The following is a 55961-nucleotide window of genomic DNA, read 5'->3' on the forward strand; positions in this document are numbered from 1 at the left end:
TCGATAATGGCGGCTTCCGCGGCGCGATCGACCTCGGTAACGAAATCGTTGGCGGCTTTGGTCTCGACACGAATACGGTCGATATCACTGGCGGCGCGGTTGATGGTCGTGCCCGCGCGGCGAGCGGCCTTGACGGCGATGGTGAGGATGGGATGCATTACAGTCCGTTGAACAGGCATGTGCCCGTTCGCAAAAATTGAAAAACCACAAATTCTAGTATGAATGAAGCCAGTCTGCTTGACCGTGTGCGTATTGTGCTCACACGCACCAGCCATCCCGGCAATATCGGCGGGGCGGCACGCGCAATGAAAACCATGGGCTTGTCCCGCCTTGTGCTGGTCAGCCCCCATGTTTTTCCGAGCGAGATTGCCACCGCGCGCGCCTCGGGTGCCAACGATGTGCTGGAGAACGCTCAGATCGTCGGCTCACTCGAAGAAGCCTTGTCGGGCACGGTGTTCAGCGCCGCCATGACGGCGCGGCGTCGAGAACTGTCCTTGCCCATGCAGTGGTCGCGCGAGGCGGTCGGCACGGTCACCCGTTACGCGGCGCAAGGCGATGTGGCCCTGGTGTTTGGCAACGAATCCAGCGGGATGACCAATGAAGAACTGGCTTTGTGCCACCTGCCGGTGATGATCCCGGCCAATGCCGAGTACAGCTCGCTCAATCTGGCCGCTGCGGTGCAGATCCTGTGCTACGAGATGCGGATGGCCTGCCTGGTGCGTCCCGAGGCGCCGGATGGTGCTGGCGTGTCCGCAGAGTTCGGTGAGGTGGAAGGCTTTTACGGCCACCTGGAGCAGGCAATGATCGAGAGCGGATTCCACGATCCGGCCAATCCACGAAAGCTGATGCCGCGACTGCGTCGCTTGTTTGGCCGGGTGCGGCTGGAGAAGGAAGAGGTGGGAATTCTGCGCGGCATCCTCAGTGCGCTTCAGCGTAAAGTCGATTAAAATAGTCGGACTTTTTTGGGCGCTCGCGAAGGTGGGCGCCTTTCGTTTGCCAAATCTTTGGAGGGGCGCATGTTCAGTCGCTTGCGGGAAGATATCAACAGTGTCATGAGCCGTGACCCCGCGTCACGCTCTGCGCTCGAGGTGCTGACCTGTTATCCCGGCGTGCATGCTCTGATGTTCCATCGTCTCGCTCACGCAGCGTGGACCCGAAAGCTCTACTGGCTTGGCCGCTTTGTCAGCCATATCAGCCGTTGGCTCACCGGTATCGAGATTCATCCGGGCGCGGTGATCGGTCGGCGTGTGTTCATTGATCACGGTATGGGTGTGGTGATTGGCGAAACGGCGGAGCTCGGCGACGATTGCACTATTTATCAAGGCGTCACGCTGGGCGGCACCTCGCTGTATCGCGGTGCCAAGCGGCATCCGACGCTCGGCAAAGGCGTGGTGATTGGCGCGGGCGCACAAGTGCTCGGCGGTTTTACCGTGGGCGACGGCGCCAAGGTGGGCTCCAATGCGGTGGTGGTCAAGCCGGTGCCCGAAGGCGCGACCGCGGTCGGCAACCCGGCGCGGATTATCGACCGTGAGCGCGACGACGCGCGTGAGCAGAAGGCCGAAGCCATGGGCTTTTCGGCCTACGGTGTGACTCGCGATATGGACGATCCGATGGCTAAAGCAATTCATGGCCTGCTTGATCATGCGGTCGAAACCGATCGGCGTCTGGCGCTCATGATTCAGCGACTTGAAGCGGCGGGCGTATCTGTGAACGGCGACGGTGAATCGGCTGACAGCTTCGACGCGGAACGCCTCGGAAAAATGGTGGATTAGGCGGAGGGTAATAGTTGATCGAAGTAGTCGGGTACTGTATTGTCGACTAGATAATTCAGGTATTCGAGCTGCGAGGGCATTGCAATGAGACTCACGACCAAAGGCCGGTTCGCCGTGACCGCAATGATCGACTTGGCGCTGCGCCAGGATGGAGGGCCGGTAACGCTGGCAGGCATCGCTGAGCGACAAAGTATTTCGTTGTCTTATCTCGAGCAGCTTTTTGGCAAATTGCGTCGCCACAATCTGGTGTCCAGCGTGCGTGGCCCTGGTGGCGGGTATTGCCTCGCCAAGCCGATGGCGGAATTGACGGTGGCGAACATCATTGTCGCCGTCGATGAGCCCCTGGATGCGACGCAGTGCGGCGGCAAGCAAAATTGCCACGATGAACACCGCTGCATGACCCACGACCTGTGGACCAACCTCAATCGCCGCATGTTCGATTACCTCGATTCGGTCAGCCTGCAGTGTCTGGTGACCGCGCATCAGGCGCGGGAAGCGGCCAATCGCAGTGAAGAGAAAGTGATGGTGCTCAAGCGTCCCCGGGTGAGCGACAGCGAATCGGCATCGATCTGAGTTTGCAGACCATGTTTGCCCCGGTGTACTTCGATCACAACGCGACCACGCCGCTTGATCCGCAGGTGCGCGAAGCCATGTTGCCGTATCTTGGCCAGCGCTTCGGCAACGCGTCGAGTCGTCATGAATACGGTCGCCATGCGCGCGCAGCGATCGACACCGCGCGTGCGCAAGTGGCCGCGGCGCTGTGTGCGCATCCGACAGAGGTGATCTTCACCAGTGGCGGATCAGAGGCGAACAATCTGTTCCTCAAGGGCGCGGCCGCCATGCTCAAGCCGGGCCGCGTGGCCGTGAGCGCGATCGAGCATCCGTGCGTGAGGGAATCGGCGCGTCGGTTGGTGAAGCAGGGCTGGGTGTTTGATGAAATGGGTGTCGATGCGCAAGGCGTGATCGACATGACCGATTTCACCGAAAAGCTGTCGGCGCGTCCGCAGTTGGTGTCGGTCATGCTGGCGAACAACGAAACCGGCGTGCTTCAGGATATTGCGTCCCTGGCCGCGATGGCGAAGGCGCGGGGTGCGCGTTTTCATACCGACGCCGTGCAGGCGCTGGGTAAGGTGGCGGTCGATTTTCGGGCGCTGGGCGTGAATGCGCTGACCGTGTCGGCCCACAAGATTTATGGCCCGATCGGCGTCGGTGCGCTGGTTGTCGACAAGCGCGTTGAGCTCGCGCCGTTGATCGATGGCGGCGGTCAGGAGCGTGGATTACGCTCCGGAACAGAAAACCTTGCTGCAATTGTGGGTTTTGGTCTGGCCTGTGAACTGGCAGAATCACGCCGCGTAGCTGACGCAACGCACGCGGCACAGCTCAAGGCCGCACTTGAACAAGGGCTTGGCAGCCTGGGCGCAACGGTGTTTTCCGCGGATGCGACGCGTTTGTCGGGCACCAGCTTTTTTGCTTTTTCAGGTGTCGATGGCGAGACGCTGGTCGGGAAGCTGGACCGGGCGGGGTTTGCGTGCGCGAGCGGTTCGGCGTGCTCCAGCGCAAATCCGGAGCCGTCGAAAACCTTGCTGGCGATGGGGGTGGCGCCCGAGATGGCGCGTGGCGCGATTCGCGTCAGCGTGGGCCGGGCGACAACACCGGACGAGGTGAGCCGCTTTGTTGGCGCCTTGTCGAATGAATTGAATACCTTGCGTGGCCTGACGGCCATGGCGAGCTGACTGAACAGAAAACGAGTGGGCTGCGATGGCCCGGACGGAGAGAGTGCATGTTGAAGTTCCCGATTTATCTCGATTATTCGGCGACCACGCCGATCGACCCGCGTGTGGTCGAGGCGATGATCCCGTATCTGAGCGAGCATTTTGGCAACCCCGCGAGCCGCTCCCACGCCTACGGCTGGGAAGCCGAAAAGGCGGTCGAACTGGCGCGTGCCGATGTGGCGGCGCTGGTCAATGCCGATCCGAAGGAAATCGTGTGGACCTCCGGCGCAACGGAATCCGACAACCTGGCGATCAAGGGTTCGGCCCAGTTCTACCAGAGCAAGGGCAAGCACATCATCACGCTCAAGACCGAGCACAAAGCTGTGCTGGACACCTGCCGCGAGCTGGAGCGCCAGGGCTTTGAGGTGACCTATCTGGACGTGCAGGAAGACGGTCTGCTGAATCTCGATGCCTTCCGCGCCGCGCTGCGTGACGACACCACCGTGGTGTCGGTGATGATGGTCAATAACGAAGTGGGCGTGGTTCAGCCCATCGAAGAGATTGGCGAGATCTGCCGCGAACGCGGCATCATCTTCCATGTGGACGCGGCTCAGGCCACAGGCAAGGTCGACATCGATCTGCAGAAGCTGAAGGTTGATCTGATGTCGTTTTCGGCGCACAAGACCTACGGCCCGAAAGGCATCGGTGCACTGTATGTGCGTCGCAAGCCCCGGGTGCGCCTGATCGCGCAGATGCACGGTGGCGGTCATGAGCGCGGCATGCGCTCGGGCACGCTGGCAACGCACCAGATCGTCGGCATGGGCGTGGCTTTTCGCCTGGCACGCGAAGAAATGGCGACCGAGAACGAGCGTATCGGTCTGCTGCGCGACAAACTCATGAACGGCCTGACCGACATCGAGGCCACCTACGTAAACGGCGATATCGCCAAGCGTGTGCCACACAACCTGAACATTTCCTTTGCTTATGTGGAAGGCGAGTCGCTGATCATGGCGATCAAGGATGTAGCGGTGTCGAGCGGTTCGGCCTGTACCTCGGCCAGCCTGGAGCCCTCGTACGTGCTGCGCGCGCTGGGTCGGAACGATGAGCTGGCGCACAGTTCGATCCGTTTCTCGATCGGGCGTTTCACAACAGAAGAAGAAGTGGATTTCACCATTGACCTGTTGCATCGGAAGATCAGCAAACTGCGTGAATTGTCGCCCCTGTGGGAGATGGTGCAGGAAGGGGTGGATCTGAATACCGTGCAGTGGGCGGCCCACTGAGCTGACAGGAGAATAGAACATGGCTTATAGCGAAAAAGTGCTGGATCACTACGAAAACCCCCGCAACGTCGGCGCCTTTGCCAAGGACGAAGCTGGCGTGGGCACCGGCATGGTCGGCGCGCCGGCCTGTGGCGACGTGATGAAGCTGCAGATCAAGGTCAATGGCCAAGGCGTGATTGAAGACGCGAAGTTCAAGACCTATGGCTGTGGCTCGGCGATCGCGTCCAGCTCGCTGGTGACTGAATGGGTCAAGGGCAAGTCCCTCGACGAGGCGCTGGATATCAAGAACACGGCAATTGCCGAAGAGCTGGCACTGCCGCCGGTCAAAATTCACTGCTCAATCCTGGCGGAAGATGCGATCAAGGCCGCGGTGGCGGACTATCGCAAGCACCAGGAAGCTAAAGGCGAATAAGGAGTCGGTCGATGGCAATCACTCTGTCTGAGCGCGCAGCGGATCATGTGGCGCGCTTTATCGAAAAACGTGGCAAGGGCGTTGGTATCCGCCTGGGCGTCAAAACCTCGGGTTGTTCCGGCATGGCGTACAAGCTCGAATTCGCCGACGAGGCCGCGCCTGAAGACATCATTTTCGAATGTCGCGGGGTGAAGGTGCTGGTCGACCCGAAGAGCCTGCCGTACATGGACGGCACCGAGCTCGACTTCGTGCGCGAAGGTCTCAATGAGGGGTTCAAGTTCAAGAATCCCAACGTCAAGGACGAGTGTGGGTGCGGCGAGAGCTTTAATGTCTGATTTTTGCTGAGGCGTCTGATTTATGGATCTTCAGCAAGACTATTTCTCGCTGTTTGGTTTGCCGCAAGGCTTCGATATCGACAAGGACCGCCTGGAGCAGGCGTATCGTGACTGCCAGGCACAGGTGCATCCTGATCGCCACGCCCACCGCTCGGACGCTGAAAAGCGCGTTTCGATGCAGTGGGCGACACACGTCAACGAAGCCTATCGAACGCTGCGCAAGCCGCTGCTGCGCGCGCGCTACATGTTGTCGCTGCGCGGCGTAGACGCCGGTATCGAAACCAATACCGCGATGGCGCCCGCCTTCCTGATGGAGCAGATGGAATGGCGCGAGGGCGTTGAAGAAGCCCGCGAGGGCGGCGATGTGAGCGACCTCGAACACATGCGCCAGCGTCTCGACCTGCATGAGCGTGAGCTTCATCAGAATTTATCGGGCCAACTCGCCGAGGATGTGACCGATGGCGAACTCGCGGCCGATACCGTACGCCGTCTGATGTTCATCGAAAAACTCCAGATAGAAATCGACGATGCGCTCGAAGCGCTGGAAGACTGATGGCTTTGCTACAACTGCAAGAACCCGGCGAATCGACCGCACCGCATGAGCATCGTCTCGCGGTCGGCATCGACCTGGGCACGACCAATTCGCTGGTCGCCTCGGTGCGAAACGGGATCTCCGTCTGCTTGAATGACGCCGAAGGTCGCTCGATGCTGCCCTCGGTGGTGCATTACCCGCGCGACGGCACGACGCTGGTGGGGCGCGGCGCACAGGCGTTTCAGGTGGATGACCCGCGCAACACGCTGGTGTCGGTCAAGCGATTTATGGGCCGTGGCGTCAAGGACGTGACCCATATCGAGTCGATGCCTTACGACTTTGTCGACACCGAAGGCATGCTGCGCTTCCGCACGGCCGCTGGCGTCAAAACGCCGGTCGAAGTCTCCGCCGAGATTCTGAAGCACCTGCGCGAGCGCGCCGAAGCCAGCCTGGGTGGTTCGCTGGTGGGGGCCGTGATTACCGTGCCGGCGTATTTCGACGACGCCCAGCGTCAGGCGACCAAAGATGCCGCGCGGCTCGCCGGTCTGAATGTGCTTCGGCTGCTCAACGAGCCCACTGCCGCGGCGGTGGCCTACGGTCTTGAGAACGCCTCGGAAGGCGTTTACGCCATCTACGATCTGGGCGGTGGCACCTTCGATATTTCGATTCTCAAGCTCTCGCGTGGCGTCTTCGAGGTCATGGCGACCAATGGCGACGCCTCGTTGGGCGGCGATGATTTTGACCACCGCGTGTTCTGCTGGATTCTTGATCAATCGGGTGTTGCGCCGGTGTCGGACAGCGATGCGCGTCGTCTCCAGGCGCTGGCTCGCCGTGCCAAGGAGCGCTTGAGCACCGAAGAAGAAGCGCAGGTTCGAGTGACACTGAGTACCGGAGATGAGGTCGATCTGACGCTCACACGCGAGACCTTTGTCGAGATGACCCGCACGCTGGTCAATAAAACCCTGGCCCCGGTGCGCAAGGCCTTGCGCGATGCAGATCTGTCGGTGGATGAGATCAAGGGCGTGGTGATGGTTGGCGGGGCGACCCGCATGTTGCATCTGCAGCAGGCCGTGGGCGAGTTCTTTGGCCAGTCGCCGCTGACCAATCTCGACCCCGACAAAGTGGTCGCGCTTGGTGCGGCCATGCAGGCCAACGTGCTGGCGGGCAATCGTACCGCCGACGATGACTGGCTGCTGCTCGACGTGATTCCGCTGTCGCTCGGGATTGAAACCATGGGCGGCCTGGTCGAGAAGATCGTTCCGCGCAATTCGACCATCCCGATTGCCAAGGCGCAGGAATTCACCACCTTCAAGGACGGCCAGACCGCCATGGCCATTCATGTGGTGCAGGGCGAACGGGAGCTGGTGTCAAACTGCCGGTCACTGGCGCGGTTCGAGTTGCGCGGCATTCCCCCCATGACGGCCGGTGCAGCACGCATTCGAGTGAGCTATCAGGTGGATGCCGATGGCTTGCTGGCCGTGACGGCCCGTGAGATGTCCTCCGGTGTCGAGGCGCAGGTGGTGGTCAAGCCCTCCTACGGTCTGGCTGACGACGAGATTGCGGACATGCTCAAGGCCGGTTTTGACAACGCCGGTGAAGACGCCAAGGCGCGCGCGGTGCGTGAGCTACAGGTGGAAGGTGAGCGCCTGCTCGAAGCCGTGCAACAAGCCTTGCTGGCCGACGGTGTCTTGCTCGACGCCGAGGAGCGCGCAGGCGTCGACGCGGCCATGGTGGCGTTGCGCCAGGCGGTCGCCGAGACCGATGCCAAGGCACTGCGCAAGGCGCTTGATGGTTTGAGCCGACAGACCGACGCATTCGCGGCGCGACGCATGGACAAAAGTATTCGGACGGCGCTGGCCGGCCACAAGATCAATGAACTGAAGGTTTGAAATGACGCAGATAGTCGTGTTGCCGCATGTGGAGTTGTGCCCGGAAGGGGCGGTGCTGGAGGCCAGTCCGGGGACGTCAATCTGTGACAGTCTGCTCGCCAATGGTATCTCTATCGAGCACGCCTGTGAAAAGAGCTGTGCATGCACAACTTGTCACGTCATTGTGCGCGAGGGCTATGCTTCGCTCGAGGGTGCGGAAGAGCTCGAAGACGATCTGCTCGATCGTGCCTGGGGCTTGGAGCCGACCTCGCGGTTGTCCTGTCAGGCACTCGTTCGAGACACGCCGCTGACGGTCGAGATTCCGAAATACACCATTAATATGGTCAGCGAGGGCAAACACGGATGAAGTGGACCGAAGTCGAAGAGATTGCCATTCAGCTGTCGGACGCCCACCCCGAGGTGGACCCGACCAAGGTGAATTTTGTCGATCTGATGAACTGGGTGCTTGCGCTGCCCGAGTTCAATGACGATCCGGCTCGCTGTGGCGAACGGATTCTCGAAGGCATTCAGCAGGCCTGGATCGACGAGCTCGCCTGAGCGCGACCTCGATACCCGATCAGGCGCCGGTGCCGGGTGCAGGCTCTGAGGACTCGTTCAGCGACAGCCAATAGACGCCGAGCTGGCCCACCGCCTGGATGAAGCGTTCGAAGTCGACCGGCTTCCGGATGTAGCTGTTCGCACCCAAGCGATACGCTTCGGTGATGTCCTGTTGTTCTTTTGACGTGGTGAGTACGACCACCGGCAAGAGCGCCGTCGCCTCGTTGGCGCGAATTCGGCGCAGCACTTCCAGGCCGTCGATACGCGGCAATTTCAGGTCGAGCAGAATGACTGCCGGCATCGGGTTGTTCTTGCGCCCTTCGTGGCTACCCGTGCCAAAGAGGTAGTCGAGTGCCTCGACCCCATCGCGCGCGACCACGACCGGGTTGGGGATCTTGTTTTTGCTGAAGGCCCGCAAGGTAAGAGCTTCATCGTCCGGGTTGTCCTCAACGAGAAGAATAGGGCGCTCGGTAGGCATGCATACTCCTGAACTCGGCAGGGGAATCAGCCGAGGGTAAAGAAAAAGGTGGCGCCGCGACCGACCTGGGCGTCGGCCCAGACGCGGCCGCCGTGGCGATGGATGATCCGGCTGACGGTGGCCAGTCCAATGCCGGTGCCCGGATAATCCGATTCGCGATGCAGGCGCTGAAAAGCGCAAAACAGTTTACTGGCATAGCGCATGTCAAAACCTGCGCCGTTATCCTTGGCAAAATACACCGTCTCGCCATCTTGCTGCAAGCAACCGATTTCCAGTCTTGCGGACGGGTTCTGGCTCGTGAATTTCCATGCGTTACGAATAAGATTGCTCATGGCGATACGAAGCAGGCTGCGGTCACCATGCACCGGAAGCTCATCTGGCACGCTGAGTGAGACGCTACGCTCTGGCTGCTCCTGTCGAAGCTCCGCTTCGATGTCGTGGACAAGTGTTGCCAGGTTGAAATCTGACCGGCGCATCTCGTCGCGTGTCACACGCGAGAGTTTGAGCAGATCGTCGATGAGCTGCTGCATGCGATGAGTGGCGCTGCGAATGCGCTGCAGGTAGCCCAGCGCGTTCGGGTCGAGCTGCGGTCGATAGTCCTCTTCGAGCATGCGCGAGAAACCGTCGATGCCCCGTAGCGGCGCGCTCAGATCGTGGGATACCGAATAGCTGAAGGATTCGAGTTCCTGGTTGGCGACGGTCAGCTCGGCAGTGCGCTCGCGTACGCGTGTTTCAAGTGCCGTATTGAGCGCCTGAACTTCACGTTCGGCAGCCAGCCGTTTGCTGATGTCGACGCCAACACCGACCAGATGGCTCACCCCTTGCAGCTCAACCCGAATGATCGTGAATACGTAGGGAATGCCCGCGTCGTCCGTTGCACTCAAGCGCGCGTCAATGGTGGCGTGCTCGGTGCGCAGGGCTTGCATCAAGGCGCTCTGAAAGTTGAGGCGATCATCCGGGTGGAACAGGCTTCGGATGATGAGGTGTTCCATCTGCTCGGCGGGGGTGCCGGTCACGTTTTCCAGGTTGTGGTTCCAGCGAAGGATGCGGCCGCTGGCCTCAAGCAGGAAGAACACGCCGGGCAGGCTCTTGACGACCGCATCGGACAGTCCGTGGGCGTCGCGCAAGGCCGCGCTGGTGGTTTTCAGGTCGGTGGTGTCGGCAAAGATCCACAAGGCGCCGGCGTCGGGCGTGTCGGGCTTGATCAGGCGCCCCGTGACATAAAACCAGCGTCGAACGCCGTCGTGGCGGGCCAGCTGCATCTCGCGCGTGACTTGTGATTCACCGGCCGCGAGTTGCAGGCTCTGCAAGCCGAGTTGCGCCAGGGACTCACCAGAGACGGATTCGCCCGATGACGCAAACCACTCAAGAAAACGTTGATTGGCGTTGGCAATGCGTTGGCTCTCGACGAACACGATGCCGACTGGCACGTTGTCCAGAATCGCCTGCTTCTCGGTCAACAGCGCGCGAATGCTCTCCTGCGCCTGGCGTTGCTCGGTGATGTCGCTGCTCGCGCCAGCGAACCGGACGACGTCGCCCGCGTCATCCCACACTGCTTCGCCGCGGTGGCGGAACCAGCGATAGCTGCCGTCCTTGTGGCGGAGCCGGCACGCCACGTCGTAGGGGTCGCGCGTTGTGAAGTGCGATGTTACGGCCGCTTCGATGCGTTCGCGATCGTCGGGGTGAATCAGCGCGAGGAAGCTGTCGCGCTGGTTGGGCAGTTCGTCGTCGCGATAGCCGAGGAGCTGCTTGTAGCGCGGCGACATGTAGTAGCGCTCGAGTCGCAGGTTCCAGTCCCAGATACCGTCGGACGAGCCGCGGATGGCGTAGTAGAGGCGCTCTTCACTTTCCCGTCGGGCCGCTTCGGATTGCTTTTGCGCCTGGATGTCGGTGATCGAGCCGGCGTAGCGGTCGGCTTTGCCTTCCTTGTTCCAGCGCGCCTGTCCGCGTCCGCGAAACCAGCGGTAATTGCCATCGCGACAGCGCAGCCGATAGGACTCGTCAAATGGACTCTTGTGTTCGAGGTGGGCGTATTGCGCCGAGAGCACGCGCTCCCGATCGTCGGGGTGCAAGGCGGTCGAGAAGAAGAAGCCGCGTCGAAATTCGGCTTCGTCGGTATAGCCGAGCAATTTGCGGAAACGGGGTGAAAAGTACACCTCGTTGGCCAGCAGGTCCCAGTCCCAGATGCCGTCCGAGGTGCCTTCAATGACCAGTGACAGGCGGGCATCCTTGCCACGCATCCGTTTGAATTGATAGGCCAGCTGCTCGGCCATCTGGTCAAAACTGCGGCCGAGTTCGCCGATTTCGTCCGGGGCATCGTCCTGGATGCGGACCTTGAGCTGTCCTTTGGCGAATCGCTTTCCGGCTTCGCGAAGGCGTTGGAGGCGGCGGATGAGTGGCGTGGTGGCGAGTGCGACGATCAGTCCGGACAGGACGACGGCAATTCCGCCGACGAGCAGCATGCGTTGCCAGTAGCGATCGTAGTCGGCCGGTGTCCCGATGGCGTCGGGGGTGAGCCATTGCCAGCTCGCCAGCGCAATGCCAAGAATTGTCAGGCACTGGATGGTGATGACCAGCCCGATCAAGGCGATGCGCAAGCGGGTCGGTGCAAACCGTCGCGGGTTCATCAGCGCAACACCATCTCGGCGTCGGGACTCGCCTTCATCTCAAGCCCGTCGGGCAGCGGGCTGCTCTCTCCAGGGGCTCACGGCAGTTCATCTTCGCGCAGCAGGAAGACCATGTCTTCGGCGTGATCGTCGGACAGCCAGGTCAGCGGTAGATCGGGAAACGCCGCTTCGACCAGATGACGGTTGTGGCCGACCTCGACCATCAGCAGGCCGCCAGGATTGAGGTGCGCACGGGCTTGGGCGATCAGCGAACGCACTACATCGAGGCCATCGTCACCGGCGGCCAGCGCCATTTCGGGCTCGTGCAGGTATTCTGCAGGCAGGGCGGCCATTGCTTCGGCGGTGACATAGGGCGGATTGCTGAGGATCAGGTCGTAGCGTTGTCCGGCCAGCGGGGCGAGCGCGTCGCCCTGGTGCAGATGCACCTGCGCTTCAAGCCCGTAATCCGCGACGTTGTCGGTGGCCACGGCCAGGGCATCGGCGGACAGGTCGACCGCGTCGACCTCGGCGTTCGGGAAGGTGTGCGCCATCATGATCGCGAGGCAACCGGAGCCGGTACATACGTCGGCCACGCGGGTGACGGTCTCCGGGTCGTCAATCCACGGTGACAGACCGTCGGCGAGCAGGGCAGCGAAGTAGGAGCGTGGCACGATGACCCGCGGGTCGACCTTGAAGCGGTAGCCGGCCAGCCAGGCTTCGCCGGTCAGGTAGGCGGCAGGCATGCGCGATTCGACGCGGCGGTCGATGATCTCAAGGAGCGTTTCACGTTCGTCGAGCGGAATGCAGGCGTCCATGAAGGGCTCGAGCCGGTCGAGCGGCAAGGCCAGGGTGTGCAGCATGAGGTAAACCGCTTCGTCCCAGGCGTTGTCGGTGCCGTGGCCGAAAAACAGTTGCGCCCGATTGAAGCGGGTGACGGCGTAACGCAGCCAGTCACGCAGGGTGACCAGTTCGACCAGCGGGCCGCTGTGGTCGTGGTCTTCGTGGTCGTGATCGTGTTCGTCGTGGCTCATCAGGTCGGCGTCAGTAGCAGGTTTTCAAGGCAGCGGGCATAGACCGCGGAGAGCGGATCGATGGCATCGAGGGCGATGCATTCGTCGATCTTGTGAATGGTGGCGTTGACCGGGCCGAACTCGACGACCTGATCGCAGATGCGGGCGATGAAGCGCCCGTCCGAGGTGCCGCCGGTGGTCGAGATCTCGGCCGCAATGCCGCATTCGGTCTGGATGGCACGCGTGACCGCGTCCACCAGGGTGCCACGCGGGGTGAGGTAGGTCTGGCCGGAGAGGTTCCAGTCGAGGCTGTATTCGAGGCCATGCTTGTCGAGGATGTCGTGCACGTGCTGCTTGAGGCCGCCATCGGTGGAGGCCGACGAAAAGCGGAAATTGAAGCGCACTTCCATCGTGCCGGGGATGACGTTGCTCGCCCCGGTGCCGCCGGCGATGTTGGAGATCTGCCAGCTGGTGGGCGGAAAGTATTCGTTGCCGGCGTCCCATTCGGTGGCGGCGAGTTCGGTCAGCGCGGGCACGGCCTGGTGGATCGGGTTGCGCGCCAGATGCGGGTAGGCGATGTGTCCTTGAATCCCTTTGACCACGAGCTTGCCCGACAGGCTGCCACGACGGCCGTTCTTGACCATGTCGCCAAGCCGCTCGACCGAGGTCGGTTCGCCGACGATGCAGTAGTCGATGCGTTCGCCGCGTGCTTCGAAAGCCTGAACGACGGCAACGGTGCCATCGGTCGCGTCGCCTTCTTCGTCTGAGGTGAGCAACAAGGCGATGCGGCCAGGGTGATCAGGGTGCGCGCCGACGAAGCGTTCGATGGCGGTCACGAAGGCGGCCAGCGAGGCTTTCATGTCGGCCGCGCCACGGCCATACAGCTTGCCGTCGCGCTCGGTCGGGGTGAAGGGGTCGGACGCCCAGCGCTCGACCGGGCCGGTGGGGACCACATCGGTATGGCCGGCAAAACACAGCACCGGGCCGCTGCTGCCGCGATGCGCCCACAGGTTGCAGACGCCGTTGCGGTCGATGCGCTCCAGGGTGAAGCCGAGCGGCGTGAGGCGCGAGGCGATCAGGTCGAGGCAGCCGGCGTCTTCCGGCGTGACCGAGCGGCGGCTGATCAGCTCGCGGGTCAGTGCGAGGGTGGGGGAGTCAGGTGATGTCATGAAATCCGGTTTGAGTGACTGAGCTGGCGATCAGCGATCTTCGAGGTTCAAGGTGAATTCGCTGAAGGAGGCGCCGTCCGGCTGGGTGCTTTCAAAATCGATGATGCCGTTGTGCTGACGCTTTGGCGGGGGCTGGTCGCTGGTGTCGGTGCTGATCTGCGAGTTGTTGATCAGCCAGGACAGGTTGGTGGGCGAATCGGCGTGCGCCAAGGCTTCGTCGAGCGTGATGATCTTTTCGCGGTAGAGGCGGAACAGGTCTTGCTCGAAGGTTTGCGAGCCCGGGGCAAGTGTCTGCTCCATGGCTTCCTTGATGCTGCTGATCTCGCCGCGTTCGATCAGCTCGGCCACATGGCGGGTGTTCAACAGCAGCTCGACCGAGGGTAGGCGCAGCCCGTCAGGACGGCGCACCAGGCGCTGGGAAATGATGCACTTGAGCGCGACCGCCAGATCGAGGTAGAGCAGCGGGCGGTTTTCCAGCGGGAAGAAGTTCACGATGCGGTTCAGCGCGTGATAGGCGTTGTTGGCGTGCAATGTGGCCAGGCAGAGGTGACCGGTTTGCGCATAGGCCAGCGCGGCCTGCATGGTGTCCTTGTCGCGGATTTCGCCAATCAGGATGCAGTCGGGCGCTTGACGCATGGCGTTGCGCAGTGCTTCGTGCCAGTCGTGCGTGTCGATGCCGATTTCACGCTGGTTGATGATCGACTTGCGGTGCTTGAAGAGGTATTCGATCGGGTCTTCGATGGTCAGGATGTGACCTGTCCGGTTGCGGTTCCGGTGGTCGATCATCGAGGCCATGGTGGTCGACTTGCCCGAGCCGGTGGCGCCCACGACCAGCACCAGACCACGCTTTTCCATGATGATGTCGGCGAGCTTTTCAGGCAGCTTGAGCGAATCGAGCGTGGGGATGTCGCCACGGATGAAACGCACCACGATGGCCACGCTGTTGCGTTGCCAGAAGAGGTTCACCCGGAAGTTGCCCACATCACGCCGACCGAAGGAGAGATTCATCTCCTTGTCTTTGTCGAAGCGCACCGCCTGCTCTGGCGCCATGATCTCGTCGGCCATGCGCCGGATCATCGTCGGCTCCATCATCTGCTGATTGATGGGCAGGGTTTCGCCTTCAATCTTGATGTGGATGGGGACGCCGGCCGTGATGAAGATGTCCGAAGCGTTCTTCTCGGCCATCAGGGTGAACAGCTTGTCGAGGATCATCGCGTGCACTTCCTGGCGGGTTATACAGTCGTTCGGGGCAGGCAACAGCCCGCCCCAGCGGTGTGAATCAAGCGCCGCGCAGCAACTCGTTGATGCCAGTCTTGGCGCGGGTTTGCGCGTCGACACGCTTGACGATCACGGCGCAGTACAGGCTGTACTTCCCGTCGGCGGAGGGCAGGCTACCCGGGACTACGACGGCGCCCGACGGCACGCGGCCGTAGGTCACCGAGCCGGTTTCGCGGTCGTAAATCTTGGTGCTTTGACCGAGATACACGCCCATCGAGAGCACAGCATTCTCTTCGATAACGACACCTTCGACGACTTCTGAACGGGCGCCGACAAAGACATTGTCTTCGATGATGACGGGGCCGGCCTGGACGGGTTCGAGCACGCCACCGATGCCCACGCCACCCGACAGATGCACGTTCTTACCGATCTGTGCGCAGGAGCCTACGGTGGCCCAAGTGTCGACCATGGTGCCTTCATCGACATAGGCGCCGATGTTCACATAGGAGGGCATCAGCACCACGTTCTTGCCGATGAAGCTGCCCTTGCGCGCAGTGGCGGGCGGCACCACGCGGAAGCCGCCTTGCTGGAACTGCTCGGGCGTGTAATCACCGAATTTGGTGGGGACCTTGTCGTAGAAGTTGGTCGAGCCGCCTGGCATGATTCCGTTGTCGCGCAGGCGGAAAGAGATCAGCACGGCCTTCTTGACCCACTGATTGACCACCCACTGGCCGTCGACTTTCTGCGCCACGCGCAGGCTGCCGTTGTCCAGGCCGGCGATGACTTCTTCGACGGCTTCGCGGATTTCGGCCGGCGCGCTGGTCGGCGACAGGCTGGCGCGGTTGTCAAAGGCGGTGTCGATGATCTGTTGGAGTTGTTGCATGGGGGGGTGTCCCTTTGTCGATGATTTGAAATGGCGTTGATTTATTGGCCGGCGCGGCAGAAGGCGACGATGCGTTCGGCCGCCTCCAGGCACTCGTCAGGTGCGGCCACCAGCGCGATGCGTACATAGCCGGCGCCGGGGTTGAGTCCATTGGCTTCGCGGGCCAGGTAGCTGCCCGGCAGAACCGTCACATTATATTCAGCCTGCAGGCCGCGGGCGAAATCGGTGTCCGAGCCCGGCGTGCGCGCCCACAGGTAAAAACCGGCGTCGGGCTTCTGCACGCCCAGCCACGGGGCCAGCATTGGGGTGATCCGGTCGAACTTTTCGCGGTACAGGCGACGGTTCTCGATCACATGGGCTTCGTCGTTCCAGGCGGCGATGGACGCTTCCTGCACCGACGGGCTCATGGCGCAGCCGTGGTAGGTGCGATAGCGCAGGAACTGTTTGAGCACGGCGGCATCGCCTGCCACGAAACCCGAGCGCAGGCCCGGCACGTTGGAGCGTTTCGACAGGCTGGAGAACACCACCACATTGCGGAAGTCGGTGCGGCCAAGCTGCCAGGCGGCCTCCAGCGCGCCCAGCGGCGGTGAGGCTTCATCAAAATAGATCTCCGAGTAGCACTCGTCGGCCGCGATGACAAAGCCGTGTTCGTCCGACAGGGCAAACAGCGTGCGCCATTCGTCCAGCGACATTACGTGGCCGGTGGGGTTGCCGGGCGAGCACACATACACCAGCTGAACGGTGCGCCAGGTGTCGGCATCAACGCCGCTGATGTCAAAGCTGAAGTCGGACGAGGCCACCGTGTTGATGAATAACGGCTGCGCGCCGGCAAGCAGGGCGGCGCCTTCGTAGATTTGATAGAACGGATTCGGGCACATCACCCGTGCATTCGGCTGGGTGCGATCAACCACGCATTGGGCGAAGGCAAACAAGGCCTCGCGCGAGCCGGTGACCGGTAGCACCTGGGTTTCTGCCGAAACGGCATCCAGACCGTAGCGGCGCATCAGCCAGTCGACGATGGTCTGGCGCAGGGCGGGGGTGCCGGTGGTCAGCGGGTAGTTGGCCAGGCCATTGAGATTGGCCGCCAGCGCGTCGGTGATGAGCTTGGGCGTGTCGTGGCGCGGCTCGCCGATCGACAAGCGGATGGCGCTGTGCGGCGAGTCGGTGGGCAGTCCTTCGAAGAGCGTGCGCAGTTTTTCAAACGGGTAGGGCTGGAGTCGGTCGAGGTCGGGATTCACGGCGGGCTCGATTGGGCGGCGAAAGCGTTACCAAATGTCATCAAAGGCACGCTTGCCGGGCAGTTGAAGTCGGCGAAGATGCTATCATAGCCCGCTTATCTACCGCGCCGCGCACTTGCGCTCAACCGGCCGCGCATTGTCCGCCAGATCGAACCGCCGTGAGACTGTCTCGCCTCAAACTTGCCGGCTTCAAAACCTTCGTCGATCCGACCACGGTGTTGTCCCCTGGACAGCTCGTCGGCGTGGTCGGCCCCAACGGTTGCGGCAAATCCAACATCATCGACGCCGTGCGCTGGGTGCTCGGCGAGACGCGCGCGTCCGCGCTGCGTGGCGCCTCGATGCAGGACGTGATCTTCAACGGCTCGACCACCCGCAAGGCGGTCTCGCGCGCCAGTGTTGAGCTGGTCTTCGACAACGCCGATGGCAAGGCCGCCGGGCAGTGGTCGCAATATGCCGAGATTGCGGTCAAACGGGTGCTCGATCGCAGCGGCGATTCGTCCTACTACATTAATAACGTGCTGGTGCGCCGCAAGGACGTGGTCGATCTGTTCCTGGGCACCGGCTTGGGTCCGCGCGCCTACGCCATCATCGAGCAGGGCATGATCTCGCGCATCATCGAGGCACGCCCCGAAGAGGTGCGTGGCTTTCTGGAGGAGGCCGCGGGTGTCACCAAGTACCGTGAGCGCCGGCGCGAGACCGAAGGCCGCCTCTCCGATGCCGGCGAAAACTTGCTGCGTCTTGACGACATCTGTCTCGAACTCGGCGATCGCATCACCCGACTCGAAGGTCAGGCCGAGATCGCCGAGCGCTATCGCCGGATGCACCACGATCACGCCCAGAAGCAGCAGCTGCTGTGGCTGCTCAAACGCAACGAAGCGCGTGCCGAAAGCGAGCGCGTCGTTCAGGCGCTCGAAGGCGCCAGCCGTCAGATGGAGTCTGACAGCACCCGGCTCGGCGAGCTGACTGCGGCCATCGACACCGCGCGCGGGGTGCATCAAGGTGCAAGCGAGGCGGTGCAGGTCGCGCAGAACGACTTCTTCAACGCGTCGGCCGAAGTCAGCCGGCTCGAAGGCGAGCGTCAGCATCTGGCCGATAATCGTCGCCGGCTCGCAGCACGGCTCGAACAGCTCGATGGTGAACACACCCATTGGGCGACGCGGCAGGGGCAATTGATCGAGGAGCAGGCCCGCTGGCAAGCCCTGCTCGAAGTAGCCGATTTGCGTCTGGCGCAGGCCGAAGCACGGCACGAGGCGGCGGCAGATCGCGTGCCCGAGGCCGAGTCGCACTTTCGAACCGCTGAGGCCACGGCCGCGGCGGCGCGTCGTGAGCTGGCGCAGACCGAACAGCAAGCCCGTGTCGAAGAAACCCGCTGCGCCAGCGCTCGACGCGCGCTCGACGCGCTGCAGGTGCGTCAGACACGGCTCAGCGCCGAAGAAGGGCAGATCGCGGCGCCACCCGAGACCGAGGTGGCCCGCTGCGAGATGCAACTGACAGCCGCCGAAGACGCATTGCATCAACTCATCGAAGAAAACGACGCGCTGCAAAGCGCGATGCCGGCACAACAGGCGGCGCTCAAGCGCGCAGCCGATGAAGAGCGCGAGATTCAGCGCCGCCTGACCACTGCCCAGGCGCGTCACGAAGCGCTGGTCCAGCTTCAGCGCAAGGTGAAGCAGCAAGGCGCGCTGGGTGACTGGTTGCGGCACCGTGGTCTCGAAGGTGCGACCGCGTTGTGGCAACAGCTCGAAGTGGCCGCCGGGTGGGAGAGTGCCGTCGAGGCAGTGTTGCGCGAGCGCCTGGCTGCGCTGCCGGAGTCGGCCCTGGCCGATCTGGCGGCCTGGCGCGCCGAACCGCCGCCCAGCACGCTCGCGGTCATGCGTGCCGTGGTAGCGCCTCATGAAGAGGCGGCGCCCCTGGCTGGTGCGACCCTGCTGATCGCGCATCTGCGCTGCGATGCCTCGCTGTACGGCACCCTCGCGCACTGGCTGGCGGGCGTGTATGCCGTAGATGATCTCGCCGCCTGGGCGGATCGACGCGACACGCTGGCACCCGGGCAGGTGCTTGTCGCGCCCGACGGCCAATGCCTGACGCGGGACTGCTTCATCCACTATGTGGCCGATGCACGCACCCATGGCGTGATCGAGCGCGAACGTGAAATTCACGAACTTGATGCCTTGCTCGACACCCTGGCGACCGGTCACGAGACCGCGCAGGCGGCCGTGGCTGAGGCTGATCGGATCTTTGCGCTGACCCAGGCACGCGCGACGGAGTTGCGTCGTCAGCAGCAGGATCGCCAGGGCGCGGTGCATCAGGCGCAAGTGGCGCTGCTCAAGCAGACCCAAGCGCGCCAGCGGGCCGAAGAGCAGCAGGCGCGCATTGCCGGCGATCTGTCTGAAATCCAGCGTGCGCTGGCGGTCGAGCAGGAGCACCTGAGCGTTGCCGGCAGCGAGTTGTCACGTTGCGAGGCGCTGGTCGAGGTCCTGCGCGAACGCCTCGAGCATGCCAATACCGTGCGCGCTGATCGCGAAGCGGCGTATCGCGAAGCGCAGAATCAGTTGCAAAGCCTGGCGCGCGACATGAGCGAAGCCGGGTTTTCGCAGCGCGAGTGCGGCGGCAAGCTCGACGATATCGCGCGCAACCTAGCGCTGGCAGCCGAGCAGTTGGCGCGTATCGCGCAAGAACGCACAGTGCGCGCTGCCGAGCATGACGCGACCGATCCGTTGGCCGGCGAAGCGGCATTGCAGGCGGCGCTCGAACAGCGCGCCTCGCGCGAAACTGCATTGAGTGCGCGGCGCGATCAACTCGCCGAGGCCGCTGCCCAACTCAAGGTATTGGAAGAAGATCGTCTGCGCCTCGAGCAGGCGGCCGCACCGCTGCGCGATCAGGTCGCCGAGTTGCGCCTGGCGCGTCAGGCCGCCGAATTGGCGCAAGCCCAACACCAGAGCCGTCTGGATGAGGTCGAGGCCGATGAGGCGCTGCTGACACCGCTGCTGGCCGATGTGCGCGAAACTGCCTTGCAACGAGACGTCGCCAGTCTGGCGCGGCAGATTGACGCACTTGGCGCGGTCAACCTCGCTGCGCTTGACGAGTTGAAGAGCGCCAGCGAACGCAAGGGCTATCTGGATGCGCAGCATGCGGACCTGACCGAAGCGATCGCCACACTCGAAGACGCAATCCGCCGGATCGATCGCGAAACCCGCGAGCAGCTTCAGGTCACGTACGATACGGTCAGTGCCCAGTTTTCGACGCTGTTTCCGCAGCTGTTCGGAGGCGGTCAGGCGCGTTTGGTGCTCACCGGGGACGAGATTCTCGACGCGGGCATCCAGATCGTGGCCCAGCCACCGGGCAAAAAGAACGCATCAATCCACCTTCTGTCGGGTGGAGAAAAGGCCTTGACCGCGATTGCGCTGGTGTTTTCGCTGTTCCAGCTCAATCCGGCACCGTTTTGCATGCTTGACGAGGTGGACGCGCCATTGGACGATACCAACACTGGACGCTTCTGCGAGATGGTCAAGCGAATGGCATCACAGACCCAGTTCCTGTTCATCAGTCACAACAAGATCACGATGGAGATCGCCCAGCAGCTGGTGGGGGTGACGATGCAGGAGCAGGGCGTATCGCGTATTGTCGAAGTCGACATGGAAGAAGCATTGCGGATGGCGGATGCCGCCCCCGCGTGAGTAAAGAGCAAGGAAAACATGGCAATCAGTGAGTTGCAACTGGGTTTGATCGGTGCCGGCGTGGCCGCCGTGGTCGGCGTTCTCGCCTATAACAAATGGCAGGAGCGCAAGGCGCAAAAGCATCACGAAAAGGCGTTCCGCTCGGAACACCGGGATGTGCTGTTTGAGCCCAGCCTGTCGATCGATCGATCCGACGAGATCGCCGATACGGTGCCCGACGATGAACTGCCGCGGGAGCCCATCAGCGCACCGGCGGCAGAGCCTCGGCCGACGCCATCGGCGGAAGCCGGGCGAAAGGCGCCCGAGGTGCCGGCCGATGTGGACGAGCGCGTCGATTGCGTGCTGCGCATCGAATCGATCGAGCCGCTGGTCGCCAGTCGCGTCTGGCAGGCGCAACAGGTCGAGCTCGATGGTTTGTCGAAACCGGTCGGCTGGTTTGCCTTTGATGAAAACAGCAACAAGTGGATCAGCCTCGATCGCAGCAGCGCCGAGGCGCATCACTGGTTCTGCTCCGCCATGCAGATGGTCGATCGGCGCGGCCCGATCAATGACTCGGACTTCACCCGTTTTGTGGACGGCGTGCAGCGTCTCGCCGATCAGTTCATGGCCATTCCGGCCTCGCCCCTGGCGCGCGCCGAGGCGCTCGGTCGGGCCGAAGAGCTGGACCGTTTCTGTGCCAGCGTCGATGTGCAGATCGGCATCAATCTGGTGAGCCGCGGCGCGGCCTTTGCCGGCACCAAGCTGCGCGGTCTGGTTGAAGCGCAAGGCATGGTGCTGCGCGGCGACGGGCTGTTTCATTCAGAAGACGACGAGGGCAACAGCCTGTTTGTGCTCGGCAACCTCGAACCCAAGCTGCTCACCGCCGACGGCATGCGTGAGCTGCAGACCCATGGCCTGACTTTGATTGTTGATGTGCCGCGTGTGGCCCAAGGCGCGCAAGTGTTCGATCGCATGATGCTGGTCGCCCGCCAGCTCGCCGACGCGCTGGATGCCGACCTGGTCGACGACAATCGCAGCCCTTTCGGGCCCGATGCGGCCAAGGTCATTCGCGGTCAGATCCAGCACTTCCAGGCGCAGATGAACGAGTACGGCCTGCCCGCCGGTAGCGCGCTGGCCATGCGCCTGTTCGCTGCCTGAGCCCCATGGCTGTCCCCGAGTCAGCGGCGCAGCGCGCCGAAACGCTGCGCGTGGAGTTGTCACGCCATAGCCACGCTTATTACGTGCTCGATGCGCCCACCGTGCCGGACGCCGAGTACGACCGCCTGTTTGAAGAGCTCCAGGCCTTGGAGCATGACTACCCCGAGCTTCGCACGGCCGATTCGCCGACTCAGCGGGTGGGCGGCGCACCCTTGCCAGAATTGGTGGCGGTCGCCCATGCGGTGCCAATGCTGTCGATCAACACCGAGACCGACAAGAGCGCCCAGGGCGCCCTGTCTTTTGACGCCCGGGTGCGGCGGGGGCTTGGGCTGGACGAGAGCGACCCCGCGGTGCGCTATTCGGCCGAATTGAAATTTGACGGGCTGGCCATCAACCTTCGCTACGAGCATGGCGTTCTGGTTCGGGCCGCAACACGCGGCGACGGCCAGACGGGCGAGGAGGTCACGCATACGGTGCGCACGATCGGCCAGATTCCCCTGCGTTTGCACGGCGACGCGCCGGCCGTGCTGGAGGTGCGCGGCGAAATCTACATGCGCCGAGATGATTTTGAGCGCTTGAACGCGACGCAGCGCGAGCGGGGCGAGAAGACCTTCGTCAATCCGCGCAACACGGCCGCCGGCGCGGTGCGCCAGCTTGACCCGGCGGTCAGCGCGCGGCGGCCGTTATCATTTTTTGCCTACGGCCTGGGCGAAACCCAAGCCTGGACTGAACCCGCAACGCAAAGCGGCCTGCTCGATGCGCTGGCGGATTTCGGCTTTCCGGTGTGCAGCCACCGCTGTGTGTCTGACGGGCCAGAGGGACTGATCGCGTTTCACGCCAGGATCGAGGCGATGCGCGATGCCTTGCCCTATGACATCGATGGCGTGGTCTACAAAGTGGATGACCGCAGCTTGCAGCGTGAGCTCGGTTTCGTCAGTCGCGAGCCGCGCTGGGCGGTAGCACACAAGTATCCCGCGCAGGAACAAATGACGCGTCTGCTGGGCATTGAAATCCAGGTCGGTCGCACCGGCGCGCTGACCCCGGTGGCGCGGCTGGCGCCGGTCTTTGTGGGCGGGGTCACGGTCACCAACGCGACCTTGCACAATGAAGACGAGATCCGCCGCAAGGATGTGCGCATTGGCGATCAGGTGATCGTGCGTCGTGCTGGCGATGTGATTCCGGAAGTTGTTGGGCCTGTCGTGGCGTACCGCGATGGTTCCGAGCATGAATTCGAGATGCCGACGGAGTGCCCGGTGTGTGGCTCGCACGCGGTGCGCGGTGAAGACGAAGCGGTCGCACGCTGTTCGGGCGGGCTGTTCTGCGCAGCACAACGGACGCAGGCGATCATCCACTTTGCCAGCCGTAAAGCCCTGGATATTGAAGGCCTGGGCGACAAGCTGATCGAACAGCTGGTGGAGCAGGGGCTGGTCAAGACCCCGGCCGATCTGTTTTCGCTCAGCGCCGACACGCTGGCCGGCTTGGCGCGCATGGCGCAGAAGTCCGCCGCCAATGTGGTGGCCGCGATCGACGCGAGCCGCGAGACGACGCTGCAGCGCTTTATCTACGCGTTGGGCATTCGGAACGTGGGCGAGTCGACTGCGCGTGATCTGGCACGCCATTTTGGCGGGCTCGACGCGCTGCTCGCGGCCGATGCGGCAGCGCTCGAAGCGGTACCGGATGTCGGGCCGATCGTGGCAAAGTGCATCGTCGAATTCATAGCTGAACCGCATAATCGCGAAGTGATCGCCCAACTGCGTGCCGCGGGCATTCACTGGCTGGAACATGCGCCGGCCTTGACCACCAACGGGCCGCTGGCCGGTAAAACGCTCGTCATCACTGGTACCTTACCCTCCTTGTCACGCGATGAAGCACGCGCCTTGATCGAAGCCGCTGGCGGCAAGGTGGCGGGCTCGGTCTCCAAGAAAACTGATTATCTGGTCGCCGGCGAAGCGGCTGGCAGCAAGCTGACCAAGGCCGAGTCGCTGGGCGTGACCGTGCTTGACGAAGCGGCACTGCATGCCTTGCTCGGCGGCGGCGAAACGAATTTGCTTACGGAGTCATCAACATGAAGATTGTTACCAAGGCCGTGTTTCCGGTCGCCGGTATGGGCACCCGCTTTTTGCCGGCGACCAAGGCCAGTCCCAAGGAAATGCTGCCCATCGTCGACAAGCCCCTGATTCAGTACGCGGTAGAAGAGGCAGTTGCCGCTGGCGTGACGGATCTGATCTTCATTACGGGCCGGACCAAGCGCGCCATCGAGGACCACTTCGACAAGGCCTATGAGCTTGAAACCGAACTGCTGGCGCGCGGCAAGGAAGCCATGCTGGAGTTGGTGCGCAACACCGTGCCGTCGCACGTCAATTGCATCTACATCCGCCAGCCCGAAGCCCTGGGCCTCGGACACGCCGTGCTCTGCGCGGCGCCGGTGATTGGCGACGAGCCCTTCGCCGTGATTCTGGCCGACGACTTGCTCGACAATCCCGGCGGCGATCCGGTGCTCAAGCAGATGGCCTCGGTGTACAACTATCACCGCTGCTCGGTGCTTGGCACCATGAATGTGCCGCGCGAAGCCACCCGTCAGTACGGCATCGTCAGCACCGAGCGCCAGGACGGCCCGGTGCAGCGTATGACCGGCATCGTCGAAAAGCCGAACCCCGCCGACGCGCCGACGACGCAGGCGGTAGTCGGGCGCTACATTTTGACCCCCCGCATCTTTGATCACCTGCGCAACGTCAAACCGGGTGCCGGCGGCGAGTTGCAGCTTACCGATGCAATCGCTTCGCTACTCAAAGAAGAGGCGGTGCTGGCGCATCAGTACGACGGCGTGCGCTATGACTGCGGCTCCAAACTGGGCTACCTGAAAGCGACCGTGGAGTTCGGTCTTCGGCATGCCGAAGTCGGCGCCGGGTTTGCGGAATTCCTCGCGACGCGGGGCGAGCCGGTTCTGGAAGACGCGAAGTAAAAGGGTTCAGCCCAAAGACAAACGGCGCCCGCGGGCGCCGTTTGTCTTTGTTGCGTTAGGCTTAGTCGCCCGACTTGCCGGCACGCTTGCGCTCGTGTTCCTTGAGGTAGCGCTTGCGCAGACGAATCGATTTCGGCGTGATCTCGACCAGTTCGTCATCGGAGATGAATTCGATCGCCGACTCCAGGGTCAGCTTGATCGGCGGCACCAGGCGCACGGCCTCGTCGGTACCCGAGGCGCGCACGTTGGTCAGCTGCTTGCCCTTGATCGGGTTGACCACGAGGTCGTTGTCGCGGGTGTGGATGCCGATGACCATGCCTTCGTACAGCGCGTCGCCCGGGCTGACGAACATCCGGCCGCGGTCTTGCAGGTTCCACAAGGCGTAGGCGACGGCGGCGCCGTCGTTCTGGGAGATCAGCACGCCGTTGCGGCGCTCTGCCATGGCGCCAGCGATCGGGCCGTAGTCGTCGAACACGTGGCTGGCCAGACCGGTACCGCGGGTCATGGTCAGGAATTCGCCCTGGAAGCCGATCAGGCCGCGCGCCGGGATGCGGTACTCGAGGCGTACACGGCCTTTGCCGTCCGGCTGCATGTCCTGCAGCTCGCCGCGACGACGACCGAGTTCTTCCATGACGCCACCCTGGTGATCTTCTTCCACGTCGACGGTCAGCATTTCGTACGGCTCGCACTTCTGGCCGTCGATCTCACGGAACACCACGCGCGGACGGCCAACGGCCATCTCGTAGCCTTCGCGACGCATGTTCTCGAGCAGGATGGTCAGGTGCAGTTCGCCACGGCCGGACACTTCGAACACTTCGGAGTCTTCGGTGAAATTCACGCGCAGGGCGACGTTCTTGAGGAGTTCTTTTTCCAGGCGCTCGCGGATCTGGCGGCTGGTCACAAACTTGCCTTCGCGGCCAGCCAGCGGTGAGGTGTTGACCAGGAAGTTCATGGTCAGCGTCGGCTCATCGACAGCGATCGGGGGCATCGGGGCAAGCGCTTCGGGCGCACACAGCGTGACGCCGATGTTCACCTGTTCGATACCCGACACCAAAATGATGTCGCCGGCTTCGGCGGATTCGGCGGAGCTGCGGTCGAGGCCCTTGAAGGTCAGCACCTGGCCAACCTTGGCCTTGCCACGGTTCTCGTCGCCGTACATGACGATCACTTCCTGGTTCGGCATGATGCGGCCACGGCGCACACGGCCGATGCCGAGCTGGCCGATGTAGGTGGAGTAATCGAGCGAACAGATCTGGATCTGCAGCGGCGCATCGGGATCCACGTCCGGTTGATCCACATGCTCGAGAATCGCTTCGAACAGCGGCTTCATGTCGGTGCCGGGCTTGTCGGCGTCCAGCATGGCGTAGCCGTTGAGGGCGGACGCGAAAACCACCGGGAAGTCGAGCTGCTCTTCGGTTGCGCCGAGCTTGTCGAACAGGTCGAAGGTATGGTTGATCACCCAGTCCGGACGCGAACCCGGGCGGTCGATCTTGTTGACCACCACGATCGGTTTGAGGCCCATGGCCAGCGCCTTGCGGGTCACGAAGCGGGTCTGCGGCATCGGGCCTTCGACCGCATCGACCAGCAGCAGCACGCCGTCGACCATCGACAGCACGCGCTCGACTTCGCCGCCGAAGTCGGCGTGTCCCGGGGTGTCAACGATGTTGATGTGGGTGTCGCCGTACTGAATGGCGCAGTTCTTCGACAGAATCGTGATGCCGCGTTCTTTCTCGAGATCGTTGCTGTCCATCACCCGTTCGGACAGGGCCTGGTGGGCTGCGAACGTGCCGGATTGGCGCAGAAGTTGGTCGACCAGGGTGGTTTTGCCGTGGTCAACGTGGGCGATGATGGCAATGTTACGAATGGAGCGGGACATGAAAAGCGCCGGAAGTGTTTGAAAAGGGGCGGATTCTACCATGGCCTGTCGCGTCGCAGCATGCTTCCGTCAGAAGGTGTGCACGAGTTGTTCAGTGGCTGCGTGGTAAAATCGGCGCCCTTTTTCATCTGCTGCAGGAGTTCCCTGGATGCTGGCCATCATTGGCGGAAGCGGTTTGACGCAATTGGCGTCTCTTGAAATTACCCGTCGCGAAGTGGTGCGTACGCCCTATGGTGAGCCCTCGGGCGCGCTGACGTTTGGTCAGGTGTGTGATCAGGCGGTGGTGTTTCTGGCACGTCACGGCTACGGCCACACGATTCCGCCGCATCTGGTGAACTATCGCGCCAATCTGTGGGCCTTGAAGCATGTTGGCGCGCTGGGGGTGATTTCGGTCGCCTCGGTTGGCGGCATTCGCGAAGACTTCGGGCCAGGCGTGCTGGTTGTGCCGGACCAGATCATTGATTACACCTGGGGCCGCAAGAGTACGTATTTCGATGCGCTGGACCAGCCGGTACATCACGTCGATTTCACGCATCCGTATGATCAGGCACTGCGTCAGCGCTTGCTGCGTGCCGCGGCGGCAGCGGGGCAGGCGGTGCACGATGGGGGCGTCTATGCCACCACGCAGGGCCCACGTCTGGAGACCGCTGCCGAGATCAATCGTTTCGAGCGCGATGGTGCCGATCTGGTCGGCATGACGGGCATGCCCGAGGCTGTGCTGGCGCGGGAACTGGAATTGCCTTACGCCGCGATCAACGTGGTGGCGAACTTTGCTGCGGGTCGCGCATCGAGCGAGCAGGGCATCAGCTTCGACAGTATCGAGGTGGTGTTGCACGAGGCGATGCTGCGAGTGCGCTGCATCCTCGACAGCTTGTGCGTCGAGGATGCCTGATGGGCGTCGGGCTGAGGGCTAGATCCTCAGCTTGTCTGCCAGGTCGCGCTCGACTTTCAAGGCGTGGGCGTCATTCGATAGCCCGCGCCCGGTGACCAGAAAGGTGTCTTCGACCCGTTCGCCCAGCGTGGAGATCTTGGCGGCCAGCACCGAGACTTCGTGGAAGGCGAGGGTTTCCGCGATGTCGAACAGCAATCCTGGCCGGTCGGCCGCGGTCAGCGTCAGGATGTAATGCTTGGCGCTGTCGTCGGGGCGCAGCTTGACGGCTGGCGCCACCGGGAAATGCCGCACCTTGCGTGAGAGTCGCGTATCGGTGGGGCGGTCGATCGGCGCGTCGGTGGTGAGACGCGTGATCAGTTCGTGCTCGATCAGTGCAATATGCTCGCGATAGTGCGAATTGCCACCGGGGTTTTGCAGCACAAAGCTGTCGAGCGCGAAGTTGTGCCGCGTGGTGTGCACCTTGGCATCAAGAATGGTGTAACTGAGCTTGCCGAAGAAACCACACAGGCGTTTGAACAGATCGCGCTGGTCATGGGTATAAATCATGACCTGCAGACTTTCGCCGCCTTCGCTCAGGCGCGCCTTGACCACCGGCGCCGGGCTGTCCGGGCGGTGGTAGAGATGGCGCGTATGCCAGGCGATCTCATCGGCTGAGTGGCGCATGAAATACACCGAATCCAGCTTGGCCCAGAGTGCGTCTTCCGTACCGGGACGAAGACCGAAGTAACGCAGGATGCGCGCGGCGTCTTGCTGGCGCTCATCCAGACCCAGGGCTTCGACCGCTGAGGCACCACGTAACAGGCGCTGGGTAGCATGGAAGAGGTCTTCGAGCAGTCGCGCCTTCCAGCCGTTCCAGACCTTCGGGCTGGTGCCGCGAATGTCTGCGTGAGTAAGCAGGTAGAGTGCGATGAGCCGCTCCTCGGTGCCGACACGCTCGGCGAAGCGTTCGACCACATCCGGGTCGGTGATGTCTTCCTTTTGCGCGACATGCGACATCACAAGATGGTTTTCGACCAGCCACTCCACGAGTGTCGTCTCGGTGGGCGCCAGGCTGTGTTGTTCGCAAAAGTTGCGGGCATCGACCATGCCGAGTTTGGAGTGGTCGCCGCCACGGCCTTTGGCGATGTCGTGAAACAGCGAAGCGACATAGAGCAGCCAGTGGTCCGGGTAGCTCAGCATCAAGCGTGTCATGAGCGGGTATTCGTGCGCATGCTCGCCCATGGTGAAGCGGCGCAGATTGCGCAGCACCATCATGGTGTGTTGATCGACGGTATACACATGAAACAGGTCGTGCTGCATCTGGCAGGAAATCTTGCGCCAGGGTGGCAGGTAGTTGCTCAGGATGCCGTACTGATTCATTCGCCGGAAGGTGTGCACGATGCCGCGCCGGGCCTTGAGCAGCGAGATGAAGCGGGCTCGGTTGTCGGGGTCGGCACGGAAGCGGGCGTTGATGCGCCGGCGGTTGATCCAGAGCGCGCGCAGTGTACGCGCGGTCATGCCGGTAAGTTCCGAGCGTTGCTGCAGCAGCGCGAACGCGTCGAACATGGCGCCTGGCGTGTGTTCAAAGAGATCGTCTTGCCGGATGTCGAGCAGGTCGCGCACGCTCTGGAACTGCTCGTCGATGAAAATCGGTGCGGCCCGGTCGTGCTCAAAGAACTCATCGCGATAGTTCAGCGAGAGCAGGGTGTTGAGTTGCGTGACCTTCTTGGCCGACAGGTAGTAGCGCTGCATCAGTACTTCGGCGGCGCGCTTGCCTGCGGTGGGCTTGATGTCAAAGGCCTTGGCGAGGTTCTCTTGATGATCAAACAGCAGCCGATCTTCGGCCCGGCCGGCGAGCAGGTGCAGACGGATGCGCACATGCTGCAAAAAACGCTCGGCCGAGCGCAGATCATTGGCTTCGTCGGCCGTGATCAGCCGGCGGCGGGCGAGATCGCGCCAGCTTTTACCCAGCCCCGCCGCCCGCGCCACCCAGCCCAGCACCTGCAGATCGCGCAGGCCGCCGGGGCTTTCCTTGCAATTGGGCTCAAGCGCATAGGGACTGTCCTGGTAGCGCGCGTAGCGTTGTTCCTGCTCGCGTTGCTTGGCGGCAAAAAAAGTGGCGGCGTCGAGTTCGGCAAACAGTTGCTTGTCGAGGGATTCGAAGCGGGCGCGTGGGCCGGCCAGGAGTCGCTTTTCAAGCAGGTTGGTCTGGATGGTGACGTCATTGCGCGCCGCTTCGACGCACTCGTCGATGGTGCGGACGCTGTGGCCGATATGCAGGCCGATATCCCACAGCGCACCGACAAATCCGGTGAGTCGGGCTTCGCTCTCGGATGAGACCGTGTCCGGCAGCAGGATGAGCAGGTCGATATCAGAGTAGGGATGCAGCTCACCGCGCCCGTAGCCGCCGGTCGCGATCAGCGCGATGTCGGCGGGCAGGCCGAAGCTTCGCCAGAGCGATTTGATTGCCCCGTCGACCAGGCTTGTGCGGCCCTTCAGGTAGGAGCCGGTCAGCGGGCGCTCAAGGTAATTGTCCGCGAGCTTTTTTTCGCCGTCACGGATAGTGTCGCGAACCGCGGTGATCGCGGTGCGCGTCGGAGCGACGACGGGGCGCGCACTCATGGCAGCAGTGCGTCGACCAGGGCGGGGCGGGCGGGCGTGCCGTCGGACACGGTCAGCACCTCGACGCCGGTCTCGGTCACCAGAATGGTGTGCTCCCACTGGGCCGACAGGCTGCGGTCTTTGGTGACGATGGTCCAGCCGTCGGGCAGTTCGGAGATGGCGGCCTTGCCGGCGTTGATCATCGGCTCGATGGTGAAGGTCATGCCTGCCTTCAGTTCCAGGCCGGTGCCGGGGCGGCCGTAGTGCAGCACCTGCGGGTCTTCATGAAATTTCTTGCCAATGCCGTGGCCGCAGAATTCGCGCACCACGGAAAAACCGTTTTCTTCGGCATATTTTTGAATCGCGGCGCCGATGTCGCCCAGACGCGCACCCGGTTTGACCATGGCAATGCCCAGCCACATGCACTCGTAGGTGACCTGGCAAAGCCGTTTGGCCAGGATGGAAACGCCGGCGCCAACCTCGAACATCCGGCTGGTGTCACCGTGGTAGCCGTTCTTGATAACGGTGATGTCGATATTGACGATGTCGCCTTTTTTCAAGGCCTTGTCACCCGGCACGCCATGGCATACCTGATGATTGATCGAGGTGCAGATCGACTTGGGATAGGGGGTGTAGCCCGATGGCGCGTAGTTCAGCGGCGCGGGAATGGCCTGCTGCACGTCGACAATGTAGTCGTGGCACAGCTTGTCGAGTTCATCCGTGGTCACGCCGGGTTTGACGTGCGGGGTGATGAAGTCGAGCACCTCCGCGGCCAATCGGCCGGCGACGCGCATATGCTGGATGTCTTCTGAATTCTTGATGTCGATGGTCATGCTTATATGGTCGTGCTGGGGTCGGTAAAGGCGAAAGGCTATCGCATGGCGGGGCCGCCAGCAATCTTCCGCCAAAAACAGCGTGTGGATGCGCTTGAGCGCTGTCATGTTGCACTGCTATACTAGCGAGCTTGCTTGATCGTGGTGATCTTGCAAGACAAATCCACACGCCCGGTTTTACACCGGAAAGGGTCTGTTCGCATGGCGGGCAGTAGCGGCCGAGAGGTTGCGTCCGGGCGGAGGTTTAACCCTTTAGGAGCAACACAATGTCTAACGTTACGATGCGCCAGATGCTTGAAGCAGGCGTTCACTTTGGTCACCAGACCCGTTTCTGGAACCCCCGCATGGCCCCGTACATCTTCGGCCATCGCAACAAGATTCACATCGTCAACCTCGAAAAGACGATGGTCAAGTACCGCGAAGCGATGGACTTCATTCGCAAGCTGTCCGCCAACAAGGGCACCGTTCTGTTTGTGAGCACCAAGCGTCAGGCGCGCGAGATCATCGCTGAAGAAGCCCAGCGTGCCGGTATGCCTTATGTTGACGAGCGCTGGCTCGGCGGCATGCTGACCAACTTCAAGACCGTGCGTCAGTCGATCAAGCGCCTGAAGGACATGGAAGCGATGGTGGAAGATGGTTCCATCGAGCGCCTGTCCAAGAAAGAAGCGCTGATGACCACCCGCGAAATCGAGAAGCTGCGCAAGAGTATCGGTGGTATCAAGGATATGGGCGGCTTGCCGGATGCCATCTTCGTGGTTGACGTTGGTTATCACAAGATTGCCATCACCGAGACCCGCAAGCTGGGTATTCCAATCGTGGCCGTGGTTGATACCAACCACTCGCCCGAAGGTGTCGATTTCGTGATCCCGGGTAACGATGACTCCAGTCGTGCCATTCGTCTGTTCGCCCGCGGCGCTGCTGATGCAGTGATCGAAGGTCGCAGCCAGGCGATGCAGGAAATCGTGGCCGCTGGTGGTGACGAATTTGTCGAAGTGGAAGTGGAAGACGGCGCTGCCGACGAAGCCCAAGGCTGAGTCTCGCACCCCCACTGATCAACTAAAGAATTCAGGAGTAAGCATGGCGGCAATTACCGCAGGCATGGTGAAAGAGCTTCGCGAGAAGACTGACGCGCCGATGATGGAGTGCAAGAAGGCACTGACCGAGGCAGAGGGCGACCTGGCCAAGGCAGAAGAAATCCTGCGCATCAAACTGGGCAACAAGGCAAGCAAGGCGGCCAGCCGCGTCACCGCGGAAGGCATCGTGGCGACCTGGATTTCCGAAGACGGAAAGCTGGCAGCCATGGTTGAGCTGAACTGCGAAACCGACTTCGTTGCCAAAAACGACGACTTCCTCGCGCTGGGCGCCAGCCTGGCCGAGATGGTGGCCAAGCAGAACCCGGCCGATGTTGCTGCATTGTCGGCACTGGAAATCGGTGGCCAGACGGTGGAAGCCGTTCGTGCCGCGCTGGTGGGCAAGGTCGGCGAAAACATGTCGATCCGCCGTTTCGCCCGCATTCAGACCGAAGGCGCCGTGTCCAGCTACATTCACGGTGGCTCGAAGATTGGCGTGCTGATCGATGTGATCGGCGGTGACGAAGAGCTGGGCCGCGATCTGGCGATGCACATCGCCGCAGGCAAGCCGAAGGCGCTGTCGAGCGACCAGGTACCTGCCGAGCTGATCGAGACCGAGCGTCGCATCGCAACCGAAAAGGCGGCCGAGTCGGGCAAGCCGGCCGATATCGTCGCCAAGATGGTTGAAGGTACGGTGCAGAAGTTCCTCAAGGAAGTGACGCTGCTGGGTCAGCCGTTCGTCAAGAACGACAAGCTGACCGTCGAGGCGCTGCTGAAGTCGAAGAGCGCATCGGTTGGCAGCTTTGTGCTGTTCATCGTCGGTGAAGGCATCGAGAAGAAGGTCGATGACTTCGCCGCCGAAGTGGCAGCTCAGGCTGCTGCGGCCGCTGCCAAGAAGTAATCGCTGGAGAACTGCTGCATGACAACCCCCGCGTATCAGCGCATCCTGCTGAAACTTTCTGGCGAAGCCCTGATGGGTGATGATGCCTATGGCATCAACCCCGATGTGGTCTCCCGGATTGTGGGCGAAGTGGCTGAAGTTGCCCGAATGGGTGTGCAGGTGGGGGTGGTCATTGGCGGAGGCAATATCTTCCGTGGCATGGCGGGCGCAGCATCAGGCATGGATCGGGCAACCGCCGATTACATGGGGATGCTGGCAACGGTCATGAATGCCATGGCGCTGGCTGATGCCATGCGCGCCGCCGGTGTGGTGGCGCGCGTGCAGTCAGCATTGAATATCGAACAGGTCGTCGAGCCCTATATCCGTGGCAAGGCGATCCGCTACCTCGAAAATGGCCGCGTGGTCATTTTTGGCGCCGGTACCGGTAACCCGTTTTTCACGACAGATACCGCAGCGGCACTGCGTGGCGCCGAAATCGGTGCGCAGATCGTGCTCAAGGCCACTAAAGTGGACGGTATTTATACCGCCGATCCGAAACGTGATCCGAATGCCGAGCGCTTTAGCCGGATCAGTTTTGACGAAGCCATCAGCCGCAATCTGCAGGTGATGGACGCCACGGCTTTTGCGCTTTGCCGCGATCAAAAGCTGCCGCTCAATGTGTTCAGCATCTTCAAGCCCGGTGCGCTCAAGCGCGTCGTGATGGGCGAAGATGAAGGCACCCTGGTTTACTGCTGAGGACTTCGACATGATCTCTGAATTGAAATCCACTGCTGAAAAGAAAATGAAGAAGTCGGTGGAAGCGCTGAACAACGATCTCGGAAAAATCCGTACGGGTCGCGCGCACACCGGCTTGCTCGACCACGTGATGGTCGATTACTACGGCAGCATGGTGCCGGTGAATCAGGTCGCCAATGTGACCTTGGTCGACGCCCGTACCATCGGTGTTCAGCCATGGGAAAAGAACATGGTGGGCAAGGTCGAGAAAGCGATTCGCGATTCGGATCTGGGCTTGAACCCCGCATCGGTCGGCGAATTGATTCGCGTGCCGATGCCGATGCTCACCGAAGAGCGTCGCCGCGACCTGATCAAGGTGGTCAAGCAGGAAGGCGAGGCCGCCAAGGTGGCGATCCGCAACCTTCGTCGCGATGCCAACAGCTCGATGAAAGACGCGCTGAAGGACAAGCTGATTTCGGAAGACGAAGACCGTAGGGGTCAAGACGAAATCCAGAAGCTGACCGACAAGTACATTGCCGAGGTTGACGCACTCCTGGTGCAAAAAGAACAGGACATGATGCAGGTTTGAGCCTGGCCTTAGCGCCGCTCGAGCCTGGATCACCCGTTCCGGATGGCAACATCCAAATTCGCGAGTTCAACGCGCTCCATTCCTGAGCGCGATGACGGCCCGCGCCATGTCGCCATCATCATGGATGGCAACGGCCGCTGGGCCCGCAAACGCTTTCTGCCGCGCGTGGCGGGTCATGTGCGCGGTGTTGAAACCGTGCGCGCCACCATCCGTAGTTGTATTGAGCGGAATGTTTCCCATCTCACCTTGTTCGCCTTCAGTTCCGAGAACTGGCGGCGGCCTGCGGATGAGGTGTCGTTTCTCATGCAGTTGTTCATGCGCTCACTCAAGAAAGAGATTGAACGCATCCACGAGAACGAAATCCGTTTTCGGGTGATCGGTGATCTCAGTCGCTTTGATGACGAGTTGGTCGCGATGATTCGCGACGCCGAAGCGCTGACAGCCGGCAACACCCGTTTGAATCTAACCATTGCCGCCAACTACGGCGGGCGTTGGGACATTCTTCAAGGCGTTCGCCGACTGGTTGCTGACGCGGGACCAAGCGCCGACATCACCGAAGAGGCGCTTGAGCCGTATCTGTCGATGGCTTTTGCGCCGGAGCCCGACCTTTTTATTCGCACCGGCGGTGAAAAGCGCATCAGCAATTTCCTGCTGTGGCAGCTTGCCTATACCGAACTCTACTTTACCGATGCCTTGTGGCCCGATTTCGGCGACAAGGCGTTGGATGCCGCTCTCGCGTCCTACCGTCAGCGTGAGCGTCGTTTCGGTAGAACCAGCGAGCAGCTCGACGAGACGGCTCAGAAGGGCGCCGAGGGCGACTCACGTGCTTAAGGCGCGCATTCTGACCGCCATTGTCATGCTGGCGGTGCTGTCTGTCGCGTTGACCTCGTTCTCCACGCAAGCCTGGATTGTTTTTGTGACCGTGATCGCGGCCTTGGCCGGCTGGGAGTGGGGTGGTTTGGCCGGTTGGTCGTCAACGCCGCGCATCGCTTACGGGGCGGGTCTCGGGGCATTGCTTGTGCTGGTTTCGGTCATTTCCGATCTTTGGGCTGGCACGCTGAGTGCGCCGGCCCTGCTTCCGTTTTTGCTGATATCCATCGTTTTCTGGGTGGCTTTAGCCTTTCCGTGGCTACTTCGACGCTGGACGCTGGGGCGCGGTCTGGGCGCGTTTGTGCTTGGCTTCGTTGTGGTGTTGCCGACCGCGCTCGCGATGATCATTCTGCGCGAGGTGAATGTCGCGCTGTTGCTGGCGGCGATGGCCGTGGTGTGGGTGGCGGATATCGCCGCCTATTTTTCGGGTCGAGCCTTCGGCCGTCGAAAACTCGCCCCCGCAATCAGCCCGGGCAAGAGCTGGGAAGGCGTTTACGGTGCGATCGTCGGCGTCGAGCTCTATGGTCTTGCGCTGGTATTCGCATTCGATTTTGAACTCTCGGTCGGTCTGATCATCCTAGGTGCGTTGGCGCTCGTCGTACTGACAGCTGTGAGTGTGGTGGGTGATCTGTTTGAGTCCTTGTTGAAACGTCAGGCCGGGATCAAGGACAGCAGCGGTTTGCTGCCGGGGCACGGCGGTGTGCTCGATCGAATCGACAGCCTCACCTCGACCTTACCCATGGTGGCGTGCGCGGTATTGCTGCTCTCCGTTTGATACGGGGTTGGGCGAGCGCTAGAGGTGGCGCACCAACGCGGCACGACAGCAGCCACCGATATCCGAAACTCATCGTAGGCATCGTATGCAAAGCTTGACCGTACTGGGTGCAACGGGTTCGATTGGTGTCAGCACACTTGATGTGGTGGCGCGCCATCCGGATCGCTATCGGATCTTTGCGCTGAGCGGCAAGACCCAGCTGGAGCGCTTGGCGGCGCAGTGCGCGCAGTTTTCTGCGCAGTATGCCGTCGTCGACGATGCCGCCTCTGCAACACGTCTCCAGGGCTTGATCGCTGAGCATGGCGCGCGCACCGAAGTGCTCCATGGTGCTGATCAGCTGGCGGCGATCGCCGAGGCCCCCGAGGTTGATGCCGTGATGGCTGCCATTGTTGGCGCGGCGGGTCTGCGCCCGACATTGGCCGCTGCGCGAGCGGGCAAGCGTGTGCTGCTGGCAAACAAAGAAGCCCTGGTGATGTCCGGTGCTTTGTTCATGGCCGCGGTGGAGGCGGGCGGGGCGACCTTGCTCCCCATCGACAGTGAACACAATGCCGTTTTTCAGGCACTGCCGCCGACCTACCGGCGTGACCCTGCAGCCGCCGGCGTGCGGCGGATTCTGCTCACCGCCTCGGGCGGCCCGTTCCGTGACCGTCATGTCGACACGCTCGCGGGGATCAGCCCCGATGAAGCCTGCGCCCACCCGAACTGGGTCATGGGGCGCAAGATCTCGGTGGATTCCGCCACCATGATGAACAAAGGCCTCGAGGTCATTGAAGCGCACTGGCTCTTTGGTGTGCCGCCAGAGCAGATCGATGTGGTGGTTCATCGCCAAAGCGTTATTCACTCGATGGTTGAATACGCAGATGGTTCGGTGCTCGCGCAGTTGGGGAATCCGGACATGCGCACGCCGATTGCGCATGCGCTGGCATTTCCGGATCGCATCAATGCGGGCGTGAGCCCGCTGGATCTGTGCGCGGTCGGCCGGCTCGATTTCGAGAAGCCGGATCCCCGGCGTTTTCCGTGTTTGCCGCTGGCCTATGCCGCCTTGCGAGCCGGGCGGGGCGTACCGGCCGTCATGAACGCGGCAAACGAGGTCGCGGTCGATGCGTTTCTTTCCGGCCGCCTCGCTTATCTGGCGATCGCCCGTGTCGTTGAATCGGTCATGGCCCGTTTGGCCAGTGCCGGTGATGGCAGTATCGAAGAGCTGGAGTCGGTCGATGCCGAAGCGCGTGCGCTGGCATGTGAGTGGGTGGCCTCGGCGGAGGCTGCGTAATGTCGATTTTCGAGTACATCATTCCGTTCGTTGTCGGTTTGGGGCTGCTGATCCTCATCCATGAACTGGGGCATTACTCCGTCGCGCGCTGGTGCGACGTCAAGGTGCTGCGCTTTTCCGTCGGCTTTGGCCGCCCATTGTTCAAATGGCGCGCCGGCAAGGATGGTACCGAGTGGGTGTTGGCGCTGTTTCCGCTCGGAGGCTACGTCAAGATGCTCGATGAGCGTGAAGGCGAGGTCGCCGCGGCTGAGCTTCCCCGCGCCTTTACCCAGCAGAGTGTGTGGCGGCGGTTCGCAATAGTCGCGGCCGGGCCCTTGGCCAATCTGTTGCTGGCCGTACTGCTTTACTGGGTGGTGTTTGTCGGCGGCGTCGATGAACTTCGCGCGCGGGTCGAAGTGAGCTCCCCGGAAAGCGTTGCTGCCCAAGCCGGGTTCACCAGCGGCGACGAGATCATTCAGGTCGGCGATGTGCCGATTCGTTCCTGGCAGGACTGGCGCTGGCGACTGCTCAAGGCGGTGCTGGACGAACCAACGATTGACGTGGTGGTTGTCAGTGCCGACGGCGTGCGTGCGACGCGCCGCCTCTCCCTGAGCGGCATCACGATTGATGAAGCAAAGAACGACCCGGTGGCGCAACTCGGCTTTCGCCCCTACCGGCCGATGATTCCGCCGGTGGTTGGTGACATCGTCGCGGGCGGTGCGGCCGATCGCGCCGGATTGCGTGTGGGGGATCGTGTTGTTGCGATCGACCAAAAGCGCATTGAGGATTGGTCTGATCTGGTCGAACGGGTGAGTGCCGCCCCGGGTCAGCCGATGCAGTTTGAATGGTTGCGCGACGGCGCACGCAGCGAGGGCGTACTGACACCCGAGTCTGTCGACCGCGACGGCAAACTCGTCGGGCGCGTGGGCATCATGGTGGCGCCCTTGGCCGAAGGGCGTGAAGCGATGTTCGTGACCGTCTCGCACGGGCCGATCGAGGGCTTGGTCAAAGCGATCGCCCAGACCTGGGAAATGAGTACCTTCAGCCTGGCCATGATCGGCCGTATGGTGACGGGCGAGTTATCCTGGAAAAACCTGAGCGGCCCCGTCACCATCGCGGACTATGCCGGCCAAAGTGCGAAGATGGGACTCGACCATTATTTGAAGTTTCTGGCGCTGATCAGTATCAGTCTCGGCGTCCTGAACCTGCTTCCCATCCCGGTGCTGGATGGTGGGCATTTGCTGTATTATGTGATCGAAATGCTGCGAGGCGGCCCCGTCCCGGAACGCGTGATGGAGATCGGACAACAAGTCGGTTTTGCCTTGCTCGTCATGCTCATGGCTTTCGCCTTTTACAACGACATCAACCGCCTGATTTCTGGCTGATTCCTCAATGAAACTGAAGCTTCTTTCCGGGCTGCTTGCCGCCCTGTACGTGGCCGCACCCGCGTTCGCGTTTGACACCTTTGTCGTCAAGGATATTCGCGTTGAAGGCATTCAGCGAACCGAAGCCGGCACGGTGTTTACCTATCTGCCGGTCAAAGTCGGCGACCGCTTTTCCGAAGGCCAGGCCAAGGAATCGATCCGTGCGCTGTTTGCGACCGGCTTCTTCGACGATGTCCGTATCGAAGTTGAAAACGATGTGCTCGTTGTCGTTGTCGACGAACGCCCCGCAGTGGCGCAAATCGATTTTTCCGGCGTCAAGGAGTTCGACAAGGAGGCTCTGAAAAAGGGTCTGAAAGACGTTGGCTTGGGCGAGTCGAGAATTTTCGATCGGGCCGTGCTTGAGCGTGCCGAGCAAGAGCTCAAGCGGCAGTATCTGACGCGCGGTAAATACGCCGCGACGGTGCAAACCACGGTCACGCCACTGGAGCGCAATCGTGTGGCGGTCCGCTTCGATGTGGAAGAAGGCGATGTCGCCAAAATCCGCCAGATCAAGATTGTTGGTGCAAGCTTGTTCGAGGAAGAGGACCTGGTTGATCTCTTCGAACAGACCACGCCTGGCTGGCTGACCTGGTACACCAAGTCCGACCAGTACTCGAAGCAGAAGCTGTCTGGCGACCTTGAAACACTTCGCTCGTTCTATCTGAACCAGGGTTACCTGGATTTCAGCATCGATTCGACGCAGGTATCGATCACGCCCGACAAAAAGGACATTTACATCACTATCGCGATTACCGAAGGGGCGAAGTACTCCGTTTCCGCGGTGACCCTGACGGGCGATCTGATCCTGCCGGACGAGGTTTACAAAGACATCGTGACCGTCAAGGCGGGCGATGTGTTTTCGCGCGAAGCGCTGACCAACACCAACAAGGCCATCACCGACCGCCTGGGTAACGAGGGCTACGCCTTTGCCAACGTGAATGCAGCCCCGGAAGTAGATCGCGAGAAGCACGAGGTCGCCTTCACGATTTTTGTCGATCCGGGCAAGCGGGTCTATGTTCGCCGCATTAACGTGGAAGGCAACGATCGCACGCGCGACGAAGTCGCCCGACGTGAAATGCGCCAGATGGAAGGCGCCTGGTACGACGGCGAAAAGATCAACAAATCCAAGGTTCGCCTGGATCGTCTCGGCTTCTTCGAAGAAGTTGCCGTGCAGACGCCGGCGGTGCCTGGCACGACTGACCAGGTGGATGTGAACTTCAAGGTCAGGGAACGCCAGACCGGTAACCTGTCCTTGGGTGTGGGCTTTTCGAGTTCGGACAGCGTGGTGTTGTCAGCCGCGGTGGCGCAGCAGAACCTGTTTGGTTCGGGCAACGCGCTGAACCTGCAACTCAACACCAGTGCCAGCACGCGGACCTACTCGCTGTCCTATACCAATCCGTATTACACCGTGGATGGCATCAGTCGTGGTTTCGATGTCTATCACCGCACCTATGATGCCGACACGCTGGATCTGGCGCGCTACAAGACCGCATCGACCGGTTTGGGTCTTCGGTATGGCTTCCCGATCGCCGAAGACGATCGCATCAACGTTGGCCTGACGGTTGACCGTACCGAGGTGACCACGTTTGATGACAGCCCGGTGCAATACAAGGAATTCGTGACCGCCTTCGGGAATGAGGCAACCAGTTTGCTGGGGTCTATCAGTTGGTCGCGCGATGGCCGTGACAGCCTGATCTACCCGCGTAAAGGCATGTATCAGCGTGCCTTCATGGAAGTCGCTATTCCGCCGGCTGAGCTGCGCTATGTCAAAGCGTCGTACCAGCATCAGTACTGGCTGCCGATTGGCCAGGATTCCGCCTTCATGCTAAACGGCGAAGTGGGTTGGGCGGTTGGCTACGGCGGCAAGCCCTTGCCCTTCTTCAAGAACTTCTACGCGGGCGGCATCGGATCGGTGCGTGGCTTCAAGCAAAGCTCGCTCGGTCCGAGAATCCTCAATACCGACGGCGACCTCGATTCGGTCGGCGGCAATCGACGCCTGATCGCGAATGCGGAATACTATTTCCCCTTGCCGGGTACCGGTCGAGATCGTAGTTTCCGGCTGTCGGCTTTCGTTGATGTTGGTAATGTCTGGGGTCAAGATGAGAAGCTCGAATTCACCGAGCTGCGCTATAGTGCCGGCCTTGGATTCTCCTGGAGTTCGCCGATCGGGCCGCTGAAGCTCAGCGTAGGCTTCCCGCTCAAGAAGGAAGAAGACGACAAGATCCAGCGGTTCCAGTTCCAGTTGGGTTCGGTGTTTTAACCCGGGCTCCCGGTCATGATTCGGAGGTTTGCGTGAAGGTTTCCCGTTTTTCAGTCTTTGTGTTTGCAGCCCTGATGCTGGGTGCCGGTTCTGCCATGGCGCAGGCGCGGATCGGGTTCGTCAATTCGGAGCGCGTCATGCGCGAGGCGGGGCCCGCCGTCCAGGCACAGCAGCGTCTTGAAAAGGAATTTGCCAAGCGTGATGGCGAATTGCAAAGTATCTCCAAGGAACTGCAGGCGATGCAGAGCAACCTGGAGAAGAACAGTCTGACCATGCCTGAGGCCGAGCGCCGCAAAAAAGAGCGTGAGTTCGGCGAGCTCAGTCGTGATTTTCAACGTCGTCAGCGCGAGTTTCGTGAAGACCTGAACCAGCGCCGCAACGAGGAACTGGCAACCGTGCTTGATCGTGCGAACAAGGTGGTCAAGAAGATCGCCGAGGCGGAAAAGTACGACATCATTTTCCAGGAAGCGGTCTACGCCAGCCCAAGCATCGACATCACCGACAAAGTGATCAAGGCGCTTGCTGAGAATCAGTGAGCGTGAGCTCATGGCGTCAATGCGTATTGATGAGATTGTTGGCCGCCTCGGCGGAGAATTGCTGGGCGCGCCCGATACGCTGATCCGGGCGCTGGCGCCGCTTGAATCCGCCGGGCCGGAAGACATCAGTTTTCTGGCCAATCCGAAGTACCGTAAGCAACTCGATACGACCGCCGCTGCCGCCGTTATCGTGAGCGGTGGTTTGACGCCACCGCCCGGCAAGACGTATATCGTCTGCGATTCGCCGTATCTCTATTTTGCACGCGTGGCCCAACTGTTACACCCCGAGTCGTTACCGGCCCCTGGAGTCGCGGCGTCTGCCTGTGTTCAGAGTGTTATCCCGGCATCGACCTGCGTCGAGGCCGGCGCGCATATCGCTGAATCGGTGGTGCTGGGCGAGCATGTTTTTGTCGGCGCCGGGACGGTTGTCGGTCGCGGCGTGCAGATTGGCAGGGGCACGCGACTGCACGCCAATGTCACCATCTATGCAGACTGCGAAATCGGCTCAGATTGCCGGATTCATTCCGGCGCCGTGATTGGTGCCGATGGTTTCGGGTATGCACGTGAGAAAGACGGCCGCTGGGTCAAGATTCCGCAAAGCGGTCGTGTGGTCATTGGCAATGAGGTTGAAATCGGTGCCAACACCACGATTGACCGCGGCGCGATGGACGATACCGTGATCGCCGACGGGGTCAAGCTGGACAATCAGATCCAGATCGCCCACAACGTGAAGATCGGTGCCATGACAGCCATCGCGGGTTGCGTGGGCATTGCGGGCAGCACTCGCATTGGCGCGCGGTGCATGATTGGCGGTCAGGCGGGCATCATCGGCCATCTCGACATTACCGATGATGTGGTGGTGTCTGCCGGCACGCTCGTGACAAAATCAATTCGAAAACCCGGCGTCTATACCGCGAATCTGCCCCTGCAACCTCATGGTGACTGGGTGCGAGAGTTTTCGCATCTGCGCCATCTCGACGCTATGGCAGCTCGGATTCGCGAACTTGAAAAACGACTGGACAAGGGAGACACCTCGTCGTGACCACACTCGATATCAATGAAATTGTGAAGTATCTGCCGCACCGCTATCCGTTCCTGCTGGTGGACCGGGTGATTGAACTGGAGGAGGGCAAGCGCGTGGTGGCGGTCAAGAATGTCACCATCAACGAACCGTTTTTCCCCGGTCACTTCCCGAACCACCCGGTCATGCCGGGTGTGCTGATCGTCGAAGCCATGGCGCAGGCGGCCGCCGTGTTGTCATTCAAGACCATGGGCGTCATGCCCGATGAAAACTCGCTGGTCCTGTTTGCCGGCATCGACAATGTCCGCTTCAAGCGGCCGGTGACGCCGGGTGACCAGCTGGTCATGGAAGTCGAGATCGTCAACAGCAAGCGCAATATCTACAAATACCATGGTGTCGCCCGAGTTGATGGCCAGGTTGCCGCCGAGGCCGACCTGATGTGCGCGCTCAAGACCAAGTCATGATCCATTCGACGGCAATCATTCATCCTGACGCGAAGTTGGCGGATGGGGTCAGTGTTGGCGCGTACAGCATCATCGGTCCCCACGTGGAGGTCGGTGCGGATACGCGAATCGGCCCGCATGTCGTCATCGAAGGTCACACTCGTATTGGACGAGAGAACGAGATCTTCCAGTTCTGTTCGATTGGTGGGAGCCCGCAGGACAAGAAGTACGACGACGAGCCCACACGGCTTGAAATTGGCGACCGGAACACTATCCGTGAGTACTGCTCTTTCAATGTCGGCACCTCGCAAGACGTCGGCGTGACGCGCATTGGCAGCGACAACTGGATCATGGCCTACGTGCATGTTGCCCATGATTGTCAGGTCGGTGACCACACCATTTTTGCCAACAATGCGACGCTGGCCGGTCATGTTCATGTCGGTGATTGGGCGATTCTTGGCGGCTTTACCGGTGTGCATCAGTTTGTGCGTGTCGGCGCCCACTCATTCTGTGGCGTCAGCACCGTGTTGTTGCAGGATCTGCCGCCGTATGTGACGGTGTCCGGCAATCCCTCGCGCCCGCATGGGATCAACAGCGAAGGCTTGAAGCGGCGAGGGTATTCTTCCGAGTCCATCATGGCGATCAAGCGTGCGTATCGAGCGCTCTATCGTTCGGGCCTGAGCCTGGAAGAGGCGCGTAAAGTCATTGCCGAAGCCGCGGTAGAACACGAGGCGGTCAAACCATTTTCGGACTTTATCGCGGTCTCCAGCCGCGGGATTGTGCGCTGAGTCATGGGCCCTCGCATCGCCCTGGTCGCGGGCGAAGCCTCCGGTGACCTGCTTGCCAGTCATCTGATCGCCGCGCTGACGTCACGCCAACCCGAACTGCGCTGTGAAGGCATCGGTGGCCCAAAGATGGAGGCTGTTGGTTTCGACGCCTGGTGGCCGTACGACCGCCTTGCCGTGCATGGCTATGTCGATGCGCTGAAGCGCTATCGCGAATTGTCCCGAATGCGTCGAGCCTTGCTCGCTCGACTGCTGAAGGATCCGCCAGATGTGTTCATCGGGGTGGATGCTCCAGACTTCAACCTCTGGCTCGAACAGCAATTGCGTCGCCGCGGTGTTCACACCGTGCACTTTGTGAGCCCCTCCATCTGGGCCTGGCGTGGCGGACGTATCAAACGGATCCGGGCGGCGATTGATCACATGCTCTGTCTGTTTCCCTTCGAGCCCGCCATCTACGAAGCGGCCGGTGTGCCGGCGACCTATGTCGGGCATCCACTCGCGGACACCTTCCCGCTCGTGCCGAACAAGCAGGAAGCCCGGGAGCGTCTTCATCTGCCCCACGCAGCACCCGTCTTCGCGCTCCTCCCTGGCAGCCGGGAGTCGGAGGTGGCCAATCTTGCCCCCTTGTTCATCGACACCGCCAAGTACTTGCTGTCACGCTATCCTGACGCCCGCTTTCTCGTGCCGTTGGCGACACGCGAGACGCGGGTGATATTCGAGCAGGCGCAATACGCGGCTGACGCACGTGACTTGCCGCTGAGCCTGTTGTTTGGTCACGCGGTCGATGCCATGACCGCAGCAGACGTCGTGCTTGTGGCCAGTGGCACCGCGTCACTGGAGGCCGCGTTGCTCAAGCGCCCGATGGTGATTGCTTATCGCATGGGTGATTTCCAGTACCGCATGATGAAGCGCATGGCCTATCTGCCGTGGGTCGGTTTGCCCAACATTCTATGTAACGAAGGTGTGGTGCCGGAGATGCTGCAAGACAACGCGACACCCGAGGCGCTGGGCGAAGCGCTTGCGCGCTGGTATGACGACGTCGACGCGCGGCATGCGCTCGCTGATCGATTTACCGCTTTGCACCACCGGTTGCGCCAGGACACCGCACAGCGTGCCGCCGACATCATTTTGCCGCTGCTCGGATCGCGCCACCATGGCAGCCCCTGACCCTCGCTTGATCTGCGGTGTTGATGAAGCGGGGCGTGGCCCCTTGTGTGGTTCGGTGGTCGCGGCCGCGGTCATTCTCGATCCGGCCCGACCGATCGACGGCTTGGCAGACTCAAAGAAATTGACCGAGAAGCGGCGCGAACTGCTTGCGCCGATCATCCGCGAACGTGCGCTGGCCTGGGCCGTGGCGGAGGCGAGTGTCGAAGAAATTGACCGCCTCAATATCCTTCATGCCACCATGTTGGCCATGAAGCGCGCGGTCGAAGCACTTCAGATCGCGCCGGACGAGGTGTTGATCGACGGGAATCGCTGCCCGCAGATTGCCTATCCGGTGCAGGCTATTGTCAAAGGCGACTCGCTGGTGGCTGCGATCTCAGCGGCATCGATCCTTGCCAAGACCGCGCGCGATGCGCAAATGCTCGCGCTCGATGCGCTTCATCCACAGTATGGGCTGGCCTCGCACAAAGGTTATCCGACCGCAGCGCATCTGTCGGCGATCCGTCAACACGGGGTGAAAGACTTCTACCGCAAAAGCTTCGGACCGGTCCGGGCGGTCTGGTTGAATCCTCCTTTGTTCGAGACCTGACACCATGAATGTGCCGCACGTTTTCCTCTTCTTCCATTTGTTGGCCGTCATCATCTGGGTTGGCGGCATGGCCTTTGCCTACCTGTGTTTGCGCCCGGCGGCCGGTGTCTTGTCCCCGCCGGATCGCCTACGTTTGTGGCAGGGCGTGTTTTCTCGCTTTTTTCCGATGGTTTGGGTCGCGGTTGCGGCCATTCTCGTGACCGGCTTTGGCGGCCTGATCAATGTGGGCTTTGCAAATGCCCCGCGGGCCTGGCACATCATGATGAGTGTCGGCTTGGTGATGATCCTCATCTACGCCTACGTCTGGTTTGTACCGTGGCAGGCGTTAAAGCGTGCCGTCGCCGCCGAGCGCTGGCCCGACGGCGCCGCGGCATTGGGACGAATTCGCCAGGCTGTGGCCGTCAATACCAGTCTGGGGCTGGTCAACGTGGCGGTCGCGACGCTCGGCTTGGCCGCATGATCGCGATTCAGTCGCGCGACAATCCGCTGGTCAAGCGCATTCATGCGCTGTCGACCTCGGGCCGCGAGCGACGAAAAACCGGCTTGACCGTGCTTGACGGCGCGCATCTGATGGCTGCCGCGCTCGATGCGGGCATCGTATTCACCCAGATCGTAGTGAGCGACACCGGCCTGGCGAGAGAAGAGCATCAGGCGCTGATCGCGCGGGTGGGTGCGCAGTGCCCGGTGGCCTGTCTGCCCGATCCGCTTTTTGCGCATGTCAGCGCGGTCGAATCCCCCTCCGGCCTGTTGGCCCTCATGGCCATGCCCGCGCTTGATGTGTTGCCGGCGATGGTCAATGGTTCGCTGATCGTGCTCGACGCGGTGCAGGACGCAGGCAATCTGGGTACCTTGCTGCGAACCGCGTCCGCCGCGGGTATCCGGCTCGCGCTGTTGACCGAGGGCTGCGCGCAGGCGTGGTCGCCGCGTGTTTTGCGCGCCGGCATGGGCGCGCATTTTCAGATGCAGGTGCTCGAACACGTCGACGTTGAAACCGCACTGGCCGGCTACACCGGCAGGATTGCGGCGACGGTGCTGAGTGCCGACAGCCAGTCGCTTTTCGCACTCGACCTTGCCGGCCCGACCGCCTGGTTGTTCGGTGCTGAGGGGCAGGGGCTGTCGGATTCACTGAAAAATCTGGCCACTACCCATGTGCACATCCCGATGCCGGGACGGCTTGAATCGCTTAACGTCGCGGCGGCGGCAGCGATCTGCTTGTTCGAACAAGTGCGCCAAAACGGCTGATCTGTTGGTGAAAGTGTGAGATGTGTCACATCGCCGGGCGCGATTGCGGCGCGATGTGTCAGGTTTTGCGACGAACTGCCGTGAATGTCACTGTAGAGTCGAAGATCCTTACAAAAGTACTAGTAGAAGCTTTTACTGTGGTACGCCAATAGACGGAAGAATCCGCGCGGCGTGCAGCAGATCCACATCTGGAGACAAACGATGATGCAAGCCTATGCCAAGACGGCAAAAGGCGTGGCGGAGGTCGAAACGCGTGCCGACCGCCTCAAGCCCGCGCTCCGACGACTATTGATTCTGGTCGACGGAAAAAAACCCCTGGATGCACTCAAATCGATGATCGGCAACGATGCGATCGATGAACCGCTGACACAGCTTGTGGAAGGCGGCTACATCGAGGCGATCGAGGCCGCCAATGACGCGGCGGCGGATCTGCCAGGGAGCAGCCCGTCGGTGTTTGATGTGGCCATGCTACCGGCCGAGCGCGATGCCAAGGCGCTGGACAAGGCCCGGAATTACATGATCAACACGCTCAAGCATTTTCACGGCCCCTACACCAAGCTGGACCTGATGCGCCTGGTTCAAGCCAGTGAAACCCATGCGCAGTTGCGCACGCACTACGCCGATTGGTTGCGCTGCATGCATGAATCAACCATGGCCGAGCGCCGACTGAATGATCTGAACCGGGAACTGTTCGAGGTTCTCTAGGTGAGTAGGCTGGCTTGTGGATCGACCTGGCCGACGGTGGTGGCGTGAGCGGCGCCATCCGACGCTCTTGAACGTGGCCAGCGTGCGCTGCCGATTACAGCATGCCGCGGTCTGCGCCTGATGTCGTGCGGTTGCAGGTTGCGGCGAGCGATGTGTCAGCGCATAGGCGCTGGCAAAACCAGCGCTTGAACCGTCGCGGCGTCGCCGTCGCGATGGAACGGGACATGACCGAGACAGGGCGCGCCCAGATGCTGCTGTAGGGCATAGAGATTCTCGGTCACGCACTGCATGTCCGGATCAATCTGGTTGGCAACCCATCCGGCCAGGCTCAGGCCGCGTGCGGCGATCGCCTCGGCGGTCAGCAGGGCGTGGTTGATGCAGCCCAGACGCATGCCCACGACGAGAATGATCGGCAGCCCCAGCGCGACCGCCAGATCGGCCGTGTCGAAGGTGTCGGTCAGCGGCACCCGAAAGCCGCCCACGCCTTCGACCAGCACCAGATCGGCTTGTGTCGAGAGTCGGCCAAACGCGTCAAGAATCTTGTCGGGCTCGATCCGAACGCTTTCGCTGGCCGCCGCAATATGCGGCGCGACGGCGGTGCGCAGGCAAATCGGATTGAGGTCGGCCAGGCCCGGGTCGAAGCTCCCCGCGGCACGCAACTGCGCCGCATCCTCATTGAGCCATTCGTCTCCCACGCGCTCGGCCCCGGCAGCAACCGGTTTCATCGCGATGGCGCTCAGGCCTGCGCGGCGGGCGGTGTGGAGCAGGGCGCAGGTGATGAAGGTCTTGCCAATCCCGGTGTCGGTGCCGGCAATAAAATAGGCGGTGGCCATCAGGCGGTCCTTTGCAGCGCGAGCAGAATCACATCATAAGTGGCGGGCAATCGCGCGTCTGCACGACGATGTTGTTCATAGGTACGCTCCAGTTGCCGCCACGCCGACTTGCCCAGCGGTTTGCGCCGGCGCCCGCTGCCCACTTGATGCGCGCCGATGGCTTTGATGTCTTTCAGTAGCTGGCGCAGGCTGTCGGCCGTCGCCGCGGTGGGCGATTGCCGCGTCGCGCAGATCTGGAAACCGGCCTGAATGGCGGACTGTCGCCAGGTGTCGATAGGGTGAAAGCCGATGACATGTTCGGCGTCGTCGATGCCGCGAAACGCGTCGCGGAGCTCCCACAGCGTGTCGGGCCCGAGCGTGGTGATCCAGGCCGGGCCGCCCGGCTTGAGGACGCGGCCAAGCTCGGCCAGCGTACGGCCCGGATTGCACCACTGCACGGCGAGGCTGGACCAGACGACGTCGATCGATTCGCTGGCCAGCGGCAGTGATTCGAGATCGCCGCACACCCGGTGTTGGCGGGGATGACAAGGATGGCGTGCGAGCATGCCGGGTGCGAAATCGAGTGCCAGCGTGTTGGCGGGTTTGAGCCAGTCAATCAGTTCGGTAGCGCCTGTGCCCGTGCCGCAGCCGGCGTCGAGCAGGCGTCCGACCGGGCCTTGGGGCGAATGGGCTTTGGCCAGCGCGAGGAGTTGGGCGCAGATGTCGCGTTGTACCGCGGCGGCAGCGTCGTAGGTTGGCGCGGCGCGGTCGAATGCCGCGCGAACGTGGCGCTTGCGTTCAGTCATTGGCGAAGCTGTCGAGCAGGCAGGCGCAGTCGGTCGCACGCGATACAAAGGGCGCGTGCCCGGCGTCGGCAAACTCGGAGTAGCGCCCGTCGGGTAGCGATTCGGCCATGACGCGAGCGGCTTCGGCGGGCATTAGTGCGTCGTTCGTGCCATGGAACAGGCGCACCGGACAGCTGATCTCAGTGAGCGAGCCGCGTAGGTCGGTTTGCGACAGAATGGCCAGGCCATCGGCGAGTCGGGCGGTATTCTCAGCGGTGACGGTGACCAGCGCGGTGTTGAGCTGCCGCGTCACTTCGCGGCGTGCGGCATCGCCCAGCGCCTGCAGAGCGACGAAGCGGCGCTGGGTCTTGTCGGGCTCGGCGGCGAAGTCGGCGCAAAAACCATCGACCACCTCGGCGCTCAGGGCGCTCGGCCAGTCGGGCCGCTGCACGAAGCACGGGCTGGCGCCGATCAGGGCGATGCGTTCGACCTTGGCGGGGTGGCGACGCGCCAGATCCAGCGCCACCAGTGCACCCAGCGACCAGCCACAGACCAGTGCGCCATCGGGCAAGTCGGCGATGAGGGCATCGGTCCACGCGGCAAGCGTGGCGTCTTCGGGCGTCGGCGCTGTGTCGGCATGACCGGGGAGCGCGGGGGTAAAACACGGCCAAGTGGGGTCGAGCTGCGCGCGAAGCGGCTGCCACACCGAGGGGGTCAAGCCCCAGCCGTGGAGCAGTACAAGGGGCGGGCGACTCATTGCAAGGCTTCGATCCGGAGGAGGTTGTCGGTCAATCGGGTGATGTCGTCGGGCGTGTGGGCGGCGCTGAGCGAGATGCGCAGCCGGGCCGTGCCTGGCGGGACGGTCGGCGGGCGGATCGCCGGCACCCACTGGCCTGCGTCCCACAGCGCCGTGGCGGCACCCAGCGCGGCGGCATTATCGCCGATTTTGATCGGCTGGATGGGCGTGGATGAGGGCATCAGCTGCCACCGGCGCAGGGGCAGGGCGCCTCGCAGTTGCTGTTGATGGGCGACGAGGCGGGCGCGCAAGGCGTCGCCGTGTTCGATCAGGTCGATGGCGGTGAGCAGCGCATGCGCCAGCGCGGGCGGCGAGCCGGTGGTGAAGATGTAGGTGCGCATGGTCTGCATCAGCCACTCCACCACGTCGGCGTGACCGGCCACAAAGGCGCCCGACAGGCCCGCGGCCTTGCCCAGCGTGCCGACCACCAGCAAACGCCAGTGCGCCAGCCCGGCGGCGGCCAGGGCGCCACGGCCTTGCGGGCCCAGCACACCGAAACCGTGCGCGTCGTCGACCAGCAGCCAGGCGTCGTGTGCTTCTGCCAGCGCGAGCAGTTCGGTCAGCGGGGCGATATCGCCGTCCATGCTGAACACACTGTCGGTAATGATGAGTTTTCGGCGGGCGGTGCTGTTGGTGAGCAGGCGGGCCAGGGCCTCGGTGTCGCCATGCGCGTATCGGTGGTGTTCAGCGCGGCTGAGCAGGGCACCGTCGACCAGTGAAGCGTGGTTGAGGCGATCGGCAAAGATGGCGTCGCCACGGCCAACCAGCGCGGCGGCCACGCCCATGTTCACCATGTAGCCGGTCGAAAACACCAGCGCGCGTTCGCAGCCGGTGAAGTTGGCGAGGCGGGCTTCGAGCCGCTCATGCACGCTGTAGTGACCACTGACCAGATGTGATGCGCCCGAGCCGCCGCCCCAGCGTGCGACCCCCTCGGCAATGGCTGCGGCGAGTGCGGGGTGCGCGGCGAGGCCGAGGTAGTCGTTGCTGCAAAACGACAGCATTTCGCGGCCATCGACGACCGCATGGGGGCCGCAAGGTGTTTCCAGCGTGCGACGACGGCGGATGAGTGCGCGTGATTCGCGGTCGGCCAGCTCGCCGCGCAGATGTTCCAGCAAACTCATCGTCATCAACCGATGCAGTGTTTCAGCGCCGCGGCGGCGCCGCGGACCAGATGGGCGATGTCGTCGGCTTCGACGATGTAGGGCGGCATGAAATACACGGTGTTGCCGATCGGGCGCAGCAACACGCCCTGATCGAGCCCGGCGGCGAAAAAGCGTTGGCTGAACTCGCGTTCGACGGTATCGACATCAAAGGCGACGATCATGCCGCGCTGACGCAAATGGCGCACCGCCGGATGCTCGGCAAAGGCCTCGCGTGTGGCATCACCCAGCAGTTCGGCGCGGGCCTTGTTGGTGTGGATGACATCGTCGGCCTTGAAGATGTCGAGCGTGGCCAGCGCGGCGCGGCAGGCCAGCGGGTTACCGGTGTAGGAGTGCGAGTGCAGGAAGCCGCGGTGCACATCGTCATCGTAAAAGCAGTCGTAGATTGCATCGGTGCTGAGCACCAGCGACAGCGGCAGGTAGCCGCCCGAAATGCCTTTTGACAGGCACATCATGTCCGGCCAGATGCCGGCTTGCTCGCAGGCGAAGAAGCTGCCGGTGCGGCCACAGCCGACGGCGATTTCATCGGCGATGAGGTGCACCCGGTAGGTGTCGCACAGCTCACGGGCGCGGCGCAGATAGTGCGGGTGATACATCGCCATCCCGACGGCGCCTTGCACCAGCGGCTCGACGATCAGGGCGGCGATTTCGTCATGATGCTCGGCGAGATAGTGCTCCAGCGCCTGTGCGGCGCGTTCGGCCACGTCGGTGTCGGTCTCCCCCGGCTCGGCCTGGCGCGCGTCGGGGCTGGGCACCACGGTGCCGGCGCGCACCAGCGGCGCATAGGCATCGCGAAAGAGATGCACGTCGGTGACCGCCAGCGCGCCCACCGTTTCACCGTGGTAACTGCCGGCCAGGCTGATGAAGCGATCCTTGCCCGTCTCACCCTGATTGCGCCAGGCATGCATGCTCATCTTGAGGGCGATTTCGGTGGCCGAGGCACCGTCGGAGGCGTAAAACGCGTGGCCGAGCTGGTGGCCGGTCAGTGCCGACAGTCGCTCGGAGAGCTCGACCACCGGGGCATGGGTAAAGCCGGCGAGCATCACATGTTCGAGGGTTTCGAGCTGCTCACAGATCGCGTCGTTGATGCGCGGGTTGCAGTGGCCGAACAGATTCACCCACCAGGCACTCACGCCATCGAGAAAGCGCCGGCCATTGTCGTCGTACAGCCACACGCCTTCGCCGCGGGTGATCGGCACCAGCGGCAAGGATTCATGACTCTTCATCTGGGTGCACGGATGCCACACGGCGCGGCGTGAGCGGTCAAGCAGGCGGGATTGCGTCATGGGGATGGGCCGGAAGCTGCGGAATCGTTCAATACTCTGAAATCGCCGGGGCGCTGTCAAACCGGGTTTTGCGGCGGAACCGGCAGGGCGCTGGCGGACAGCGCGTTGGCCGGGGCTTTTGCTACCATGAGCGCTTCCAAAGCACGACAGGCACGCCATGTATTTCGTTATTTCCCCCGCCAAATCGCTGGACTATGAAACGCCCGCGCCGAGCATCAAGCCGACCCAGCCCGCTTTTCTGGATGCGGCGGAATCACTGGTCGGTGTGATGCGCGATGTCACGCCCGCCGCACTGGGCGAATTGATGCACATCTCGGACAAGCTGGCCGCGCTGAACGTTGCCCGGTTCGCGGAGTGGTCACGCCCGTTCAACGCCAAGAACGCCAAGCCCTGCGTCTTCGCCTTCAATGGCGACGTCTACGATGGTCTTGACGCCGCCACGCTGGACGCGGAGGGCGTGGCTTATGCGCAGCAGCATTTGCGGATTCTGTCCGGACTGTATGGCGTGCTGCGGCCGCTGGACCTGATGCAGGCCTATCGACTCGAAATGGGCACTCGACTGAAAACGCCCGCGGGCAAGAACCTCTACGAATTCTGGGGCGATCGACCGACGGAAGCGATCAATGCGCTGCTCAAGAAGTCGACGGATGCGGTATTGGTGAATCTCGCCTCGGAGGAGTATTTCAAGGTGATCCGGCCCGCCGCGCTCAAAGGGCGGCTGGTGACACCGGTGTTTGAAGACTGGAAGGGCGGGCGCTACAAGATCATCAGCTTCCACGCCAAACGGGCGCGGGGTTTGATGGTGCGTTATGCGATCGACCATCGCTTGCGCGAGGTGGACGGGCTCAAGCAGTTTGATACCGACGGCTATGCGTTTGATGCCGCGGCGTCGGATGCGGATCGATGGGTGTTCCGCCGCCGCCAGGACGGCGTGCGCTGACAATCGGCAGGAGACAGGACGTGGGCGTACACATTAGCCAGGGTTTCGACAGTGGCAGTATCGAGGTGCTGAGCGCGGAGGCGCCGGACGCCATCCGTTTGCGCTTGCGTCCGGACAACGCAGCGAGCTTCTGCCAGTGGTTTCACTTTCGAGTCCATGACGTGGCCGGTGTTCCGCTGCGAATGGTGTTCGAAAACACCGCCGACGCGGCCTATCCAGACGGGTGGCCCGATTACCACGCGGTGGCGTCTTACGATCGCCGTGAATGGTTCCGGGTGCCCGGCACGCGCTTTGAAGATGGCCGTCTGATCATTGAGCACACGCCCGAACACAGCAGCGTCTACTACGCCTACTTCGAGCCGTATTCGCACGAGCGGCATCTCGATTTACTCGGGCAGGCAGAGATGTCGCCCTATGCGCGGGTGCACACCCTGGGCGCGACGGTGGATGGCCGAAGCGTCGATTGCGTGGTCGTCGGAGCGCCGTCGCCTGAGCGCAAGCCGGTCTGGATCATTGCCCGTCAACACCCCGGCGAGACCATGGCTGAGTGGTTTGTCGAAGGCTTGCTGGCGCGCTTGCTCGACAGCGCCGACCCGCTGGCGCGCAGGCTGCGTGAGCGAGCTTGTTTGTATATCGTGCCGAACATGAATCCAGACGGCGCGTCGCGCGGCAATTTGCGCACCAATGCGGCGGGGGCGAATCTCAATCGCGAATGGATGACGCCCACAGTCGCGCGCAGCCCCGAAGTGCTGTGCGTGCGCAAGCACATGGAAGCGACCGGCTGCGCGCTCTTCCTCGATATCCACGGGGATGAGTCGCTGCCTTACGTCTTTATTGATGGCTCGGAGATGGTGCCTGGCGTGCCGCACAACATGGCAGCGCGGCAAGCGGTGTTTTTGTCAGCGCTTGCTGAGGCGAGTCCGGACTTCCAGACCGAGGTCGGCTACACGCCCGACCGTTTTGGCGAGGAGATGCTGACGCTGGCCAGCAAATGGGTTGCGCATCGCTTCGGCTGCTTGTCGCTCACGCTCGAAATGCCGTTCAAGGACAACCACTTGCTGCCCGATGCCCGGGTCGGCTGGAACGGTGAGCGCAGCAAGCGGCTGGGCGCCGCCATGCTGCAACCGATATTGCGCGATTTACTGAGCGACTAAGTCGCCGTGCGCTGGGTCAGGAAATCACCGGGTGGCTGTTCAGCCACTGGACGGCACGGGTGACGCTGCCGTTGATGCGGCTCACGGTGACGTCAATGTATTTGGCGAAGGTGGCGCGACGCAGTTCGTGCGCCATCGCGATGTGCTGCTGGGAAGTGATCTTGTTGCTGCGCGAGCTGCCGGGGTTGGCGGTGCGTTTCATTTGTGCTGCTCCAGTTGCGTCTTCCGCTCTAAGTCGGTTGCAGACGATGAAACGCACTCTACGCAGCGTTGTGCAGTGCAACAAGCGATCATTTGTGATGTGACGGTTAAGTTTGACTAAACTGTATGCATGTCACTATCCATGCCACCGCTCCAGTCGCTGCGTGTTTTTGAAACGGCTGCCCGGCATCTGAGCTTCAAGCAGGCGGCTGAGGAGTTGCATGTAACACCGGCCGCCGTCAGCCAGCAGATCAAGGCGCTGGAGGCGCATCTCGGTGTGCCGCTTTTTTACCGCCTGACCCGTGCGCTGGCGCTGACCGAGGCGGGTGAACGCATGTTGCCGCAGGTGAGTGACGGCCTCGCCCAACTGGCGGCGGCGGTGGAAAAGGTGGTGTTGCAGACCCCGTCGCGGAACTTGCGGATCACCGTGCCACCGGCCTTCGCCGGGCGCTGGCTGGTGCATCGACTGCAGCGTTTTACCGAAGCCCATCCCGATATCGATCTGGTACTCGGCACCGAAGCGAACACGGTTGATGCCCCCGATCTCGAAGATGTTGAATCGGATCTGGTTGCGCTACGCGAAGGTGAGGTCGATGTGGAAATCCGCTTTGGCCGCGGCGCTTATCCGGGCATGCGCACCGATCTGGTGATGGAGGTGTCTTATGTGCCGGTGTGCCACCCCGACCTGCTCAAAGGCAAGCGTCGCCTCAAGAAAGCGTCCGACCTGAGCTTTCATACCTTGCTGCATGACGACACGGCAGCGGGGCGGTCTGAGCGGGTCAGCTGGCAGGACTGGCTGCGGGCGGCGAAAGTGAGCGGTGTTGACCCGAGTCGCGGGCCACATTTTTCGAATTCGAGCCTCGCCCTCGAAGCGGCCATGGATGGATTTGGCGTGATGCTCGGCCTCTATCCGATGGTGCAGCGGGACATCGACGCCGGGCGACTGGTGCGCCCCTTCGATCTGGCCATCCCGTCGCGCTACGCTTACTACCTGGTGTCGCCAGAAACGACAGTCGACCGGCCGGCGATTGCCCGGTTCCGCCAGTGGTTGATGGCGGAGATATAGCCCGTATTCAGCTCGATTGCCGGCGGCGTCCATGAAAATGCTGGCTCATCTGTTTGAGCGAGGGGTTGTTCGGCAGCATCACGCCATTGACCTCCAGCGTCGGGGTGCCCACGCCGCCGTCCTTCCAGCCACTGGCGCGCAATTTGGACCACATGAGTTTTTGTGCTGACGGGTCCGTGTCGATGAAAACCTCGCGATACCGGATACCCAAATCATCGAACTGGGCGCGCTTCTGGTCGCAATAGCCGCAGGTGGTGAGCGAATACATGGTGATGTGATCCCGTTCCGGGTCGTAGCCGTGTAGTGCGGTGGTCTGCATGCCGCTGACGTCCGGTGCACGTTCGATGCTTGAGGTCTGGTTGTAGCGTGTTGCCGTTTCGTAAACGTCGTCCGCGA

General features: G+C 62.2%; 55 protein-coding genes (2 of these 55 cut by a window edge). 37 read left to right on the plus strand and 18 right to left on the minus strand.

Annotated elements, in window-relative coordinates; genetic code table 11:
* Positions 1–158 carry the beginning of an inositol monophosphatase family protein gene (locus FHP91_RS13910; RefSeq protein ID WP_144173479.1) on the minus strand. 649 nt of this gene lie to the left of the window's left edge, so the window shows 158 of its 807 coding nt (coding positions 1–158); the start codon lies at positions 156–158; the stop codon falls past the left edge of the window.
* Positions 159–218: 60 nt separating this feature from the next.
* Here FHP91_RS13910 and FHP91_RS13915 point away from each other — a divergent pair, with 60 nt between their 5' ends.
* The 11 genes from FHP91_RS13915 (at position 219) to iscX (ending at position 8469) form a co-directional block, all read left to right on the plus strand.
* On the plus strand, positions 219–947 hold the full coding sequence (locus tag FHP91_RS13915) for an RNA methyltransferase (protein WP_144310168.1): 729 nt from the start codon (positions 219–221) through the stop codon (positions 945–947).
* A gap of 69 nt (positions 948–1016) precedes the next feature.
* A complete protein-coding gene (gene cysE / locus FHP91_RS13920) occupies positions 1017–1772 on the plus strand; it encodes a serine O-acetyltransferase (RefSeq protein WP_144310169.1) in 756 nt (251 codons plus the stop codon).
* Positions 1773–1856: 84 nt separating this feature from the next.
* A complete protein-coding gene (gene iscR, locus FHP91_RS13925) occupies positions 1857–2345 on the plus strand; it encodes a Fe-S cluster assembly transcriptional regulator IscR (protein ID WP_144310170.1) in 489 nt (162 codons plus the stop codon).
* A gap of 11 nt (positions 2346–2356) precedes the next feature.
* Positions 2357–3505, plus strand: a complete 1149-nt coding sequence (locus tag FHP91_RS13930; RefSeq protein WP_144310171.1) for a cysteine desulfurase family protein — start codon at positions 2357–2359, stop codon at positions 3503–3505.
* Between the two features lie 47 nt (positions 3506–3552).
* Positions 3553–4764, plus strand: a complete 1212-nt coding sequence (locus FHP91_RS13935; RefSeq protein WP_144310172.1) for an IscS subfamily cysteine desulfurase — start codon at positions 3553–3555, stop codon at positions 4762–4764.
* Between the two features lie 19 nt (positions 4765–4783).
* On the plus strand, positions 4784–5176 hold the full coding sequence (gene iscU, locus FHP91_RS13940) for a Fe-S cluster assembly scaffold IscU (RefSeq protein ID WP_144310173.1): 393 nt from the start codon (positions 4784–4786) through the stop codon (positions 5174–5176).
* A gap of 11 nt (positions 5177–5187) precedes the next feature.
* Positions 5188–5511 carry an iron-sulfur cluster assembly protein IscA gene (gene iscA / locus FHP91_RS13945; protein WP_144173495.1) on the plus strand — a complete coding sequence of 108 codons (324 nt, stop codon included), beginning with the start codon at positions 5188–5190 and terminating at the stop codon, positions 5509–5511.
* Positions 5512–5533: 22 nt separating this feature from the next.
* Positions 5534–6064: a Fe-S protein assembly co-chaperone HscB gene (gene hscB, locus FHP91_RS13950; protein ID WP_144310174.1), complete on the plus strand. Its 531-nt coding sequence runs from the start codon at positions 5534–5536 to the stop codon at positions 6062–6064.
* Entirely contained in the window at positions 6064–7932 is a 1869-nt protein-coding gene (gene hscA, locus FHP91_RS13955) for a Fe-S protein assembly chaperone HscA (RefSeq protein WP_144310175.1), read from the plus strand. The genes hscB and hscA overlap by 1 nt, the downstream gene beginning before the upstream one ends.
* A 1-nt stretch (position 7933) precedes the next feature.
* The gene (gene fdx, locus FHP91_RS13960) at positions 7934–8278 is read left to right on the plus strand and encodes an ISC system 2Fe-2S type ferredoxin (protein WP_144310176.1); all 345 of its coding nucleotides are present in this window, start codon (positions 7934–7936) and stop codon (positions 8276–8278) included.
* Positions 8275–8469 carry a Fe-S cluster assembly protein IscX gene (gene iscX, locus FHP91_RS13965; RefSeq protein WP_144173503.1) on the plus strand — a complete coding sequence of 65 codons (195 nt, stop codon included), beginning with the start codon at positions 8275–8277 and terminating at the stop codon, positions 8467–8469. Before fdx ends, iscX begins: the two co-directional genes overlap by 4 nt.
* 19 nt (positions 8470–8488) lie before the next feature.
* On the opposite strand, the gene FHP91_RS13970 is transcribed toward iscX, so the two are convergent.
* The 7 genes from FHP91_RS13970 to dapC all read right to left on the minus strand — a co-directional run bounded on the left by FHP91_RS13970 (position 8489) and on the right by dapC (position 17071).
* A complete protein-coding gene (locus FHP91_RS13970) occupies positions 8489–8947 on the minus strand; it encodes a response regulator (protein ID WP_144310177.1) in 459 nt (152 codons plus the stop codon).
* Positions 8948–8973: 26 nt separating this feature from the next.
* Positions 8974–11574, minus strand: a complete 2601-nt coding sequence (locus FHP91_RS13975) for a PAS domain-containing protein (RefSeq protein ID WP_144310178.1) — start codon at positions 11572–11574, stop codon at positions 8974–8976.
* A 77-nt stretch (positions 11575–11651) separates the two neighbouring features.
* The gene (prmB, locus tag FHP91_RS13980) at positions 11652–12584 is read right to left on the minus strand and encodes a 50S ribosomal protein L3 N(5)-glutamine methyltransferase (protein ID WP_144310179.1); all 933 of its coding nucleotides are present in this window, start codon (positions 12582–12584) and stop codon (positions 11652–11654) included.
* Entirely contained in the window at positions 12584–13732 is a 1149-nt protein-coding gene (dapE, locus tag FHP91_RS13985) for a succinyl-diaminopimelate desuccinylase (protein WP_144310180.1), read from the minus strand. Before dapE ends, prmB begins: the two co-directional genes overlap by 1 nt.
* Before the next feature lie 30 nt (positions 13733–13762).
* Positions 13763–14944: a PilT/PilU family type 4a pilus ATPase gene (locus FHP91_RS13990; RefSeq protein ID WP_144310181.1), complete on the minus strand. Its 1182-nt coding sequence runs from the start codon at positions 14942–14944 to the stop codon at positions 13763–13765.
* Positions 14945–15011: 67 nt separating this feature from the next.
* Positions 15012–15833, minus strand: coding sequence for a 2,3,4,5-tetrahydropyridine-2,6-dicarboxylate N-succinyltransferase (dapD, locus tag FHP91_RS13995; protein ID WP_144310182.1), 822 nt, complete (start codon positions 15831–15833; stop codon positions 15012–15014).
* Between the two features lie 41 nt (positions 15834–15874).
* Positions 15875–17071: a succinyldiaminopimelate transaminase gene (gene dapC, locus FHP91_RS14000; RefSeq protein ID WP_144310183.1), complete on the minus strand. Its 1197-nt coding sequence runs from the start codon at positions 17069–17071 to the stop codon at positions 15875–15877.
* A 158-nt stretch (positions 17072–17229) separates the two neighbouring features.
* Here dapC and smc point away from each other — a divergent pair, with 158 nt between their 5' ends.
* Genes smc through galU form a run of 4 tightly spaced genes read left to right on the plus strand, consistent with a single transcriptional unit; the run spans position 17230 to position 24847 of the window.
* On the plus strand, positions 17230–20748 hold the full coding sequence (smc, locus tag FHP91_RS14005) for a chromosome segregation protein SMC (RefSeq protein WP_144310184.1): 3519 nt from the start codon (positions 17230–17232) through the stop codon (positions 20746–20748).
* An 18-nt stretch (positions 20749–20766) separates the two neighbouring features.
* A complete protein-coding gene (locus tag FHP91_RS14010) occupies positions 20767–21885 on the plus strand; it encodes a cell division protein ZipA C-terminal FtsZ-binding domain-containing protein (RefSeq protein WP_144310185.1) in 1119 nt (372 codons plus the stop codon).
* A gap of 5 nt (positions 21886–21890) precedes the next feature.
* The gene (gene ligA, locus FHP91_RS14015; protein WP_144310186.1) at positions 21891–23954 is read left to right on the plus strand and encodes an NAD-dependent DNA ligase LigA; all 2064 of its coding nucleotides are present in this window, start codon (positions 21891–21893) and stop codon (positions 23952–23954) included.
* Positions 23951–24847: a UTP--glucose-1-phosphate uridylyltransferase GalU gene (galU, locus tag FHP91_RS14020; protein ID WP_144310187.1), complete on the plus strand. Its 897-nt coding sequence runs from the start codon at positions 23951–23953 to the stop codon at positions 24845–24847. The genes ligA and galU overlap by 4 nt, the downstream gene beginning before the upstream one ends.
* Positions 24848–24908: 61 nt before the next feature.
* Here the strand turns inward: galU and typA are convergent, their stop codons facing one another.
* Positions 24909–26723, minus strand: coding sequence for a translational GTPase TypA (gene typA / locus FHP91_RS14025; protein WP_144173527.1), 1815 nt, complete (start codon positions 26721–26723; stop codon positions 24909–24911).
* A 148-nt stretch (positions 26724–26871) separates the two neighbouring features.
* On the opposite strand from typA, the gene FHP91_RS14030 reads away from it, so the two are divergent.
* Positions 26872–27615: an S-methyl-5'-thioinosine phosphorylase gene (locus tag FHP91_RS14030; protein WP_144310188.1), complete on the plus strand. Its 744-nt coding sequence runs from the start codon at positions 26872–26874 to the stop codon at positions 27613–27615.
* Positions 27616–27633: 18 nt separating this feature from the next.
* Here FHP91_RS14030 and FHP91_RS14035 read toward each other — a convergent pair whose 3' ends face one another.
* A complete protein-coding gene (locus FHP91_RS14035; RefSeq protein ID WP_144310189.1) occupies positions 27634–30216 on the minus strand; it encodes a [protein-PII] uridylyltransferase in 2583 nt (860 codons plus the stop codon).
* Positions 30213–31028, minus strand: coding sequence for a type I methionyl aminopeptidase (gene map, locus FHP91_RS14040; protein ID WP_144310190.1), 816 nt, complete (start codon positions 31026–31028; stop codon positions 30213–30215). The genes FHP91_RS14035 and map overlap by 4 nt, the downstream gene beginning before the upstream one ends.
* A 266-nt stretch (positions 31029–31294) precedes the next feature.
* Here map and rpsB point away from each other — a divergent pair, with 266 nt between their 5' ends.
* The 18 genes from rpsB to FHP91_RS14130 all read left to right on the plus strand — a co-directional run bounded on the left by rpsB (position 31295) and on the right by FHP91_RS14130 (position 47365).
* Positions 31295–32062 carry a 30S ribosomal protein S2 gene (gene rpsB, locus FHP91_RS14045; protein ID WP_144173536.1) on the plus strand — a complete coding sequence of 256 codons (768 nt, stop codon included), beginning with the start codon at positions 31295–31297 and terminating at the stop codon, positions 32060–32062.
* A gap of 43 nt (positions 32063–32105) precedes the next feature.
* Positions 32106–32999, plus strand: coding sequence for a translation elongation factor Ts (tsf, locus tag FHP91_RS14050; RefSeq protein ID WP_144310191.1), 894 nt, complete (start codon positions 32106–32108; stop codon positions 32997–32999).
* An 18-nt stretch (positions 33000–33017) separates the two neighbouring features.
* On the plus strand, positions 33018–33734 hold the full coding sequence (gene pyrH, locus FHP91_RS14055; protein ID WP_144173540.1) for a UMP kinase: 717 nt from the start codon (positions 33018–33020) through the stop codon (positions 33732–33734).
* Between the two features lie 10 nt (positions 33735–33744).
* The gene (gene frr, locus FHP91_RS14060) at positions 33745–34302 is read left to right on the plus strand and encodes a ribosome recycling factor (RefSeq protein ID WP_144310192.1); all 558 of its coding nucleotides are present in this window, start codon (positions 33745–33747) and stop codon (positions 34300–34302) included.
* A gap of 42 nt (positions 34303–34344) precedes the next feature.
* Positions 34345–35133 (plus strand): polyprenyl diphosphate synthase, encoded by a 789-nt coding sequence (gene uppS, locus FHP91_RS14065; RefSeq protein ID WP_144310193.1) that lies wholly within the window; start codon positions 34345–34347, stop codon positions 35131–35133.
* The gene (locus FHP91_RS14070; RefSeq protein WP_144310194.1) at positions 35126–35947 is read left to right on the plus strand and encodes a phosphatidate cytidylyltransferase; all 822 of its coding nucleotides are present in this window, start codon (positions 35126–35128) and stop codon (positions 35945–35947) included. The genes uppS and FHP91_RS14070 overlap by 8 nt, the downstream gene beginning before the upstream one ends.
* A gap of 85 nt (positions 35948–36032) precedes the next feature.
* Entirely contained in the window at positions 36033–37217 is a 1185-nt protein-coding gene (ispC, locus tag FHP91_RS14075) for a 1-deoxy-D-xylulose-5-phosphate reductoisomerase (RefSeq protein WP_144310195.1), read from the plus strand.
* Entirely contained in the window at positions 37217–38581 is a 1365-nt protein-coding gene (gene rseP / locus FHP91_RS14080) for an RIP metalloprotease RseP (RefSeq protein ID WP_144310196.1), read from the plus strand. Before ispC ends, rseP begins: the two co-directional genes overlap by 1 nt.
* A 7-nt stretch (positions 38582–38588) precedes the next feature.
* Positions 38589–40880: an outer membrane protein assembly factor BamA gene (gene bamA, locus FHP91_RS14085; protein ID WP_144310197.1), complete on the plus strand. Its 2292-nt coding sequence runs from the start codon at positions 38589–38591 to the stop codon at positions 40878–40880.
* Between the two features lie 32 nt (positions 40881–40912).
* Positions 40913–41416, plus strand: a complete 504-nt coding sequence (locus FHP91_RS14090) for an OmpH family outer membrane protein (RefSeq protein ID WP_144173550.1) — start codon at positions 40913–40915, stop codon at positions 41414–41416.
* 19 nt (positions 41417–41435) lie between these two features.
* Positions 41436–42458, plus strand: a complete 1023-nt coding sequence (gene lpxD / locus FHP91_RS14095; RefSeq protein ID WP_391527570.1) for a UDP-3-O-(3-hydroxymyristoyl)glucosamine N-acyltransferase — start codon at positions 41436–41438, stop codon at positions 42456–42458.
* Positions 42455–42901, plus strand: a complete 447-nt coding sequence (fabZ, locus tag FHP91_RS14100; RefSeq protein WP_144310199.1) for a 3-hydroxyacyl-ACP dehydratase FabZ — start codon at positions 42455–42457, stop codon at positions 42899–42901. The genes lpxD and fabZ overlap by 4 nt, the downstream gene beginning before the upstream one ends.
* Entirely contained in the window at positions 42898–43668 is a 771-nt protein-coding gene (lpxA, locus tag FHP91_RS14105; protein ID WP_144173557.1) for an acyl-ACP--UDP-N-acetylglucosamine O-acyltransferase, read from the plus strand. Before fabZ ends, lpxA begins: the two co-directional genes overlap by 4 nt.
* Before the next feature lie 3 nt (positions 43669–43671).
* The gene (lpxB, locus tag FHP91_RS14110) at positions 43672–44832 is read left to right on the plus strand and encodes a lipid-A-disaccharide synthase (RefSeq protein ID WP_144310200.1); all 1161 of its coding nucleotides are present in this window, start codon (positions 43672–43674) and stop codon (positions 44830–44832) included.
* The gene (gene rnhB / locus FHP91_RS14115) at positions 44819–45418 is read left to right on the plus strand and encodes a ribonuclease HII (protein WP_144310272.1); all 600 of its coding nucleotides are present in this window, start codon (positions 44819–44821) and stop codon (positions 45416–45418) included. Before lpxB ends, rnhB begins: the two co-directional genes overlap by 14 nt.
* Before the next feature lie 4 nt (positions 45419–45422).
* Positions 45423–45878: a CopD family protein gene (locus FHP91_RS14120; RefSeq protein WP_144310201.1), complete on the plus strand. Its 456-nt coding sequence runs from the start codon at positions 45423–45425 to the stop codon at positions 45876–45878.
* On the plus strand, positions 45875–46660 hold the full coding sequence (locus FHP91_RS14125) for a TrmH family RNA methyltransferase (RefSeq protein ID WP_144310202.1): 786 nt from the start codon (positions 45875–45877) through the stop codon (positions 46658–46660). The genes FHP91_RS14120 and FHP91_RS14125 overlap by 4 nt, the downstream gene beginning before the upstream one ends.
* A gap of 201 nt (positions 46661–46861) precedes the next feature.
* Positions 46862–47365, plus strand: a complete 504-nt coding sequence (locus FHP91_RS14130; RefSeq protein WP_144310203.1) for a hypothetical protein — start codon at positions 46862–46864, stop codon at positions 47363–47365.
* Positions 47366–47520: 155 nt separating this feature from the next.
* Here FHP91_RS14130 and bioD read toward each other — a convergent pair whose 3' ends face one another.
* Genes bioD through bioA form a run of 5 tightly spaced genes read right to left on the minus strand, consistent with a single transcriptional unit; the run spans position 47521 to position 52204 of the window.
* Positions 47521–48198 carry a dethiobiotin synthase gene (gene bioD / locus FHP91_RS14135; RefSeq protein ID WP_144310204.1) on the minus strand — a complete coding sequence of 226 codons (678 nt, stop codon included), beginning with the start codon at positions 48196–48198 and terminating at the stop codon, positions 47521–47523.
* Positions 48198–48983, minus strand: a complete 786-nt coding sequence (gene bioC / locus FHP91_RS14140; protein ID WP_144310205.1) for a malonyl-ACP O-methyltransferase BioC — start codon at positions 48981–48983, stop codon at positions 48198–48200. Before bioC ends, bioD begins: the two co-directional genes overlap by 1 nt.
* Entirely contained in the window at positions 48976–49719 is a 744-nt protein-coding gene (locus tag FHP91_RS14145; protein WP_144310206.1) for an alpha/beta fold hydrolase, read from the minus strand. Before FHP91_RS14145 ends, bioC begins: the two co-directional genes overlap by 8 nt.
* Positions 49716–50885 (minus strand): 8-amino-7-oxononanoate synthase, encoded by a 1170-nt coding sequence (gene bioF / locus FHP91_RS14150; RefSeq protein WP_222105214.1) that lies wholly within the window; start codon positions 50883–50885, stop codon positions 49716–49718. The genes FHP91_RS14145 and bioF overlap by 4 nt, the downstream gene beginning before the upstream one ends.
* Positions 50885–52204, minus strand: coding sequence for an adenosylmethionine--8-amino-7-oxononanoate transaminase (bioA, locus tag FHP91_RS14155; RefSeq protein ID WP_144310208.1), 1320 nt, complete (start codon positions 52202–52204; stop codon positions 50885–50887). The genes bioF and bioA overlap by 1 nt, the downstream gene beginning before the upstream one ends.
* A gap of 157 nt (positions 52205–52361) precedes the next feature.
* On the opposite strand from bioA, the gene yaaA reads away from it, so the two are divergent.
* Positions 52362–53144 (plus strand): peroxide stress protein YaaA, encoded by a 783-nt coding sequence (yaaA, locus tag FHP91_RS14160; protein WP_144310209.1) that lies wholly within the window; start codon positions 52362–52364, stop codon positions 53142–53144.
* A gap of 20 nt (positions 53145–53164) precedes the next feature.
* Positions 53165–54298, plus strand: a complete 1134-nt coding sequence (locus tag FHP91_RS14165) for a M14 family metallopeptidase (protein WP_246116314.1) — start codon at positions 53165–53167, stop codon at positions 54296–54298.
* A gap of 16 nt (positions 54299–54314) precedes the next feature.
* Here FHP91_RS14165 and FHP91_RS14170 read toward each other — a convergent pair whose 3' ends face one another.
* Positions 54315–54500: a hypothetical protein gene (locus FHP91_RS14170; RefSeq protein WP_144310211.1), complete on the minus strand. Its 186-nt coding sequence runs from the start codon at positions 54498–54500 to the stop codon at positions 54315–54317.
* Between the two features lie 141 nt (positions 54501–54641).
* On the opposite strand from FHP91_RS14170, the gene gcvA reads away from it, so the two are divergent.
* The gene (gene gcvA, locus FHP91_RS14175) at positions 54642–55565 is read left to right on the plus strand and encodes a transcriptional regulator GcvA (protein ID WP_246116315.1); all 924 of its coding nucleotides are present in this window, start codon (positions 54642–54644) and stop codon (positions 55563–55565) included.
* Positions 55566–55572: 7 nt separating this feature from the next.
* On the opposite strand, the gene FHP91_RS14180 is transcribed toward gcvA, so the two are convergent.
* Positions 55573–55961 carry the end of a DUF805 domain-containing protein gene (locus tag FHP91_RS14180; RefSeq protein ID WP_144310213.1) on the minus strand. 1048 nt of this gene lie beyond the right edge of the window, so only the last 389 of its 1437 coding nucleotides appear in the window; its start codon lies off the right edge, out of view — the gene reads right to left on this strand; it ends in the stop codon at positions 55573–55575.

The organism is Denitromonas halophila (genome assembly GCF_007625155.1).
Classification (GTDB): domain Bacteria; phylum Pseudomonadota; class Gammaproteobacteria; order Burkholderiales; family Rhodocyclaceae; genus Nitrogeniibacter; species Nitrogeniibacter halophilus.

What these genes read in the sequence shown, in the direction of transcription:
- bioC (WP_144310205.1), bottom strand. Translation starts at nt 48,983, where the DNA reads ATGACTGAACGCAAGCGCCACGTTCGCGCGGCATTCGACCGCGCCGCG.
- FHP91_RS14170 (WP_144310211.1), bottom strand. Translation starts at nt 54,500, where the DNA reads ATGAAACGCACCGCCAACCCCGGCAGCTCGCGCAGCAACAAGATCACT.
- yaaA (WP_144310209.1), top strand. Translation starts at nt 52,362, where the DNA reads ATGTATTTCGTTATTTCCCCCGCCAAATCGCTGGACTATGAAACGCCC.
- FHP91_RS14120 (WP_144310201.1), top strand. Translation starts at nt 45,423, where the DNA reads ATGAATGTGCCGCACGTTTTCCTCTTCTTCCATTTGTTGGCCGTCATC.
- gcvA (WP_246116315.1), top strand. Translation starts at nt 54,642, where the DNA reads ATGCCACCGCTCCAGTCGCTGCGTGTTTTTGAAACGGCTGCCCGGCAT.
- FHP91_RS14035 (WP_144310189.1), bottom strand. Translation starts at nt 30,216, where the DNA reads ATGAGTGCGCGCCCCGTCGTCGCTCCGACGCGCACCGCGATCACCGCG.
- typA (WP_144173527.1), bottom strand. Translation starts at nt 26,723, where the DNA reads ATGTCCCGCTCCATTCGTAACATTGCCATCATCGCCCACGTTGACCAC.
- iscU (WP_144310173.1), top strand. Translation starts at nt 4,784, where the DNA reads ATGGCTTATAGCGAAAAAGTGCTGGATCACTACGAAAACCCCCGCAAC.
- rpsB (WP_144173536.1), top strand. Translation starts at nt 31,295, where the DNA reads ATGTCTAACGTTACGATGCGCCAGATGCTTGAAGCAGGCGTTCACTTT.
- galU (WP_144310187.1), top strand. Translation starts at nt 23,951, where the DNA reads ATGAAGATTGTTACCAAGGCCGTGTTTCCGGTCGCCGGTATGGGCACC.
- rnhB (WP_144310272.1), top strand. Translation starts at nt 44,819, where the DNA reads ATGGCAGCCCCTGACCCTCGCTTGATCTGCGGTGTTGATGAAGCGGGG.
- dapD (WP_144310182.1), bottom strand. Translation starts at nt 15,833, where the DNA reads ATGCAACAACTCCAACAGATCATCGACACCGCCTTTGACAACCGCGCC.
- frr (WP_144310192.1), top strand. Translation starts at nt 33,745, where the DNA reads ATGATCTCTGAATTGAAATCCACTGCTGAAAAGAAAATGAAGAAGTCG.
- bioF (WP_222105214.1), bottom strand. Translation starts at nt 50,885, where the DNA reads ATGACGATGAGTTTGCTGGAACATCTGCGCGGCGAGCTGGCCGACCGC.
- pyrH (WP_144173540.1), top strand. Translation starts at nt 33,018, where the DNA reads ATGACAACCCCCGCGTATCAGCGCATCCTGCTGAAACTTTCTGGCGAA.
- FHP91_RS14125 (WP_144310202.1), top strand. Translation starts at nt 45,875, where the DNA reads ATGATCGCGATTCAGTCGCGCGACAATCCGCTGGTCAAGCGCATTCAT.
- hscA (WP_144310175.1), top strand. Translation starts at nt 6,064, where the DNA reads ATGGCTTTGCTACAACTGCAAGAACCCGGCGAATCGACCGCACCGCAT.
- lpxA (WP_144173557.1), top strand. Translation starts at nt 42,898, where the DNA reads ATGATCCATTCGACGGCAATCATTCATCCTGACGCGAAGTTGGCGGAT.
- iscR (WP_144310170.1), top strand. Translation starts at nt 1,857, where the DNA reads ATGAGACTCACGACCAAAGGCCGGTTCGCCGTGACCGCAATGATCGAC.
- ispC (WP_144310195.1), top strand. Translation starts at nt 36,033, where the DNA reads ATGCAAAGCTTGACCGTACTGGGTGCAACGGGTTCGATTGGTGTCAGC.
- iscX (WP_144173503.1), top strand. Translation starts at nt 8,275, where the DNA reads ATGAAGTGGACCGAAGTCGAAGAGATTGCCATTCAGCTGTCGGACGCC.
- bioA (WP_144310208.1), bottom strand. Translation starts at nt 52,204, where the DNA reads ATGACGCAATCCCGCCTGCTTGACCGCTCACGCCGCGCCGTGTGGCAT.
- FHP91_RS13915 (WP_144310168.1), top strand. Translation starts at nt 219, where the DNA reads ATGAATGAAGCCAGTCTGCTTGACCGTGTGCGTATTGTGCTCACACGC.
- FHP91_RS13990 (WP_144310181.1), bottom strand. Translation starts at nt 14,944, where the DNA reads ATGATCCTCGACAAGCTGTTCACCCTGATGGCCGAGAAGAACGCTTCG.
- FHP91_RS13935 (WP_144310172.1), top strand. Translation starts at nt 3,553, where the DNA reads ATGTTGAAGTTCCCGATTTATCTCGATTATTCGGCGACCACGCCGATC.
- lpxB (WP_144310200.1), top strand. Translation starts at nt 43,672, where the DNA reads ATGGGCCCTCGCATCGCCCTGGTCGCGGGCGAAGCCTCCGGTGACCTG.
- prmB (WP_144310179.1), bottom strand. Translation starts at nt 12,584, where the DNA reads ATGAGCCACGACGAACACGATCACGACCACGAAGACCACGACCACAGC.
- map (WP_144310190.1), bottom strand. Translation starts at nt 31,028, where the DNA reads ATGACCATCGACATCAAGAATTCAGAAGACATCCAGCATATGCGCGTC.
- lpxD (WP_391527570.1), top strand. Translation starts at nt 41,436, where the DNA reads ATGCGTATTGATGAGATTGTTGGCCGCCTCGGCGGAGAATTGCTGGGC.
- FHP91_RS14130 (WP_144310203.1), top strand. Translation starts at nt 46,862, where the DNA reads ATGATGCAAGCCTATGCCAAGACGGCAAAAGGCGTGGCGGAGGTCGAA.
- FHP91_RS14145 (WP_144310206.1), bottom strand. Translation starts at nt 49,719, where the DNA reads ATGAGTCGCCCGCCCCTTGTACTGCTCCACGGCTGGGGCTTGACCCCC.
- cysE (WP_144310169.1), top strand. Translation starts at nt 1,017, where the DNA reads ATGTTCAGTCGCTTGCGGGAAGATATCAACAGTGTCATGAGCCGTGAC.
- fdx (WP_144310176.1), top strand. Translation starts at nt 7,934, where the DNA reads ATGACGCAGATAGTCGTGTTGCCGCATGTGGAGTTGTGCCCGGAAGGG.
- dapE (WP_144310180.1), bottom strand. Translation starts at nt 13,732, where the DNA reads ATGACATCACCTGACTCCCCCACCCTCGCACTGACCCGCGAGCTGATC.
- FHP91_RS13970 (WP_144310177.1), bottom strand. Translation starts at nt 8,947, where the DNA reads ATGCCTACCGAGCGCCCTATTCTTCTCGTTGAGGACAACCCGGACGAT.
- ligA (WP_144310186.1), top strand. Translation starts at nt 21,891, where the DNA reads ATGGCTGTCCCCGAGTCAGCGGCGCAGCGCGCCGAAACGCTGCGCGTG.
- FHP91_RS14030 (WP_144310188.1), top strand. Translation starts at nt 26,872, where the DNA reads ATGCTGGCCATCATTGGCGGAAGCGGTTTGACGCAATTGGCGTCTCTT.
- hscB (WP_144310174.1), top strand. Translation starts at nt 5,534, where the DNA reads ATGGATCTTCAGCAAGACTATTTCTCGCTGTTTGGTTTGCCGCAAGGC.
- rseP (WP_144310196.1), top strand. Translation starts at nt 37,217, where the DNA reads ATGTCGATTTTCGAGTACATCATTCCGTTCGTTGTCGGTTTGGGGCTG.
- FHP91_RS13930 (WP_144310171.1), top strand. Translation starts at nt 2,357, where the DNA reads ATGTTTGCCCCGGTGTACTTCGATCACAACGCGACCACGCCGCTTGAT.
- bioD (WP_144310204.1), bottom strand. Translation starts at nt 48,198, where the DNA reads ATGGCCACCGCCTATTTTATTGCCGGCACCGACACCGGGATTGGCAAG.
- uppS (WP_144310193.1), top strand. Translation starts at nt 34,345, where the DNA reads ATGGCAACATCCAAATTCGCGAGTTCAACGCGCTCCATTCCTGAGCGC.
- iscA (WP_144173495.1), top strand. Translation starts at nt 5,188, where the DNA reads ATGGCAATCACTCTGTCTGAGCGCGCAGCGGATCATGTGGCGCGCTTT.
- FHP91_RS13975 (WP_144310178.1), bottom strand. Translation starts at nt 11,574, where the DNA reads ATGAACCCGCGACGGTTTGCACCGACCCGCTTGCGCATCGCCTTGATC.
- bamA (WP_144310197.1), top strand. Translation starts at nt 38,589, where the DNA reads ATGAAACTGAAGCTTCTTTCCGGGCTGCTTGCCGCCCTGTACGTGGCC.
- FHP91_RS14010 (WP_144310185.1), top strand. Translation starts at nt 20,767, where the DNA reads ATGGCAATCAGTGAGTTGCAACTGGGTTTGATCGGTGCCGGCGTGGCC.
- tsf (WP_144310191.1), top strand. Translation starts at nt 32,106, where the DNA reads ATGGCGGCAATTACCGCAGGCATGGTGAAAGAGCTTCGCGAGAAGACT.